The 57,671-nt window shown below is 62.8% G+C and carries 47 protein-coding genes, 6 tRNA genes and 1 pseudogene (1 of these 54 running past the window's edge); 21 read left to right on the top strand and 33 right to left on the bottom strand.

The features are described 5' to 3' along the window. The 3 genes from AK81_RS04620 to bkdR form a co-directional block, all read right to left on the bottom strand. Positions 1–775: the 5' portion of an MFS transporter gene (locus tag AK81_RS04620; protein ID WP_043197083.1), read on the bottom strand. It extends 566 nt beyond the left edge of the window; the window shows 775 of its 1,341 coding nt (coding positions 1–775); it begins with the start codon at positions 773–775; its stop codon lies beyond the left edge, outside the window. Positions 776–903: 128 nt separating this feature from the next. Beyond that, on the bottom strand, positions 904–2,145 hold the full coding sequence (locus AK81_RS04615) for a glutamine synthetase family protein (RefSeq protein WP_162491971.1): 1,242 nt from the start codon (positions 2,143–2,145) through the stop codon (positions 904–906). A 274-nt stretch (positions 2,146–2,419) separates the two neighbouring features. Further along, on the bottom strand, positions 2,420–2,905 hold the full coding sequence (bkdR, locus tag AK81_RS04610) for a Bkd operon transcriptional regulator BkdR (RefSeq protein ID WP_012273540.1): 486 nt from the start codon (positions 2,903–2,905) through the stop codon (positions 2,420–2,422). Between the two features lie 198 nt (positions 2,906–3,103). Here bkdR and AK81_RS04605 point away from each other — a divergent pair, with 198 nt between their 5' ends. Genes AK81_RS04605 through lpdA form a run of 4 tightly spaced genes read left to right on the top strand, consistent with a single transcriptional unit; the run spans position 3,104 to position 8,050 of the window. Beyond that, entirely contained in the window at positions 3,104–4,336 is a 1,233-nt protein-coding gene (locus AK81_RS04605) for a 3-methyl-2-oxobutanoate dehydrogenase (2-methylpropanoyl-transferring) subunit alpha (RefSeq protein ID WP_043197079.1), read from the top strand. Between the two features lies 1 nt (position 4,337). Next, the gene (locus AK81_RS04600) at positions 4,338–5,396 is read left to right on the top strand and encodes an alpha-ketoacid dehydrogenase subunit beta (RefSeq protein ID WP_043197077.1); all 1,059 of its coding nucleotides are present in this window, start codon (positions 4,338–4,340) and stop codon (positions 5,394–5,396) included. After that, on the top strand, positions 5,397–6,668 hold the full coding sequence (locus tag AK81_RS04595; RefSeq protein WP_043197075.1) for a dihydrolipoamide acetyltransferase family protein: 1,272 nt from the start codon (positions 5,397–5,399) through the stop codon (positions 6,666–6,668). Positions 6,669–6,670: 2 nt separating this feature from the next. Continuing rightward, the gene (gene lpdA / locus AK81_RS04590) at positions 6,671–8,050 is read left to right on the top strand and encodes a dihydrolipoyl dehydrogenase (protein WP_043197074.1); all 1,380 of its coding nucleotides are present in this window, start codon (positions 6,671–6,673) and stop codon (positions 8,048–8,050) included. A gap of 228 nt (positions 8,051–8,278) precedes the next feature. On the opposite strand, the gene AK81_RS04585 is transcribed toward lpdA, so the two are convergent. Beyond that, positions 8,279–9,277: a sensor domain-containing diguanylate cyclase gene (locus tag AK81_RS04585; RefSeq protein WP_043197073.1), complete on the bottom strand. Its 999-nt coding sequence runs from the start codon at positions 9,275–9,277 to the stop codon at positions 8,279–8,281. A 287-nt stretch (positions 9,278–9,564) separates the two neighbouring features. Here AK81_RS04585 and AK81_RS04580 point away from each other — a divergent pair, with 287 nt between their 5' ends. The 5 genes from AK81_RS04580 to AK81_RS04560 all read left to right on the top strand — a co-directional run bounded on the left by AK81_RS04580 (position 9,565) and on the right by AK81_RS04560 (position 15,852). After that, entirely contained in the window at positions 9,565–10,185 is a 621-nt protein-coding gene (locus AK81_RS04580) for a GntR family transcriptional regulator (protein ID WP_154100734.1), read from the top strand. 301 nt (positions 10,186–10,486) lie between these two features. Continuing rightward, positions 10,487–11,860 carry a fosfomycin efflux MFS transporter AbaF gene (gene abaF / locus AK81_RS04575; RefSeq protein WP_043197071.1) on the top strand — a complete coding sequence of 458 codons (1,374 nt, stop codon included), beginning with the start codon at positions 10,487–10,489 and terminating at the stop codon, positions 11,858–11,860. Positions 11,861–11,897: 37 nt separating this feature from the next. Further along, a complete protein-coding gene (locus tag AK81_RS04570; protein WP_043197069.1) occupies positions 11,898–12,842 on the top strand; it encodes a dihydrodipicolinate synthase family protein in 945 nt (314 codons plus the stop codon). Positions 12,843–13,024: 182 nt separating this feature from the next. Then, positions 13,025–14,602 (top strand): aldehyde dehydrogenase (NADP(+)), encoded by a 1,578-nt coding sequence (locus tag AK81_RS04565; protein ID WP_043197067.1) that lies wholly within the window; start codon positions 13,025–13,027, stop codon positions 14,600–14,602. Between the two features lie 2 nt (positions 14,603–14,604). Further along, entirely contained in the window at positions 14,605–15,852 is a 1,248-nt protein-coding gene (locus AK81_RS04560) for an NAD(P)/FAD-dependent oxidoreductase (protein WP_043197066.1), read from the top strand. 118 nt (positions 15,853–15,970) lie between these two features. Here the strand turns inward: AK81_RS04560 and xenA are convergent, their stop codons facing one another. After that, entirely contained in the window at positions 15,971–17,062 is a 1,092-nt protein-coding gene (xenA, locus tag AK81_RS04555) for a xenobiotic reductase XenA (protein ID WP_043197064.1), read from the bottom strand. A gap of 49 nt (positions 17,063–17,111) precedes the next feature. Between xenA and AK81_RS04550 the strand changes: the two genes are divergently transcribed. Beyond that, positions 17,112–17,447, top strand: coding sequence for an ArsR/SmtB family transcription factor (locus AK81_RS04550; RefSeq protein WP_043197062.1), 336 nt, complete (start codon positions 17,112–17,114; stop codon positions 17,445–17,447). A gap of 70 nt (positions 17,448–17,517) precedes the next feature. Further along, positions 17,518–18,198, top strand: a pseudogene (locus tag AK81_RS04545) (dihydrodipicolinate synthase family protein); the annotation flags it as partial. A gap of 155 nt (positions 18,199–18,353) precedes the next feature. Here the strand turns inward: AK81_RS04545 and AK81_RS04540 are convergent. After that, on the bottom strand, positions 18,354–19,232 hold the full coding sequence (locus AK81_RS04540; protein WP_043197058.1) for a LysR family transcriptional regulator: 879 nt from the start codon (positions 19,230–19,232) through the stop codon (positions 18,354–18,356). Between the two features lie 121 nt (positions 19,233–19,353). Here AK81_RS04540 and AK81_RS04535 point away from each other — a divergent pair, with 121 nt between their 5' ends. From AK81_RS04535 to AK81_RS04525, 3 genes are all read left to right on the top strand, one after another. Further along, positions 19,354–20,088 carry an AzlC family ABC transporter permease gene (locus AK81_RS04535; protein ID WP_043197057.1) on the top strand — a complete coding sequence of 245 codons (735 nt, stop codon included), beginning with the start codon at positions 19,354–19,356 and terminating at the stop codon, positions 20,086–20,088. Beyond that, entirely contained in the window at positions 20,085–20,411 is a 327-nt protein-coding gene (locus AK81_RS04530; protein WP_043197056.1) for an AzlD domain-containing protein, read from the top strand. Before AK81_RS04535 ends, AK81_RS04530 begins: the two co-directional genes overlap by 4 nt. A 181-nt stretch (positions 20,412–20,592) precedes the next feature. After that, positions 20,593–21,981 (top strand): amino acid permease, encoded by a 1,389-nt coding sequence (locus AK81_RS04525; protein ID WP_043197054.1) that lies wholly within the window; start codon positions 20,593–20,595, stop codon positions 21,979–21,981. 2 nt (positions 21,982–21,983) lie between these two features. Here AK81_RS04525 and AK81_RS04520 read toward each other — a convergent pair. Both AK81_RS04520 and phnN read right to left on the bottom strand, forming a co-directional pair. Then, positions 21,984–22,060 (bottom strand) — tRNA-Arg (locus AK81_RS04520). Between the two features lie 111 nt (positions 22,061–22,171). After that, positions 22,172–22,765, bottom strand: a complete 594-nt coding sequence (gene phnN / locus AK81_RS04515; protein ID WP_043197053.1) for a phosphonate metabolism protein/1,5-bisphosphokinase (PRPP-forming) PhnN — start codon at positions 22,763–22,765, stop codon at positions 22,172–22,174. Between the two features lie 344 nt (positions 22,766–23,109). Between phnN and AK81_RS04510 the strand changes: the two genes are divergently transcribed. Continuing rightward, on the top strand, positions 23,110–23,436 hold the full coding sequence (locus AK81_RS04510; RefSeq protein WP_003254499.1) for an Arc family DNA-binding protein: 327 nt from the start codon (positions 23,110–23,112) through the stop codon (positions 23,434–23,436). A gap of 219 nt (positions 23,437–23,655) precedes the next feature. Here the strand turns inward: AK81_RS04510 and mgtE are convergent, their stop codons facing one another. The 22 genes from mgtE to acs form a co-directional block, all read right to left on the bottom strand. Continuing rightward, positions 23,656–25,098, bottom strand: coding sequence for a magnesium transporter (gene mgtE / locus AK81_RS04505; RefSeq protein ID WP_043197051.1), 1,443 nt, complete (start codon positions 25,096–25,098; stop codon positions 23,656–23,658). Positions 25,099–25,528: 430 nt separating this feature from the next. Continuing rightward, a tRNA-Arg gene (locus tag AK81_RS04500) sits at positions 25,529–25,605 on the bottom strand. Positions 25,606–25,677: 72 nt separating this feature from the next. Beyond that, a tRNA-Arg gene (locus AK81_RS04495) sits at positions 25,678–25,754 on the bottom strand. Positions 25,755–25,827: 73 nt separating this feature from the next. Beyond that, a tRNA-Arg gene (locus AK81_RS04490) sits at positions 25,828–25,904 on the bottom strand. 71 nt (positions 25,905–25,975) lie between these two features. Further along, positions 25,976–26,052, bottom strand: a tRNA-Arg gene (locus AK81_RS04485). 106 nt (positions 26,053–26,158) lie between these two features. After that, a tRNA-Ser gene (locus tag AK81_RS04480) sits at positions 26,159–26,249 on the bottom strand. 72 nt (positions 26,250–26,321) lie between these two features. After that, the gene (gene csrA / locus AK81_RS04475; RefSeq protein ID WP_003254503.1) at positions 26,322–26,510 is read right to left on the bottom strand and encodes a carbon storage regulator CsrA; all 189 of its coding nucleotides are present in this window, start codon (positions 26,508–26,510) and stop codon (positions 26,322–26,324) included. Positions 26,511–26,676: 166 nt separating this feature from the next. Continuing rightward, positions 26,677–27,912: an aspartate kinase gene (locus AK81_RS04470; protein WP_043197049.1), complete on the bottom strand. Its 1,236-nt coding sequence runs from the start codon at positions 27,910–27,912 to the stop codon at positions 26,677–26,679. 84 nt (positions 27,913–27,996) lie between these two features. Next, positions 27,997–30,621: an alanine--tRNA ligase gene (alaS, locus tag AK81_RS04465; protein WP_043197047.1), complete on the bottom strand. Its 2,625-nt coding sequence runs from the start codon at positions 30,619–30,621 to the stop codon at positions 27,997–27,999. A 429-nt stretch (positions 30,622–31,050) separates the two neighbouring features. Next, entirely contained in the window at positions 31,051–32,058 is a 1,008-nt protein-coding gene (gene astE / locus AK81_RS04460; RefSeq protein WP_043197046.1) for a succinylglutamate desuccinylase, read from the bottom strand. A gap of 10 nt (positions 32,059–32,068) precedes the next feature. Further along, positions 32,069–32,359: a hypothetical protein gene (locus AK81_RS04455; RefSeq protein WP_016488488.1), complete on the bottom strand. Its 291-nt coding sequence runs from the start codon at positions 32,357–32,359 to the stop codon at positions 32,069–32,071. 14 nt (positions 32,360–32,373) lie between these two features. Further along, the gene (astB, locus tag AK81_RS04450) at positions 32,374–33,723 is read right to left on the bottom strand and encodes an N-succinylarginine dihydrolase (RefSeq protein ID WP_043197044.1); all 1,350 of its coding nucleotides are present in this window, start codon (positions 33,721–33,723) and stop codon (positions 32,374–32,376) included. A gap of 23 nt (positions 33,724–33,746) precedes the next feature. Beyond that, the gene (gene astD / locus AK81_RS04445; RefSeq protein ID WP_043197043.1) at positions 33,747–35,210 is read right to left on the bottom strand and encodes a succinylglutamate-semialdehyde dehydrogenase; all 1,464 of its coding nucleotides are present in this window, start codon (positions 35,208–35,210) and stop codon (positions 33,747–33,749) included. After that, positions 35,211–36,239, bottom strand: coding sequence for an arginine N-succinyltransferase (astA, locus tag AK81_RS04440; protein ID WP_016498492.1), 1,029 nt, complete (start codon positions 36,237–36,239; stop codon positions 35,211–35,213). A 78-nt stretch (positions 36,240–36,317) separates the two neighbouring features. Continuing rightward, complete coding sequence (gene aruF / locus AK81_RS04435; protein ID WP_043197042.1) at positions 36,318–37,337, bottom strand: arginine/ornithine succinyltransferase subunit alpha; 1,020 nt, start codon at positions 37,335–37,337, stop codon at positions 36,318–36,320. 135 nt (positions 37,338–37,472) lie between these two features. After that, positions 37,473–38,693 (bottom strand): aspartate aminotransferase family protein, encoded by a 1,221-nt coding sequence (locus tag AK81_RS04430; protein ID WP_043197041.1) that lies wholly within the window; start codon positions 38,691–38,693, stop codon positions 37,473–37,475. Positions 38,694–39,250: 557 nt separating this feature from the next. Continuing rightward, the gene (gene argR / locus AK81_RS04425) at positions 39,251–40,231 is read right to left on the bottom strand and encodes a transcriptional regulator ArgR (RefSeq protein ID WP_043197040.1); all 981 of its coding nucleotides are present in this window, start codon (positions 40,229–40,231) and stop codon (positions 39,251–39,253) included. A gap of 98 nt (positions 40,232–40,329) precedes the next feature. Next, entirely contained in the window at positions 40,330–41,094 is a 765-nt protein-coding gene (locus AK81_RS04420; RefSeq protein WP_043197038.1) for an ABC transporter ATP-binding protein, read from the bottom strand. 22 nt (positions 41,095–41,116) lie between these two features. After that, positions 41,117–41,815 (bottom strand): ABC transporter permease, encoded by a 699-nt coding sequence (locus AK81_RS04415; RefSeq protein WP_043197035.1) that lies wholly within the window; start codon positions 41,813–41,815, stop codon positions 41,117–41,119. Beyond that, positions 41,812–42,501, bottom strand: coding sequence for an ABC transporter permease (locus AK81_RS04410; protein ID WP_016498487.1), 690 nt, complete (start codon positions 42,499–42,501; stop codon positions 41,812–41,814). The genes AK81_RS04415 and AK81_RS04410 overlap by 4 nt, the downstream gene beginning before the upstream one ends. An 88-nt stretch (positions 42,502–42,589) precedes the next feature. Continuing rightward, on the bottom strand, positions 42,590–43,375 hold the full coding sequence (locus tag AK81_RS04405) for an ABC transporter substrate-binding protein (protein ID WP_043197034.1): 786 nt from the start codon (positions 43,373–43,375) through the stop codon (positions 42,590–42,592). A 624-nt stretch (positions 43,376–43,999) separates the two neighbouring features. Then, positions 44,000–45,961 (bottom strand): acetate--CoA ligase, encoded by a 1,962-nt coding sequence (gene acs, locus AK81_RS04400; protein ID WP_043197033.1) that lies wholly within the window; start codon positions 45,959–45,961, stop codon positions 44,000–44,002. 398 nt (positions 45,962–46,359) lie between these two features. Here acs and AK81_RS04395 point away from each other — a divergent pair, with 398 nt between their 5' ends. Further along, complete coding sequence (locus AK81_RS04395; RefSeq protein WP_003254526.1) at positions 46,360–46,614, top strand: DUF2790 domain-containing protein; 255 nt, start codon at positions 46,360–46,362, stop codon at positions 46,612–46,614. 152 nt (positions 46,615–46,766) lie between these two features. On the opposite strand, the gene AK81_RS04390 is transcribed toward AK81_RS04395, so the two are convergent. After that, positions 46,767–48,326, bottom strand: a complete 1,560-nt coding sequence (locus tag AK81_RS04390) for a sigma-54-dependent phenylalanine hydroxylase transcriptional regulator PhhR (protein ID WP_043197032.1) — start codon at positions 48,324–48,326, stop codon at positions 46,767–46,769. Between the two features lie 256 nt (positions 48,327–48,582). Here AK81_RS04390 and phhA point away from each other — a divergent pair, with 256 nt between their 5' ends. The 4 genes from phhA (at position 48,583) to AK81_RS04375 (ending at position 51,477) form a co-directional block, all read left to right on the top strand. Beyond that, positions 48,583–49,371, top strand: coding sequence for a phenylalanine 4-monooxygenase (phhA, locus tag AK81_RS04385; protein WP_016498483.1), 789 nt, complete (start codon positions 48,583–48,585; stop codon positions 49,369–49,371). A gap of 38 nt (positions 49,372–49,409) precedes the next feature. Then, positions 49,410–49,766 (top strand): 4a-hydroxytetrahydrobiopterin dehydratase, encoded by a 357-nt coding sequence (locus tag AK81_RS04380; RefSeq protein ID WP_003254532.1) that lies wholly within the window; start codon positions 49,410–49,412, stop codon positions 49,764–49,766. A 292-nt stretch (positions 49,767–50,058) separates the two neighbouring features. Next, on the top strand, positions 50,059–50,187 hold the full coding sequence (locus tag AK81_RS30600; RefSeq protein WP_016488505.1) for a hypothetical protein: 129 nt from the start codon (positions 50,059–50,061) through the stop codon (positions 50,185–50,187). A 90-nt stretch (positions 50,188–50,277) separates the two neighbouring features. After that, a complete protein-coding gene (locus AK81_RS04375) occupies positions 50,278–51,477 on the top strand; it encodes an MFS transporter (RefSeq protein WP_043197030.1) in 1,200 nt (399 codons plus the stop codon). A gap of 137 nt (positions 51,478–51,614) precedes the next feature. On the opposite strand, the gene ydiJ is transcribed toward AK81_RS04375, so the two are convergent. Then, positions 51,615–54,635, bottom strand: a complete 3,021-nt coding sequence (gene ydiJ, locus AK81_RS04370) for a D-2-hydroxyglutarate dehydrogenase YdiJ (protein ID WP_043197029.1) — start codon at positions 54,633–54,635, stop codon at positions 51,615–51,617. A gap of 151 nt (positions 54,636–54,786) precedes the next feature. Here ydiJ and AK81_RS04365 point away from each other — a divergent pair, with 151 nt between their 5' ends. Continuing rightward, positions 54,787–55,671 carry a LysR substrate-binding domain-containing protein gene (locus AK81_RS04365; RefSeq protein WP_043197027.1) on the top strand — a complete coding sequence of 295 codons (885 nt, stop codon included), beginning with the start codon at positions 54,787–54,789 and terminating at the stop codon, positions 55,669–55,671. 181 nt (positions 55,672–55,852) lie between these two features. Here the strand turns inward: AK81_RS04365 and AK81_RS04360 are convergent, their stop codons facing one another. Continuing rightward, complete coding sequence (locus AK81_RS04360) at positions 55,853–57,271, bottom strand: amino acid permease (protein ID WP_162491969.1); 1,419 nt, start codon at positions 57,269–57,271, stop codon at positions 55,853–55,855. Positions 57,272–57,671 lie beyond the last annotated feature (400 nt).

Below are 57,671 nucleotides of genomic sequence, written 5' to 3'. Positions count from 1 at the left end.
GGTCAGACAACCAGCCCAGCGGCCACTGCACCAGCAGGCCGGCAAAAATGCAGCTGCCCATGAACAGACCGATCTGTTCGGTCGTCATCCCTTGGCTTGAGGCATACAAAGGCGCCAGGCCGTAGAACGAGCCGACGATCAACCCCGAGCCCAACACCGTACTGAGCGACTGCGGCACGCGCTTGATGAAGAACTTCGGTTCCATCGGTGCCGGGCGCAACGGCGCCGGGTGAATGCGCCGGGTCATTGCCACCGGCACCAGGCACAGGGCAAAGCACATCGCCACCAGCATCAGCAGCTCCGGGCCAAGCTCAGGGTGCACCACAAGGATCAGTTGGCCGAGCACCAGCCCCAGGTAAGAGGCAATCATGTAGCCGCTGAACACCGCGCCGCGGTGCTTCACGTCGGCCTGCTCGTTGAGCCAGCTCTCGATGACCATGTACTGGCACATCATGCCCAGGCCGACGATCATCCGCAGCCCGACCCAGGCCGGTAGCCAACTGGTCATGCCATGGCCAAGTACCGCCGCACCGACGATACCGGCGCAAGTGGCATAGGCGCGAATGTGCCCGACCCGGCCAATCAGCCGGTGGCCGACCTTGCCGCCGACTGCCAGGCCAAAGTAGTTGGCCGCCATCAACGCACCCACCCACAGGCTGTCGACATGGTCGGCCGCCAGGCGCAGGGCCAGGTAGGTACTGAGCAGGCCCGAGCCGATCAACATCATCAGCGCGGCGAAATACAACGACTGAAACGGCTTCCATACATTTCGCATACGTACCGAGAAGCTCCCTGGTCAGGTGGCGGTAGGTGCTAGCAGCATAAGGGCAAACGCCGGTCAGTGCAGGCCCCCGCCAGCAAAATGCCGTGGCGGGGACGTGTCCGGTGCAGGTCGTGTCGCGATCAGGCCTGTGCCGCCAGCACCCGGCGCTCCCACGGGGTGATCTCGTCGAAGAAATCGGTAAGCTCCAGGGTCTTGCTGGCGATGTAGCCTTCGATGAACTCGTTGCCAAACAGTTCCCGTGCCAGCGCGCTGCGCTTGAGGCGTTCGAGGGCGGCGTGCAAGGTACACGGCAGGCTCAGGTGCTCGGGCACTTCAAACTCACCCTGAATGGCCGGCGAAGGTTGCAGGCGCTGCTCGATACCGTGCAGCCCGGCGGCCAGGCTGGCGGCGATGGCCAGATAAGGGTTGGTGTCGGCACCGGGCAAACGGTTTTCGACCCGCCGCGCTGCCGGCGCACTGGCCGGAATGCGCAGGCCGGCGGCGCGGTTGTCCTCGGACCAGCAGGCATTGTTTGGCGAGGCATAGGGGTGGCACAGGCGCTGATAGGAATTGACGTTGGGCGCGAACAGCGCGGTGAAGTCGGCCATGCACGCCTGCAGGCCACCGATGAAATGGTGGAAGGTGTCGGTCGGCAGGCCCTGCTCGTCGCTGAACACGTTACGCCCGCTGCTGGCCTCGACCAGGCTCTGGTGAATGTGCATGGAGCTGCCGGGCGTGCGCGCCAGCGGCTTGGCCATGCACACCACGGTCAGCCCGTGCTTGAGCGCCACTTCCTTGAGCAGGTGCTTGAACAGGAAGGTCTGGTCGGCCAGCACCAGCGGGTCGCCGTGCAGCAGATTGATCTCGAACTGGCTGACGCCCATTTCGTGCATGAACGTGTCGCGCGGCAGGCCGAGCGCGGCCATGCAGTGGTACACCTCTTTGAAGAACGGGCGCAGGCCGTTGTTGGAGCTGACACTGAATGCCGAATGGCCAAGCTCGCGACGGCCATCGCTGCCTACGGGTGGCTGGAACGGCTGCTGCGGGTCGCTGTTGGGGGCAAAAACAAAGAATTCGAGTTCGGTCGCCACCACGGGCGCCAACCCCAGGGCCGCGTAGCGGGCGATGACCGCCTTGAGTTGCCCGCGGGTGGACAGCGCCGAGGGCCGGCCATCCAGCTCAATGGCATCGCAGATGGCCAGGGCGCGGCCGTCGCTGCTCCAGGGCAGGCGATGGACCTGGCTGGGTTCGGCCACCAGCGCCAGGTCGCCGTCGTCGCTGCCGTAGAATTTCGCCGGCGGGTAGCCGCCCATGATGCATTGCAGCAACACCCCCCGGGCCATCTGCAGGCGGCGGCCTTCAAGGAAGCCTTGGGCGGTCATCACCTTGCCGCGCGGGACGCCGTTGAGGTCGGGGGTGACGCATTCGATTTCATCGATACCCTGAAGCTGAGCGGTGCTCATGACGCTTGTCCTTGTTGTTGTGCGCTGACAACAACATAGGCTGGGGGTGTTTAAAATATCAAGCACCCGCTTTCAACACCGCGTGCTCCCCTTCGCGGGCACGCCCGCTCCCACAGGTACGGCGCCGCCCTTAAGGGTAGTGATATCTCTGTGGGAGCGGGCGTGCCCGCGAAGAGGCCAGCACAGGAGACAGCTATTCTCGCAAGGTCATGCCATTGGCCGGCAGTGGCAAAGCGGTCTTGTACCGCACCTGCTTCAGCGCAAAACTCGAGCGGATATTGGCCACCCCCGGCAACCGCGTCAGGTAATCGAGAAACCGCTCCAGCGCCTGGATGCTCGGCAGCAGTACCCGCAACAGGTAATCCGGGTCCCCCGTCATCAGGTAGCACTCCATCACCTCGGGCCGTTCGGCAATTTCTTCCTCGAAGCGGTGCAGCGACTGCTCCACCTGCTTTTCCAAACTGACATGGATGAACACGTTTACATCCAACCCCAGCGCCTCGGGTGACAGCAAGGTCACCTGCTGGCGGATTACCCCCAGCTCTTCCATGGCTCGCACCCGGTTGAAACAGGGCGTGGGCGACAGGTTGACCGAGCGTGCCAGCTCGGCGTTGGTGATGCGGGCGTTTTCCTGAAGGCTGTTGAGAATGCCGATATCGGTACGATCGAGTTTGCGCATGAGACAAAATCACCGGTTTTTTGTGTTTATGCGGAATGTTTATCTGCACCGCTCGGCAAAGGCAATCAACTTGAGAGAAAAATTCTCCTGCCGGGCCACTAAGATGTAGAGGACGCTGACCTACCAGTCACAAGCCGGTATTCAGCGGCGGCCGCTTCAGAGCTCACAAAAACAAATACCCGAGCGAGCGTAAAAAGCATGAACGAGTACGCCCCCCTGCGTTTGCATGTGCCCGAGCCCACCGGCCGGCCAGGCTGCCAGACCGACTTTTCCTACCTGCGCCTCAACGATGCAGGTCAAGCCCGTAAACCCCCTGTGGATGTCGATGCTGCCGACACCGCCGACCTGTCCAACAGCCTGGTCCGCGTGCTCGACGAGCAAGGCGACGCCCAAGGCCCGTGGGCTGAAGACATCGACCCGCAAATCCTGCGCCAAGGCATGCGTGCCATGCTCAAGACGCGGATCTTCGACAGCCGCATGGTGGTTGCCCAGCGCCAGAAGAAGATGTCCTTCTACATGCAGAGCCTGGGCGAAGAAGCCATCGGCAGCGGCCAGGCCCTGGCGTTGAACCGCACCGACATGTGCTTCCCGACCTACCGCCAGCAAAGCATCCTGATGGCACGCGACGTGTCGCTGGTGGAGATGATCTGCCAGCTGCTGTCCAACGAACGCGACCCGCTGAAGGGCCGCCAGCTGCCGATCATGTACTCGGTACGCGAGGCTGGCTTCTTCACCATCAGCGGCAACCTGGCGACCCAGTTCGTGCAGGCGGTCGGCTGGGCCATGGCCTCGGCGATCAAGGGCGATACCAAGATTGCCTCGGCGTGGATCGGCGACGGCGCCACGGCCGAGTCAGACTTCCACACAGCCCTCACCTTTGCCCACGTGTACCGCGCCCCGGTGATCCTCAACGTGGTCAACAACCAGTGGGCCATTTCTACCTTCCAGGCCATCGCCGGTGGCGAGTCGACCACCTTCGCCGGCCGTGGCGTGGGTTGCGGCATTGCCTCGCTGCGGGTTGACGGCAACGACTTCGTCGCCGTGTACGCCGCCTCGCGCTGGGCTGCCGAACGCGCCCGCCGCGGCCTGGGCCCAAGCCTGATCGAGTGGGTCACCTACCGCGCCGGCCCGCACTCGACCTCGGACGACCCGTCCAAGTACCGCCCCGCCGATGACTGGAGCCACTTCCCGCTGGGCGACCCGATCGTCCGCCTGAAGCAGCACCTGATCAAGATCGGCCACTGGTCCGAGGAAGAACACCAGGCCACCACGGCCGAGTTCGAGGCTGCCGTGATTGCCGCGCAGAAAGAAGCCGAGCAGTACGGCACCATGGCCAACGGTCACATCCCGAGCGCCGCCTCGATGTTCGAGGACGTGTACAAGGAAATGCCCGACCACCTGCGCCGTCAACGCCAGGAACTGGGGGTTTGAGATGAACGACCACAACAACAGCATCAAACCGGAAACCGCCATGGCCACCACTACCATGACCATGATCCAGGCCCTGCGCTCGGCCATGGATGTCATGCTTGAGCGCGACGACAATGTGGTTGTCTACGGCCAGGACGTCGGTTACTTCGGCGGCGTATTCCGCTGCACCGAAGGCCTGCAGAACAAGTACGGCAAATCCCGGGTATTCGACGCGCCAATCTCCGAGAGCGGCATCGTCGGCACCGCCGTGGGCATGGGCGCCTACGGCCTGCGCCCGGTGGTGGAAATCCAGTTCGCCGACTACTTCTACCCGGCCTCCGACCAGATCGTCTCCGAGATGGCGCGCCTGCGTTACCGTTCGGCCGGCGAATTCATCGCCCCGCTGACCCTGCGCATGCCGTGCGGCGGTGGCATCTATGGCGGTCAGACCCACAGCCAGAGCCCGGAAGCGATGTTCACCCAGGTGTGCGGCCTGCGCACCGTCATGCCGTCCAACCCGTATGACGCCAAAGGCCTGCTGATTGCCTCGATCGAATGCGACGACCCGGTGATCTTCCTGGAGCCCAAGCGCCTGTACAACGGCCCGTTCGACGGCCACCACGACCGCCCGGTAACGCCGTGGTCCAAGCACCCGCACAGCGCCGTGCCCGACGGCTACTACACCGTGCCGCTGGACAAGGCCGCCATTACCCGCCCCGGCAATGACGTGACCGTGCTCACCTACGGCACCACGGTGTACGTGGCCCAGGTGGCTGCCGAAGAAAGCGGCGTCGATGCCGAAGTGATCGACCTGCGCAGCCTGTGGCCGCTGGACCTGGACACCATCGTCGAGTCGGTGAAAAAGACCGGCCGCTGCGTGGTGGTGCATGAAGCCACCCGTACCTGCGGCTTCGGTGCCGAACTGGTGTCGCTGGTGCAGGAGCACTGCTTCCACCACCTGGAGGCGCCGATTGAGCGCGTCACCGGCTGGGACACCCCCTACCCTCACGCGCAGGAATGGGCTTACTTCCCAGGGCCTTCGCGGGTAGGTGCGGCATTGAAAAAGGTCATGGAGGTCTGAATGGGCACGCACGTCATCAAGATGCCGGACATTGGCGAAGGCATCGCGCAGGTCGAGTTGGTGGAATGGTTCGTCAAGGTCGGCGACATGATCGCCGAGGACCAGGTGGTAGCCGACGTCATGACCGACAAGGCGACCGTGGAAATCCCTTCGCCGGTCAGCGGCAAGGTGCTGGCACTGGGTGGCCAACCCGGTGAAGTGATGGCGGTCGGCAGCGAGCTGATCCGCATCGAAGTGGAAGGCAGCGGCAACCATGTGGATGTGCCACAGGCCAAACAGATAGAAACACCGGCCGCCCCTGTGGCAGCCAAGCCAGAACCGCAGAAAGACACAAAACCCGCTGCGTACCAGGCGCCCGCCAACCACGAAGCTGCGCCCATCGTGCCGCGCCAGCCGGGCGACAAGCCGCTGGCCTCGCCGGCGGTGCGCAAGCGTGCGCTGGATACCGGTATCGAACTGCGCTATGTGCACGGCAGCGGCCCGGCCGGGCGCATCCTGCACGAAGACCTCGACGCCTTCATGAGCAAGCCGCAGAGCGCCGCCGGGCAAGCACCGAATGGCTATGCCAAGCGCAGCGACAGCGAGCAGGTGCCGGTGATCGGCCTGCGCCGCAAGATCGCCCAGCGCATGCAGGACGCCAAGCGCCGGGTCGCACACTTCAGCTATGTGGAAGAAATCGACGTCACCGCCCTCGAAGCCCTGCGCCAGCAGCTCAACAGCAAGCACGGCGACAGCCGCGGCAAGCTGACCCTGCTGCCGTTCCTGGTGCGTGCCCTGGTCGTGGCGCTGCGTGACTTTCCGCAGATCAACGCCACCTACGACGACGAAGCACAGATCATCACCCGCCATGGCGCGGTGCATGTGGGCATCGCCACCCAAGGCGACAACGGCCTGATGGTCCCCGTGCTGCGGCATGCCGAAGCGGGCAGCCTGTGGGCCAATGCCGGCGAGATTTCACGCCTGGCCAACGCTGCACGCAGCAACAAGGCCAACCGCGAAGAACTGTCGGGCTCGACCATCACCCTGACCAGCCTGGGCGCCCTCGGCGGCATCGTCAGCACGCCGGTGGTCAACACCCCGGAAGTGGCGATTGTCGGCGTCAACCGCATGGTTGAGCGGCCGGTGGTGATCGACGGCCAGATCGTCGTGCGCAAGATGATGAACCTGTCCAGCTCGTTCGACCACCGCGTGGTCGACGGCATGGACGCCGCGCTGTTCATCCAGGCCGTGCGTGGCCTGCTCGAACAACCCGCCTGCCTGTTCGTGGAGTGAGCATGCTACAGACTATCCAGACTACCCTGCTGATCGTCGGCGGCGGCCCCGGCGGCTACGTGGCCGCCATCCGCGCCGGGCAACTGGGCATCCCTACCGTGCTGGTAGAAGGCCAGGCGCTGGGCGGTACCTGCCTGAACATCGGCTGCATTCCGTCCAAGGCGCTGATCCACGTGGCCGAGCAGTTCCACCAGACTTCGCGCTTCGCCGGGCCGTCGGAACTGGGCATCAGCGTTGCCTCGCCGCGCCTGGACATCGGCCAGAGCGTGGCTTGGAAGGACGGCATCGTCGACCGCCTGACCACCGGTGTGGCCGCCCTGCTGAAAAAGCACGGGGTCAAGGTGATTCATGGCTGGGCCAAGGTGCTCGACGGCAAGCAGGTCGAGGTTGATGGCCAGCGTATCCAGTGTGAACACCTGTTGCTGGCCACCGGTTCCAGCAGTGTTAACCTGCCGATGCTGCCGCTGGGCGGGCCGGTGATTTCCTCAACCGAAGCCCTGGCGCCGAAAGCCCTGCCGCAGCACCTGGTGGTGGTGGGCGGTGGCTATATCGGCCTGGAGCTGGGCATTGCCTACCGCAAGCTGGGCGCGCAGGTCAGCGTGGTGGAAGCGCGTGAGCGCATCCTGCCGACCTACGACAGCGAATTGACCGCCCCGGTAGCCGAGTCGCTGAAGAAGCTGGGCATCGCCCTGCACCTGGGCCACAGCGTCGAAGGCTACGAAAACGGTTGCCTGCTGGCCAACGATGGCAAGGGCGGGCAACTGCGCCTGGAAGCCGACCAGGTGCTGGTGGCGGTGGGCCGCCGGCCACGCACCCAAGGTTTCAACCTGGAATGCCTGGACCTGAAAATGAACGGTGCCGCCATTGCCATCGACGCGCGCTGCCAGACCAGCATGCACAACGTCTGGGCCATCGGCGACGTGGCCGGCGAACCGATGCTGGCGCACCGGGCCATGGCCCAAGGCGAGATGGTGGCCGAGATCATCGCCGGCAAGGCACGCCGCTTCGAGCCTGCCGCGATTGCTGCGGTGTGCTTCACCGACCCGGAAGTGGTGGTGGTCGGTAAAACCCCGGAGCAGGCCAGCCAGCAAGGGCTGGACTGCATCGTCGCGCAGTTCCCGTTTGCCGCCAACGGCCGGGCCATGAGCCTGGAAGCGAAGAGCGGTTTCGTGCGCGTGGTGGCGCGCCGGGACAACCACCTGATCCTGGGCTGGCAAGCCGTTGGCGTGGCGGTTTCCGAACTGTCCACGGCGTTTGCCCAATCGCTGGAGATGGGCGCGTGCCTGGAGGATGTGGCCGGTACCATCCACGCCCACCCGACGCTGGGTGAGGCGGTACAGGAGGCGGCCTTGCGCGCCCTGGGCCACGCCCTGCATATCTGACACTGAAGCGGCCAAGGCCGATTTGGCCCGCTGCGCCGAGAGGCGCCGCGGGTCTTTTTTCATTCAGGCACTGACCCCTATCACCTGCGCGGCCCCTTGTAGGAGCGGCCTTGCGTCGCGATAGGGCTGCGAAGCGGCCCCAGGATCTCTGCACCACAGCTGATATTGCTGGGGCTGCTTTGCAGCCCTTTCGCGACACAAGGCCGCTCCTACAGGGGACCGCGTCGGCTATTGGGCTATGGCATTCTTGCCGGCCGCCTTGGCCCGGTACAGCGCCTTGTCGGCACGCGCCAGCAGCGCATGCTGGTCCTCCCCTTCCTGCCATTGCACCACGCCATAGCTCATGGTCAGCCGGCAATCGCCCACCGGCTCCAGCTGCTCCAGCACCTGACGCAAGCCCGCCGCCACATCCAGCGCCTCCCCCAGCGTGGTCTGCGGCAGTACAAGGACAAACTCATCCCCACCCCAGCGCGCCAACAAATCCAGTTCGCGCAGGCAGGTACGCAGGTTATCCGCCACCCTTACCAGCGACGCATCGCCACGGGCATGGCCGTAGCGGTCGTTGATCGGTTTGAAATCGTCCATGTCCATGGCGATCACCGACAACGGCTGACGGAATCGCTGGGCGCGTTCGCACTCCGTCTGCAACGATTTTTCCAGCCGATAGCGATTGGCAATACGGGTCAACGCATCGCGCTCGGCCAACTCGCGGTTTTCGTCCAGTTGCCGCTGCAACTGCTGGTTCACCCAGGACAGCTCGCGGGTGCGCTCGGCCACCTGGCACTCCAGCGACTGGTTCTTCTGCTCCAGCTGCGCTACCAGCCGCTTGCCTGCGTCGATGTTGCGGTGCGCCCCGAGCATGCGCGCCACCGAGCCGTCCTGGTTATGGGCGATGATGTGGCCGCTGTCTTCGATCCAGATATAGCTACCATCCTGGCAACGGCACCGGTACTCGATGAGGTAACGCTCGTTGCGCTGGTTGATATAGGCCTCGAAATGCGCCATTACCCGCGGGTAGTCCTCGGGGTGGATCACGCTTTCCCAGGTCAGTACCGAGTTGGCCATCGAGTGGCTGGCGTAACCGAGCATGGCGTACCAGCCCGGGTTGCGATAGACATAGCCGGTATTGGCATTCCAGTCCCAGATGCCGTCGCTGATCAACTCGAACAAGGTGTGCAGCTGCCGTTCACTGAAGCCGGCAGGTGCCGGCCTGGTTTCCTGATTCATGGACGCTCTCCCTGATGCCCAGCAACTGCGCTCCGGTCAAGGGGCTGCCGACAGTGGTGTTAATTGCCGCAGGCGGCAAAGATCATGCCTTTGAAGGGCAAGCATATGCCCCGCGTGGCGCCACCGGAATAGCACCGACGTCCTATTTTCAGCCACGCTCGACCCTGGACGGCAGCCGGTATGGCTGGCAAAGCGTTTCGTATAAGATATCCGCTCTGCCTGTTTGCCTGGAATTGCCCGTGCCGCTGCCGTCTTTCAAAGCTACCGACCTGGGCGCAACGCCCTCGATGTCGGAAATCATCGCCAAACACCTGCGCGAGGCGATCATCTCGGGGCAGCTCGCAGAAGGTGAACCGGTGCGTCAGGACGAAGTGGCGCAGGCGTTCAACGTCAGCAAGATCCCGGTGCGCGAAGCCCTGAAACGCCTGGAAGCCGAAGGCCTGGTGGATTTCCAGCGCAACCGTGGCGCGCTGGTTACCCGCATTTCGGAACCTGAACTGGCGCAGATGTTCGAGGTACGGGTGCTGCTGGAAGTGAAAGCGATTCGCCTGGCGGTCCCTAACATGACCGAAGCACACTTTGCCCAGGCCGAAGCCATTTGCGCGGAGTTCATCGGTGAAGACGACGTTGGCCGCTGGGCCGACCTCAACTGGGCGCTGCACGCCTGCCTGTACGAACCGGCGCGGCGGCCCTACCTGATCGGCCTGATCCGCTCGATCCATGACAAGGTGGAACGCTACCTGCGCATGCAGATGAGCCTGTCAGCCGGCAAGCTGCGCGCCGATCACGAGCACCGGGATATCGTTGCCGCCTGCCGGGCGCGCGATGTAGAGCTGGCGGCGCGGCTGATCGAAGAACACATCAACGGCGTGTGCCAGAGCCTGTACGAGCACCTGCCTCATAATTGAGCACTGGGGGCCGCTGCGCGCCCCTATCGCGACACAAGGCCGCTCCCACACAGGCCAGCGCATCCTTCAAGTTGTACTGCGCCCTGTCTGTGGGAGCGGCCTCGTGTCGCGATGGGCCGCAAAGCGGCCCCAAAATCCCCCAATAACCATCGCCCCCCGTCCAGACACCTCAATCTGGCTTCGTTTTTGCTTATCTAGATATCGTATACGAAATACCATATAAGGAATCGGCAGCACCGGTTTTCCCGGCGCCACCCTGCCTACTCCTTCTTCCAATAATTACGTATCGGAGTGCAAAACCATGGCCACACCCTCTTCAGCGGCATCAGCGAATGTCGCAAGCACAGCAGACAAGGCCCCTGCGGGCATCAAGCGTGTGGTAGCTGCGGCCATGGCCGGCGCAGTCGCCGAGTGGTACGAATTCTTCCTGTACGGCACCGCCTCGGCACTGGTCTTCGGCCAGCTGTTCTTCCGCCAGACCGGCAGTGCCATGGACGGCATCATCGCCGCCTTTGCCCTCTACGCCGTGGGCTTCCTCGCCCGCCCCATCGGTGGCCTGGTGTTCGGCCATTACGGCGACAAGGTCGGCCGCAAGCATTTACTGCAGATCAGCCTGATCGTGGTCGGGATAACCACCTTCCTGATGGGTTGCCTGCCCACCTTCGAGCGCATCGGCTATGCAGCGCCCGTCCTCCTGGTGGTGCTGCGGCTGATCCAGGGCTTTGCCTTCGGCGGCGAATGGGGCGGCGCGGTGCTGCTGGTGTCCGAGCACAGCCCCGACAACCGCCGTGGTTTCTGGGCCAGCTGGCCGCAAGCGGGTGTGCCGGCCGGCAACCTGATCGCCACCATCATCCTGCTGCTGTTGTCGACCAACCTGAGCGAAGCGCAATTCCTGGACTGGGGCTGGCGGGTGGCCTTCTGGTTCTCGGCCGTGGTGGTGCTGATCGGTTACTGGATCCGTACCCGGGTCGATGATGCGCCCATCTTCAAGGAAGCCCAGGCCAAGCAGCAAAAACTGGAAAGCCAGCAACTGGGCGTGGTGGAAGTGGTCACCAAATACTGGCGCGAAGTGCTGATCGGCATTGGCGCGCGCTTTGCGGAAAACATCCTCTACTACACCGTGGTCACCTTCTCCATCACCTACCTGAAACTGGTGGTGCACAAGGACACCTCGCAGATTCTGCTGCTGATGTTCGGCGCCCACCTGCTGCACTTCTTCATGATCCCGGCGATGGGCTACCTGTCGGACATCATCGGCCGCAAGCCGGTGTACCTGATTGGCGCCGTACTCACCGCGTTCTGGGGCTTCGTCGGTTTCCCGATGATGGACACCGGCAACGACTGGCTGATCATGGCAGCCATTACCCTGGGCCTGGCCATCGAGTCCATGACCTATGCGCCCTACTCTGCCTTGATGGCCGAACTGTTCCCCACCCACGTGCGCTACACCGCCCTGTCGCTGTGCTACCAGGTGGCGCCCATCCTGGCCGGCTCGCTGGCACCGCTGATCGCCGTGACCTTGCTGAAGGAATACAACAGCTCCACCCCGATTGCCTGGTACCTGGTGGGCGCCGCGGCCATCTCGATTGTTGCCGTGGCGGCAGCCAAGGAAACCCGCGGCAAGTCGCTGCGCGCCGTTGACGAAGAGTCCGTGGCCCGCAACGCCGGCCGCTAAGCAACCCATAAAAATCAAACCCCTTGAGGTAACGACCATGAGCAATATCTTCAACGGCACCATGCCCGCCCTGATGACCCCGTGCACCGCCGAACGCAAGCCGGACTTCGACGCCCTGGTGCGCAAGGGCCGCGAACTGATCGAAGCCGGCATGAGTGCCGTGGTGTACTGCGGTTCGATGGGCGACTGGCCGCTGCTGACCGAGGCCGAGCGCCAGGAAGGCGTGGCGCGCCTGGTGGCCGCTGGCATTCCGACCATTGTCGGGACTGGCGCGGTGAACACCCGTGAAGCGGTAGCGCATGCCGCCCACGCGGCCAAAGTGGGCGCCGCCGGCCTGATGGTCATCCCCCGCGTGCTCAGCCGCGGTGCCTCGCTGATCGCCCAGAAGCACCACTTTTCGGCCATCCTCGCCGCCGCGCCCAAGCTGCCTGCGGTGATCTACAACAGCCCCTACTACGGTTTTGCCACCCGCGCAGACCTGTTCTTCGAACTGCGCCACGAGTTCCCCAACCTGATCGGCTTCAAGGAATTCGGTGGCGGCGCCGACCTGCGTTACGCCGCCGAGCACATCACCTCCAAGGATGACGACGTGACCCTGATGGTCGGCGTGGACACCCAGGTGGTGCATGGCTTCGTCAACTGCAACGCCACCGGCGCCATCACCGGCATCGGCAACGCCCTGCCGCGCGAGGTGCTGCACCTGGTAAGCCTGAGCAAGCAGGCGGCCAAGGGCGATGCCAAGGCCCGTCGCCTGGCACGCGAGCTGGAAGCGGCGCTGGCAGTGCTGTCGTCGTTCGATGAAGGCTGCGACCTGGTGCTGTACTACAAGCACCTGATGGTGCTGAACGGCGACAGCGAGTACAGCTTGCACTTCAACGAGACCGATGTGCTGACCGATGCCCAGCGCAACTATGCCGAACAGCAGTACACGCTGTTCCGCAACTGGTACGCCAGCTGGTCGGCCGAGCAAAACATCGCCTAAGCCCTGCGCGGCCCTTTGTAGGAGCGGCCTTGTGTCGCGATAGGGCTGCAAAGCAGCCCCGGGATTTCCGCGCAAATGCATGAATTGCTGGGGCTGCTTTGCAGCCCTATCGCGACACAAGGCCGCTCCTACAGGGGCTGCGGTTTCCCTTGATACCCGAATCTGATTTCCAAGGAGGCTCCATGACCCTCACAGGCAACCTGCTGATCGGCCAGACGCCGGTAACCGGCAGCCGCGAAGCCATTCGCGCCATCGACCCGGCCACCGGCCAGCCACTGGAACCGGCCTACCTCGGCGGCACCGGCGAGCACGTGGACCAGGCCTGCGCCCTGGCCTGGGCGGCGTTCGATGCCTACCGCGAAACATCGCTCGAACAACGTGCACAGTTCCTCGAAACCATCGCCACGCAGATCGAAGCGCTGGGCGATGCCCTGATCGACCGCGCCGTGGCCGAAAGCGGCCTGCCCAAGGCGCGCATCCAGGGCGAGCGTGGCCGCACCTGCACCCAGCTGCGCACCTTCGCCCGGGTGGTGCGGGCCGGTGAGTGGCTGGATGTACGGGTCGACAACGCCCAGCCAGAACGCCAGCCCTTGCCCCGCGCCGACCTGCGCCAACGCCAGGTGGCCTTGGGGCCGGTAGCCGTGTTCGGCGCCAGCAATTTCCCGCTGGCCTTCTCGGTGGCCGGTGGCGACACCGCGTCGGCATTGGCCGCTGGCTGCCCAGTGGTGGTCAAGGCCCACAGCGCCCACCCTGGCACCAGCGAACTGGTCGGCCAGGCGGTGGCGCAAGCAGTGAAGTTGTGCGGCTTGCCGGACGGCGTATTCTCGCTGTTGTACGGCTCCGGCCGTGAAGTCGGCATCGCGCTGGTCAGCGACCCGCGCATCAAGGCCGTTGGTTTTACCGGCTCACGCAGCGGTGGTATCGCGCTATGCCAGGCGGCCCAGGCACGCCCGGAGCCGATCCCTGTGTACGCCGAAATGAGTTCGATCAACCCGGTGTTCCTGTTCGAAGCGGCCCTGCAGGCCCGCGCCGAAGGGCTGGCACAAGGCTTCGTCGCCTCGTTGACCCAAGGTGCCGGCCAGTTCTGCACCAACCCTGGCCTGGTGATTGCCCGCCAAGGGCCGGCGTTGCAGCGGTTTATCGACGCTGCCAGCGAGCATGTGCGCCAGGCCGCTGCGCAGACCATGCTCACCCCGGGCATCTTCAGTGCTTACCAGGCCGGTGTCGGTGGCCTGGCAGAAAACGCCAATGCCCAGGCTGCGGCCAGCGGCCAGGCCGGGCAAGGCCCCAACCAATGCCAGGCGCAGTTGTTCGTCACCCAAGCCGAAGCCTTCCTCGCCGACCCGGCGTTGCAGGCTGAAGTGTTCGGCGCGGCGTCACTGGTGGTGGCCTGCGCCAGCGACGAGCAGGTACGCCAAGTGGCCGAGCACCTGGAAGGCCAGTTGACCGCTACCCTGCAACTGGACGATGCCGACATCGACAGCGCCCGTGCGCTGCTGCCCACCCTTGAACGCAAGGCCGGGCGCATTCTGGTCAATGGCTGGCCGACCGGCGTCGAGGTGTGCGATGCCATGGTCCATGGCGGTCCGTTCCCGGCCACATCCGATGCCCGTACGACCTCGGTGGGCACGGCGGCGATCCTGCGCTTCCTGCGCCCGGTGTGCTACCAGGACTTCCCCGATGCACTTCTGCCGCACGCATTGCAGCACGGCAACCCGCTGCAATTGCGGCGCCTGCTCGACGGCAAACGGGAAGGCTGAGCATGGTCGAAACCCCTGAAGCCGATATCGCCGTGGTAGGCGCCGGCATTGTCGGCGTTGCCTGTGCCCTGCAACTGGCCCGCCAAGGCCGCCGGGTGCTATTGATCGACCGCCAGGCACCCGGCCAGGGCGCGTCCTATGGCAACGCCGGGCACCTGGCCACCGAGCAGGTGTTCCCGATTGCCGACCTGTCGATCCTCAAGCGCTTGCCGCGCATGCTGCTGGACCCGATGGGCCCGCTGCGCCTGGACTGGAAGTACCTGCCCAAGGCCATGCCCTGGTTCACGCGCCTGCTGCTCAACCTGCGCCCGGCCCCGTTCCAGCGCAGTGTGGCCGGTATCCGCACGCTGAACGAAGGCAGCCTGGGTGCCTGGCAGCGCCTGCTGGGCTCGATCGGGCGCAGCGAACTGTTCCGGGAGGATGGCTCGTTGCTGGTGTTCGAGAAGCCTGAGTCACGCCAGGCGCTGGAGGCGTTGCGCACCCGCATGCAACAGCAGGCGGTGCCGGTGGACTTCTGGTCGGCCGAAACCGTGCGCGGGGCGGCGCCGCAACTGAGCCCGTCACTGCTAGGTGGGCTGTTCTTTCCGCGCACCGGGCACTTCATCGACCCGTACCGGGTAGTGTGCGAATTGTTCGAAGCGGCCAAGGCCAGCGGCGTGCGCTTTGTTCAGGCGCAGGTCGATGGCGGGCAGTTGCACAGCGGCGGCGTCAGCCTGGCCAGCGACCAGGGCCCGCTCAATGCCCGCCAGGTGCTGATCTGCTGTGGTGCCCATTCTGCGAAACTGACCGCCGCGCTGACGGGCAAGCGGGTGCCGCTGGATACAGAACGCGGTTACCACCTGATGTTGCCGGGTGAGCACCAGCGCCTGCCGTTTGCAGTCACCTCGCTTGAGCGCAAGTTCATCATGACGCCCATGGCCGAAGGTTTGCGCCTGGCAGGCACGGTGGAGTTCGCCGGGCTGGAGGCACCGCCGAGCATGCAACGGGCGTGGCAGTTGCACCGGTTGAGCAAGGGGTTGTTCCGGCAAGACTTGAGCGTCGAAGGGGCAACACCGTGGATGGGTTTCAGGCCATCGTTGCCGGACTCGTTGCCGGTGATTGACCGGGCGTGTGATGGGCGGGTGCTGTTGGCGTTTGGGCATCAGCACCTGGGGTTGACCCAGGCGGCGGTGACGGCGGAATGGGTGGGGCGGTTGGCTGAGCGGGCCGGTGGGCCCGAGATGGGAGCCTACCGGTTGGATCGGTTCTAGATTCGAGGGCCGCTGTGCGGCCCATTCGCGGCACAAGGCCGCTCCTACAGGGGAACGCGTGCTCTTTGTAGGAGCGGCCTTGTGTCGCGAATGGGCTGCAAAGCAGCCCCTCTAAGCCTCAGCGATACCGCTCAAGCCAGTGCGCGTATGGTGCTGGCAAGGTCCAGGAAGCTTTCTCCACCCCCAGCTCCTTGGCCGCAAAGTACGCCCAGTGCGGGTCGGCCAGGTGCGCACGCCCTACCGAAACCAGGTCCAGCTGATTGGCTTGCAACGCGGCCTCAGCCAGTTGCGGTGTGCCAAAGCCCCACGCCGAAGTCACCGGCAGCTTCGCCTCACGGCGCACACGCTCGGCAATCGGCCCCATGAACGCCGGGCCCCACGGGATGTTGGTCTCAGGAATGGTGAAACCGACACTTACGCTCAGCAGGTCAAGGCCGCCAGCCTTGAAGCGGCGCGCCAGTTCGATCGACTCTTCCAGGGTCTGCTCGTCGCGGCCATCGTATTCCAGCACACCAAAACGCGCGGTCAACGGCAGGTTCTCTGGCCACACTTCACGCACAGCGGCCAGGGTTTCCAGCAGGAAGCGGCTGCGGTTGTCGAAGCTGCCACCGTAGGCGTCTGTACGCTTGTTGGTGTGCTCGGAGAAGAAGCTCTGGCCCAGGTAGCCGTGGGCAAAGTGCAGTTCGATCCACTCGAAGCCGGCATCACGCGCACGGCGGGCGGCATCGACGAAGTCCTGCTTGACCCGGGCGATGTCGTCCAGGGTCATTTCGCGTGGCACCTTCGGCAGGTGCGCGCCAAAGGCAATGGCGGACGGGGCGATGGTTTGCCAGCCGCATGCGTCGTCGGCGGCAATGTGGTCGTCACCCTCCCATGGGCGGTTGGCGCTGGCCTTGCGCCCGGCGTGGGCGATCTGGATGCCCGGCACCGAACCTGCCGCCTTGATGGCCTGCACCACCGGCACGAACGCCTGAGCGTGGGCATCGCTCCAGATACCAGCGCAACCGGGGCTGATGCGCCCTTCCGGTGCCACCGCAGTGGCCTCCACGACAAGCAGGCCGGCACCGCCACGGGCCAGGCCGGCGTAGTGCACGTGGTGCCAGTCGTTGATCATGCCGTCTTCGGCCATGTATTGGCACATCGGCGGAATGGCGATGCGGTTACGCAGGGTGACGTCTTTGAGGGTGTAGGGTTCGAACAGTGCGGACATGAGAAACTCCGGGCTCATCTGAATACTGTTGTTCGATCATAATCGAACTATGGCAATTAGTGAAACCCCCGTTATCATGTCGGCCATGCGAGCCTATAAACACCCCAACGCTGACGACCTGATCCTTGAACGCCTGCTCTACGCGCTCAGCGACCCCGTGCGCCTGGAAATCGTCCGCCACCTGGCCGGCGTTGCCGAGGCCAGCTGTGGCGAGCTGGACGGGGGCAGGCCGAAGTCGAGCATGTCCCATCACTTCCGCGTGCTGCGTGATGCAGGGCTGGTGCATACCCGTAATGTGGGAACGACCCACATGAATTCACTGCGCAGCGAAATGCTGGGTGAGCGGTTTCCCGGGTTGCTGGAGTGCATTTTGCGGCAGAATTGATATTTCCTGTGGCGGCCTCTTCGCGGGTAAACCCGCTCCCACAGGTTCTCCACTGCCTTGAACTTTGTGCGTGGCGCGCCTGGTGGCCGCTGGCATTCCGACCATTGTCGGGACTGGCGCGGTGAACACCCGTGAAGCGGTAGCGCATGCCGCCCACGCGGCCAAAGTCGGCGCCGCCGGCCTGATGGTCATCCCCCGCGTGCTCAGCCGCGGCGCTTCGCTGATCGCCCAGAAGCACCACTTCTCGGCCATCCTCGCCGCCGCGCCCAAGCTGCCAGCGGTGATCTACAACAGCCCCTACTACGGCTTTGCCACCCGCGCAGACCTGTTCTTCGAACTGCGCCACGAATTCCCCAACCTGATCGGCTTCAAGGAATTCGGTGGCGGTGCCGACCTGCGCTACGCCGCCGAGCACATCACCTCCAAAGATGACGACGTGACCCTGATGGTTCCGCGCGAGGTGCTGCACCTGGTAAGCCTGAGCAAGCAGGCGGCCAAGGGCGATGCCAAGGCCCGTCGCCTGGCACGCGAGCTGGAAGCGGCGCTGGCGGTGCTGTCGTCGTTCGATGAGGGCTGCGACCTGGTGCTGTACTATAAACACCTGATGGTGCTGAACGGCGACAGCGAGTACAGCCTGCACTTCAACGAAACCGACGTGCTGACCGATGCCCAGCGCAACTATGCCGAGCAGCAGTACGCGCTGTTCCGCAACTGGTACGCCAGCTGGTCGGCCGAGCAGAACATCGCCTGACTGTTGCCCTGCGCGGCCTCTTGTAGGAGCGGCCTTGTGTCGCGATCGGGCTGCAAAGCAGCCCCGGGGTTTCCGCGCAGATGCACAAATTGCTGGGGCTGCTTTGCAGCCCGATCGCGACACAAGGCCGCTCCTACAGGGACCGAGTCAACCGATCAAGCCAGATGCAACAACGCCTCTTCCACGGCGGCCACCACCTGGTTGCCCTTGGCACCCGGCAGCCGCCACGCGGCAATGGTCATGCCCAAGGGCACCGCGCAGTCGATCGGCGCAACCAGCTCGCCGCTGTCCAGGTAACGTTGCACCAGGCTTTTGCGCCCCATCAGCACACCAGCAGCGAGCAGGGCTTGCTGCAATGCAATCGAGTACAGGGAAAAACCCGGGCCGCGGGCCACGAACTTGTGCCCTGGCATCACCGCTGCGCTCCACACCGTCCAGTCATTCCAGCCCACATCGGCAATACAACGGACGTCGGCGAAATCCTCGGGGCTGCCAATGTTGGCCGCAAGGGCCGGCACGCACACGGGCAGGATTTCTTCCGTGGTAATCCTGCGCTGCCAGCGCTCGGGCTTTTCGGTGTAGAAGAGGCACAGGTCGAACGGGCTGCGCTTCAGGTTGGGCGGCTCGTCCACCGCCGTGACCGAAATCTCGATGGGTGCCAGCAGGCGGGTCAGCTCCGGCAGGCGTGGGCCGATCCACAACTGCGCCAACGCCGGCGAGGTGACGATATGCACCCGTTGCGGTGCGGCCAGGCGCCGAAGGGTGCGCACTGCTGCTTCCACCGCGTCGAATGCTTCGGTGAACTGAACCTTGACGCTTTCGCCCAAAGGCGTCAGCCGCACACCTTTGGCGTGGCGCTCGAACAAGGCGGCGCCGTATTCGCTTTCCAGCGTCTTCACCAGCGCAGCGATGGCACCGGGGGTTACCTTGAGTTCGAGTGCGGCACGGGCAAAGCCGCCCAAACGGGCAGACGCTTCGAAGGCGCGCAAGGCATTGAGCTGTAGCGAATGCCGTGTTGGAGTATCGAGGGGCACAGTGTCAGGCCTATTTTTTTTAGGCCTACTATTCCAGAAATCTGACGTTGTGGCCAACTGTCACGCGCATTACCGTGGAGGTGCCTGGCTGGCTCCTCCCGAACATTTTCAAGGAACTCAAATGCCGTACCCCAGCGGGACCCAAGCGTTCAGGCAGGGGGCCCACAGCGCCCTGCCTTTGACCTCCGGCATCGTGCCCTTCGGCCTGATCACCGGCGTCACCGCCATCGGCATGGGCCTGTCGCCGGCCGATGCCATCGGCATGACTTTACTGTTCTATTCCGGGTCGGCGCAGATGGTGGTGATGCAGTTGATGCAGAACGCCGCCCTGCCAGTGACCATGGTAGTGACAGCGCTGGTCATCAACCTGCGCTTCCTGATGTACAGCGCCAGCCTCGCCCCGCACCTGGGCCAGCTGCCGCGCCGGCAGAAGTGGCCGATGGCCTACATGCTGTCCGACCAGTCCTTCGCCCTGTGCACGCTGAAGATGGGCTCGGGCGGGCTCGGCCAGCACGCCTACCCCTACTATGCCGGTACGGCGATCACCATGTTCCTGGGTTGGAACCTCTCGGTGCTGGCCGGCATGTACCTGGGTGCGGGCATTCCGGAAGACTGGTCGCTGGGCTTTGCCATCCCCTTGTCATTCCTGGCCCTGTTGATACCCGGCATACGCAATGCTGCCACGCTCGGCGCGGCGCTGACCGGTGGTGTGCTCGCCGTACTGGCAGCCGACCTGCCGTACAACCTCGGCCTGCTGACTGGCGCGCTGGGCGGCATCACTGCCGGGCTGGCTATCGAGAGCTGGCAAAAAAAGCAGCCAATGCCTGAAGCCAACAGCGAGCAGGAAGCATCATGAGCGAAACGACTCAATGGATAACCTTCGCCCTGATCGGCCTGGGCACCTTCGCCATCAGGCTCTCGTTCATCGAGCTGCACACGGTGTTGCGCATTCCACCGCTGTTTCGCCGCGCGCTGGCCTACGTGCCCGCCAGCGTACTGGCGGCGCTGGTACTGCCGGCCGTGGTGTTCCCGGACCGGCATGCCGGGTTCGACTGGATGAACCCGCAGATACCGGCAGCGGCACTGGCTGCACTGGTGGCGTGGCGTACGCGCAGTACCCTGCTGACGCTGGTGGTGGGCATGGGCGTGTTGTGGGCGCTGAAGCACTGGGGGCTATAGGCGCAAAAGCCCTCAGGAAAAATCGGCAGGATGTTGTGCAGATAAATCGTTTGAGGTCCTTGGCCTTATTGTCCATGGTGGCAGGCTGGTAGCTATTTGCCACGCGTGAACGCAGGCGCATGACGATGCCTGCGTTGGGGGACGTTGTCGGATCCCCCCAACAATAAGAGAGGACAAGGAAATGCAATCCAACAGTTTGAAGCAAAGCCTCAAGCAGCGGCACATCACCATGATCGCGCTGGGTGGGGTGATCGGTGCGGGGCTGTTCATGGGCTCGGGCTCACTGATCGCATCGGCAGGGCCTGCGGCGATCCTGTCGTATTTCATTGGTGGCCTGGTGGTCACCCTGGTCATGTTCATGCTCGGCGAAATGGCCTGCCGCAACCCGGATGCCGGGTCGTTCTCGACCTACGCCAACACCTGGCTCGGCGACTGGGCCGGGTTTTCAGTCGGCTGGCTGTACTGGTTCAAGTCGATGATGACCATCACCCTCGAAGCGGTGCTGCTGGGCGCCATCCTGCATGACTTTCTACCCTGGCTGCCGATCTGGGCAGGCGCTTTCCTGATGCTGGTGACACTGATGGCCAGCAACGCCTACTCAGTGCGTTCGTTTGCCGAAGTGGAGTATTGGCTGGCGGCGATGAAGGTCGCCACCATCCTCATCTTCATGCTGCTGGGCATCTCGATCCTGCTCGGGCTGCACAACGACATTCCTTCGCCTGGCCTGGTCAACCTCACCGCCCACGACGGCTTCATGCCTAACGGCCTGTCGCCAGTGATGGCGGGTGTCATTGTGGTGATCTTCTCGCTGGGCGGCAGCGAAATCGCGGCCGTGGCCGCAGGTGAATCGGAGAACCCGCGGCAGAACGTGATCCGCGCGATCAAGAGCGTGATCTTGCGGGTGATGCTGTTCTACGTCGGCTCGGTGTCGATCCTGATCCTGTGCCTGCCATGGACCGACAAGGCCAACCTGGCTTCGCCCTATGTTTCGCTGTTCAGCCTGGCCGGGTTCGGTGGTGCTGCGGTGGCCATGAAACTGGTGCTGTTCGTCTCGTTCATGTCGGTGATGAACTCGTTCATGTTCTCCAACTCGCGCATGCTGTTCTCGCTGAGCCAGCGCGGGCACGCGCCCAAGCTGTTCTCGCGCACCAGCGCCAAGGGCGTGCCGATCAATGCACTGCTGCTGAGCCTGTCGATTTGCACGATGATCCTGACCGTGCACTTCATCAGCGCCGGCGACCTGTTCATGACCCTGGCCAAAAGTACCGGCAGCCTCGTGATGGTCGTATGGATCTTCATCATCATCGCCCACGTGGCCATGCGCTGGAAAACCCGCCACGAAGCGGTCGACCCCAACGCCTTCCGCGCCTGGCTGTTCCCATATGCCAATATCGTTGCGCTGTTCGCCTTGCTGGCAGTGATCGGCACCCAGGCGTTCGAACCGGCGTCGCGTTTCCAGTTCTGGTTCACGGTGCTGACGGTGGTGCTGGTAGTGGCGGGGTACTTCCTGACGCGCCAACGGACGGCGGCGGCTGCACAGGTGGCGGAGGCAAAAATGGGAGAGACATGAAATGGCGTCCCAGGCAGGAATTGAACCTGCAACCTTCCCCTTAGGAGGGGGATGCTCTATCCAATTGAGCTACTGAGACGCTACGACCGGCAGCGAGCGCTGCACAGCGGGATGGCCAGCATGTTAACCAGCATGCTGGCGTTTGTCATGCACCTACCGGGCTTTTTCGCGTAATCCTTTTCTGGCACTGCTACCCCTGTGGCAGAACACCTTCATCGCGAAGCAGCCCGAACAGGGCTGCGACCGCTGCCTCCAGGGTTGTCGAGTTGTCCAGCACATGCACTGACGGATCGGGCGGTGCCTGCAAGCGGGCGCTGCGAGCCAGGCGCTGCTCGACTTCATCGGCGGTTTCGCGGCCACGGGCCAGTAACCGCTGGCGCAGCACTTCGGGCCTGACCTCGACCAGCACCGCCAACAGGTCCGGGTAACGCTGGCGCGCTTCGCCCAGGTAGGCCCGCGAGCCATTCACCAGCACTGCCCTGCCCGCCGCCAGCCACTCGTCCACCTGCCGTGGGATGCCATAGTCCAGGCCGTTGGCGCGCCAGTGCATGGCAAATGCGCCCTGCGCACGCAGGGCCTCGAAGTGCTCGGGCGTGACCCCGTGAGCGGCTTCGCCTTTGGCTTCGGCCGAACGGGTGATGACGCGACGGGCAATCTCTACCCCGGCGACCGCAAGTCGCTCACGTGAAGCGTCGATCAGGGAATCTTTCCCCGAACCCGACGGTCCTATCAGAAATATCAACCGGCCTGTCCCTGATCGACGGTCGCTTGCGTCATGTTGCATAGCCACTATGCTCTATGAAGGGAAACCGCCGCATTCTAGGTGTTTTCCTTGCCTTTTGCTGCGTTTTACCAGTTTTTGACGGCAAAAGTCTGACGGTTGGGCAAGCCGGAGCATGTAAAACTTTTCAAACCAGTGCTCATTTCTGATAATTGGTACTGGCAGAAAGCCTTTATCCGGCTCACTATTTGTCACAGAATTGACGCCAAGGAAACGGCGACCATAAGGCAAGATGAGCATCCATTTTTACTGACGGTTGAACATTTTGTCGTCGCCACGGTCGTATTTCCACCCCGTGCGGCCAATTTGAGAACCGCTTCCCCTGAACCAAACTCCGGTCAATTTATATGCGCCCAATGAAACAGGCTATTTATTCGAGCCGCACTGCTGACAAGTTCGTCGTCCGCCTGCCAGACGGGATGCGTGAGCGCATTGCCGAGGTAGCGCGAAACCATCACCGCAGCATGAACTCCGAGATCATCGCGCGCCTGGAACAGAGCCTTATCCAGGAAGGTGCGTTGGGTGACGAGCTGAGCATGCGCCTGGACAGCCCTGAGCTGTCACTGCATGAGCGCGAGTTGCTGCAACGCTTCCGCCAACTGTCCCACCGCCAGCAGAACGCTTTGGTCGCCCTCATCGCTCACGATGTGGAAATGGCCGCCGACGCTTCCTGAGGTCTGCAGCGAACATGAAAAAGCCAGCGTAAGCTGGCTTTTTTGTGGGCGGCTGACTGGCCGCGTTGCGGCCCCTGTGGGAGCGGCCTTGTGTCGCGAAAGGGCTGCGAAGCAGCCCCAGAAATCTGTGCATTGCTGCTGATGCCCCGGGGCTGCTTCGCAGCCCTTTCGCGACACAAGGCCGCTCCCACAGGGCCGCGCAACTGCAAGAAAAAGGGTTTACAGCAGGAACACCGTCGCCAGGCCAAGGAAGATGAAGAAGCCGCCACTGTCGGTCACGGCGGTGATCATCACACTCGCCCCCATCGCCGGGTCGCGGCCCAGGCGGGCCAATGTCATCGGGATGAGCACGCCCATCAGCGCCGCCAGCAACAGGTTCAAGGTCATGGCTGCGGTCATCACCACACCCAGTGACCAACTGCCATACAGCCAGAAAGCCACCGCACCAATCACTCCGCCCCATACCAGGCCGTTGATCAGCGACACCGCGAGTTCCTTGCGCATCAGGCGACTGGTGTTGCCCGGCGACACCTGGTCCAGCGCCATGGCGCGGACGATCATGGTGATGGTCTGGTTACCCGAGTTGCCACCAATACCCGCAACGATCGGCATCAACGCAGCCAACGCCACCAGCTTTTCGATCGAGCCTTCGAACAGCCCGATCACGCGCGAAGCGACAAAAGCAGTAATCAGATTGATCGCCAGCCATGCCCAACGGTTGCGCAACGAGCGCCAGACCGAGGCAAAGATATCTTCCTCTTCACGCAGACCCGCCATGTTGAGGACTTCGCTCTCGCTCTCCTCACGGATCAGGTCGACCATTTCGTCAATGGTCAAACGGCCGATCAGGCGCCCGCCCTTGTCTACTACAGGTGCCGATACCAGGTCATAACGCTCGAAAGCCTGCGCCGCATCATAGGCATCTTCCTCGGGCTGGAAGGACACCGGATCGGTCGCCATGACCTCCGCTACCTTCTTCTCCGGGTCGTTGACCAACAAGCGCTTGATCGGCAACACGCCCTTGAGGATGCCGTCGTAATCGACCACGAACAGTTTGTCGGTGTGGTTGGGCAGCTCTTTCAGGCGGCGCAGGTAGCGCAGCACCACTTCCAGGCTGACGTCTTCGCGGATGGTGACCATCTCGAAGTCCATCAGCGCACCGACCTGCTCCTCGTCGTAGCTCAGCGCCGAGCGCACGCGCTCGCGTTGCTGGCCATCGAGGGTTTCCATCAGCTCGTGAACAACGTCGCGCGGCAGCTCGGGGGCCAGGTCGGCCAGCTCGTCGGCGTCCATTTCCTTGGCGGCGGCCAGCAGCTCGTGATCGTCCATGTCGGCGATCAACGATTGACGAACCGAGTCGGAAACTTCCAGCAGGATGTCGCCATCGCGATCCGAGCGCACCAACTGCCAGACCGTCAGGCGGTCTTCCAGGGGCAAGGCTTCGAGGATATAGGCGATGTCGGCGGGGTGCAGATCATCGAGCTTGCGTTGCAGCTCGACGAGATTCTGGCGGTGGACCAGGTTTTCGACCAGGTCGTTATGCGCGCCTTCCTGGCGGTGCGTCAGGTCTTCGACCACACGCTGGCGTTGCAGCAGTTCGACCACCTGGGCCAGGCGATCCTGCAGGCTTTCTTGCGCTTTTTTTACTTCTACTTCAGTCATAGGCGAACTCCACTCCCAGCAGCGGAGCACGCCGGAAGAATCAATCGGTTAGATCTTTCTGTATGAATCTTGTTAGCGAGTAACTACTGGGTAAGTCCATGGTGGTTTTCCACAAGCCCCGGCGGGGCTGACGGGCGCAATCATACACTGCTCAAGCTGTCAGATCGCTTAAATTTTTGGCCAGAACAATCGTTTGCGTGATAAAGCTAGGACAACGCTCGAAGCTATCAGTGCGACGGTTGTTGTGGATGGGAAAGCACATTGAATTTCGGGATGTGTAGTGGGCGCGGCCTTGTGTCGCGATGGCCCGCAAAGCGGCCCCAAGCTACACCACAATCATTACAGAAGAGCTTAGATCGACATGGCCAACAATTCTGTGGCGCAAGAAAACAAAAAGCCCGCTCAATTGAGCGGGCTTCTTGATGGGGTATGGCGGACTCAGCAGGATTCGAACCTGCGACCGCTCGGTTCGTAGCCGAGTACTCTATCCAGCTGAGCTATGAGTCCGTGGTGGTAGTTTTAGACCAGGTTACCACTGGTTGACTGAAGTAGCTTTGCAAGCAGAGCCACTTCAAAAAGTGGCGGACTCAGCAGGATTCGAACCTGCGACCGCTCGGTTCGTAGCCGAGTACTCTATCCAGCTGAGCTATGAGTCCGCGATTGGCAGTTTTAGACCAGTTACCGCTGGTTGACTGAAGCAGCTGTGCAAGCAGAGCCACTTCAAGAAAGTGGCGGACTCAGCAGGATTCGAACCTGCGACCGCTCGGTTCGTAGCCGAGTACTCTATCCAGCTGAGCTATGAGTCCGCGATTGGTAGTTTTAGACCAGTTACCACTGGTTGATTGAAGCAGCCTTGCAAACAAAGCCACTTCAAAAGTGGCGGACTCAGCAGGATTCGAACCTGCGACCGCTCGGTTCGTAGCCGAGTACTCTATCCAGCTGAGCTATGAGTCCGTGTCTTGCCGCGCATTATAGGTCGCTGAAACATTTTTGCAAGAACGTTTTCGTTTAACATCAACTACTTAGCGTTCTTACCGTTTACAGCGCCCTACGCAAATAATGGCGGTGAAGGGGGGATTCGAACCCCCGATACCCTTATGAGGTATACTCCCTTAGCAGGGGAGCGCCTTCGGCCACTCGGCCACCTCACCGCAACACGAGGCGAATATTAAAGAACCTCTTTCACCTTTGCAACCCTTTTTTTGAAAAAAACTTCAAAAGAATTAAAGGCTTGGCTCTTCGTCCTTCTCCTTCTTGATCCGCAGGTAGATTTCCTCGCGGTGAACAGCCACTTCTTTCGGGGCGCTGACGCCAATACGCACCTGGTTGCCTTTGACGCCAAGCACCGTCACGGTGATCTCGCCGTCTCCAATGATCAGGCTCTCGGCGCACCGACGAGTCAGAATCAACATAGCTTTCTCCTTACGCAAAACATTCAGGGGTAACAGTCTTTGGTATCAGGGCCTGGTCGTGGACGACGACCAGGCCCCGGTTACTCGCCACACAGGGCAGGACAGCCCCTGCGTGGCGAGCAGAAACGCGAAGGGCGCGGCAAGCCGCGCCCTTCCTGGCAGCGCCTTACTCGCCCTGTCGGACAGGTGCGTCGAGCTCGAACGCGGTGTGCAGCGCGCGCACGGCCAGCTCCAGGTACTTCTCTTCGATCACGACCGAAACCTTGATCTCGGAGGTGGAGATCATCTGGATGTTGATGCTCTCCTTGGCCAGGGCTTCGAACATGCGGCTGGCAACACCGGCGTGCGAACGCATGCCGACGCCAACGATCGAGACCTTGGCGATCTTGGTGTCGCCAATCACTTCACGGGCACCGATTTCGCGGGCCGTGTTTTCCAGCACGCCCTTCGCGCTCTCGTACTCGTTGCGGTGTACGGTGAAGGTGAAGTCGGTGGTGTTATCGTGGGCAACGTTCTGCACGATCATGTCGACTTCGATGTTCGAAGCGCTGATCGGGCCGAGGATCTTGAAGGCCACGCCCGGGGTGTCCGGCACGCCGCGGATGGTCAGCTTGGCTTCATCACGGTTGAAGGCGATACCGGAAATGATCGGCTGTTCCATGGATTCCTCTTCATCAATGGTAATGAGGGTACCCGGACCCTCCTTGAAGCTGTGCAGCACGCGCAGCGGAACGTTGTACTTGCCGGCGAACTCCACCGAACGGATCTGCAGCACCTTGGAACCGAGGCTGGCCATTTCCAGCATCTCTTCGAAGGTGATCTTCTCCAGGCGACGGGCCTGTGGCACAACGCGCGGGTCGGTGGTGTAGACGCCATCGACGTCGGTGTAGATCTGGCACTCGTCAGCCTTTAGCGCCGCCGCCAGGGCCACGCCAGTGGTGTCGGAGCCGCCACGGCCCAGGGTGGTGATGCTGCCGTGCTCGTCGACACCCTGGAAGCCAGCTACCACGACCACGCGACCTTCCTTGAGATCGGCACGAATCTTCTGGTCGTCGATCTGCAGGATGCGCGCCTTGTTGTGCGAGCTGTCGGTGAGGATGCGCACCTGGTTGCCGGTGTAGGACACCGCTGGCACACCACGCTTGATCAAGGCCATGGTCAGCAGGGCAATGGTGACCTGCTCACCGGTCGACACGATCACGTCCAGTTCACGCGGAACTGGCTGATCGGTGATCTGCTTGGCCAGGTCGATCAGGCGATTGGTTTCACCGCTCATGGCCGACAGCACAACCACCAGGTCGTCGCCCGCCTCACGGTGTTTCTTGACCTTTTCGGCTACCTGCTCGATCCGCTCGATGGAACCGACAGAGGTGCCGCCAAATTTCTGTACGATCAACGCCATTTCAATGGTGCCTCAGCCCATACAGGGCCCCAAAAAACAATCCAACATGAAGAGGCCGGCGACTAGACCGCCGGCCCCTTCATCTCAAAGTCCCTGCTCTGCGAATGGCACGGCCAGCGCCAGGGCCTGGTCCAGTGCAGCGACGTCGACGCCACCACCCTGGGCCATGTCCGGACGGCCACCGCCCTTGCCACCCACCGCCGCAGCGGCTTGCTTCATCAGATCGCCAGCCTTGAGTTGGCTGGAGAGGTCTTTGGTCACGCCGGCCACCAGCACAACCTTGCCCTCATGCTCGCTGCCCAGCAGGATCACTGCGTGGCCGAGCTTGTTCTTCAACTGATCGACCAGGGCCAGCAAGGCCTTGCCGTCCTGCCCATCCAGGCGGGCGGCGAGGACCTTGGCACCCTTGACCTCAACAGCCGCGTTGGAGAGATCGTCCCCGGCGGCGCTGGCGGCTTTGGCCTGCAGCTGTTCCAGCTGCTTCTCCAGCTGACGGTTGCGCTCGAGCACAGCCGACAGCTTGTCGATCAGGTTGTCGCGGTTACCTTTGACCAGTTGCGCGGCTTCCTTGACCTGCTCTTCGGCAGCGTTCAGGTAGGCCAACGCAGCGGCGCCGGTAACCGCTTCGATACGGCGTACGCCAGAGGCCACGCCGCCTTCGCTGATGATCTTGAACAGGCTGATGTCACCGGTGCGCTTGGCGTGGATACCGCCGCACAGCTCTACCGAGAAATCACCACCCATGCTCAGCACACGCACGGTGTCGCCGTACTTCTCGCCGAACAGCGCCATGGCACCTTTGGCCTTGGCGGTTTCGATGTCGGTCAGTTCGGTTGTCACCGGGGTGTTTTTGCGCACTTCGCGGTTGACGATGTCTTCCAGGGCCTTGATCTGCTCTGGCTTCACCGCCTCGAAGTGGCTGAAGTCGAAACGCAGGCGCTGGCTGTCGACCAAGGAACCCTTCTGCTGTACGTGTTCGCCCAGCACCTGACGCAGCGCTTCGTGCAGCAGGTGAGTGGCGGAGTGGTTCAGCGCGGTAGCGTGCTGCACGTCGGCATCGACCTTGGCCTCGACCGGCGAACCGATTACCAGCGCACCGCTGGCGACCACGCCGTGGTGCAGGAAGGCACCGCCAGTCTTGGTGGTGTCACGCACGTCAAAGCGCGAAGCGCCGGCCTGCAGGAAACCGCTATCACCCACCTGGCCACCGGATTCGGCGTAGAACGGCGTGCGGTCGAGCACAACCACGCCCTGCTCGCCTTCACCCAGCTGGTCGACGGCCTGGCCGTCTTTGTACAGGGCGATGATCTTGCCCTGGCCTTCGGTGGCGTCGTAGCCGAGGAATTCGGTGGCGCTGTCGACCTTGACCACGCTGTTGTAGTCCATGCCGAAGGCGCTGGCGGAACGCGCACGCTCACGCTGGGCGTCCATCTCGCGCTCGAAGCCGGCTTCGTCGATGGTCAGCTCGCGCTCACGGGCGATGTCGGCAGTCAGGTCCATCGGGAAGCCGTAGGTGTCATACAGCTTGAACACCACGTCGCCCGGTACCACGTCGCCTTTCAGCTGGGCCAGGTCCTGCTCGAGGATGCGCAGGCCTTGCTCCAGGGTCTTGGCGAACTGCTCTTCTTCGGCCTTCAGCACGCGCTCGATGTGCGCTTGCTGGCTCTTCAGCTCAGGGAAGGCCTCGCCCATTTCGCCGGCCAGTGCGGCAACGATCTGGTAGAAGAAGCTGCCCTTGGCGCCCAGCTTGTTGCCGTGACGGCAGGCACGACGAATGATGCGGCGCAGCACATAGCCACGGCCTTCGTTGGACGGCAGCACACCGTCGGCAATCAGGAAGCCGCACGAGCGAATGTGGTCGGCGACCACTTTCAGCGACGCCTGGCCGTCATTGCTGCAACCGATGGCCTTGGCCGCAGCTTCCAGCAGGTTCTGGAACAGGTCGATCTCGTAGTTCGAGTGCACGTGCTGCAGCACGGCGCTGACGCGCTCCAGGCCCATGCCGGTGTCCACCGACGGCGCTGGCAGCGGGTGCAGCACGCCGTCGGCGGTGCGGTTGAACTGCATGAAGACGTTGTTCCAGATCTCGATGTAGCGGTCGCCGTCTTCTTCTGGCGAGCCGGGTGGGCCGCCCCAGATGTCCGCGCCGTGGTCGTAGAAGATCTCGGTGCACGGGCCGCACGGGCCGGTGTCACCCATGGTCCAGAAGTTGTCGGAGGCGTACGGGGCGCCTTTGTTGTCGCCGATGCGCACCATGCGCTCGGCCGGCACGCCGACTTCCTTGGTCCAGATATCGTAGGCTTCGTCGTCAGTGGCGTAGACGGTTACCCAGAGCTTTTCCTTGGGCAGGTTCAGCCAGTGTTCCGACGTCAGGAAGGTCCAAGCGAAGGTGATCGCGTCGCGCTTGAAATAGTCGCCGAAGCTGAAGTTGCCCAGCATTTCGAAGAACGTATGGTGACGCGCGGTGTAACCGACGTTTTCCAGGTCGTTATGCTTACCACCGGCGCGCACGCACTTCTGGCTGCTGACAGCACGGGTGTAGGCACGCTTCTCCGCGCCGAGGAAACAGTCTTTGAACTGGTTCATGCCGGCATTGGTGAACAGCAGGGTTGGGTCGTTGTTCGGGATCAGCGAACTGGAGGCGACTCGGGTGTGTCCCTGCTCTTCGAAGAAGCGAAGGAAGGCTTCACGGATTTCTGCGCTTTTCATAGGTTCTTCCACGGAAACGGCGGCCCTGTTGGGCAAACGCGTCGACGAAACGACGGCAAAGGGCCGCATTATATCGGTCCTGCAATCTCGATGCAGTGTGTTTATACGATAGAAACCATCGTTTGGACGGTTTTTCGGGCTATGCAAACGAAAATGACATGACCGGATGCTAAATCCTGTCTTTCGCCACTGGCAAGCCAATTACCGCCGATGGGGAGGGAAAATGGAACAGGCGGTGAATTAAAAGAGTTTCATGGGGGATCAAGTCGAGTACAGATCCCTGTGGGAGCGGCCTTGTGTCGCGATGGGGCGCGCAGCGGCCCAACAATCGCAGCTTCGCCGCAAATATTGCCGGGGCCGCTTTGCGACCCTATCGCGACACAAGGCCGCTCCCACAAAAGCAACTCCCACAGGAGCAGCCATAGCGCATCAGCCTAATCGCTGCCCCGAATCCGGCACGATCAGGATACCCGCCCGCAAGCCGTTCCTGACCTTGGGGTTGGGGAAGATGATGCGCGCCCCCTCCTCCTCGACCACCCAGCGCGTCTCGGCCAGGTCTTCGGCCAGCAGGTAACCCTTGCTCAGCTCGGAAAAGTTCTCGATATCCGCCGGCAGGTGCAGGTGGAAGCTATCGCTGTGCTTGATGATCTCGCGAGAAACACTGAACAGCTGCAGGCCATCCAGCGAGCCTTCGCCCTCTGGCTCGGTGCCTTCGATGATCTGAATCAGGCGCTGCTCCAGCCGATCGAGGTTGACCTGCTCGTTCTGGCCAAACGGGCGGGCCTTGCCCAGCTCCAGAGTGAAGGCTTCGGCCTCCAGCTGCTCGTAGGTAAAGGCACTGAAGGTGATGGAGGATTTGCTCTGCAGCAGCACCGCCTCCATGCCGGCCGCCGCCAGGCGCGCCAGTTCGCGACGGGAATGCTTGCGCCCTTCTTTATAGGGGTACAAGGCGAATTGCTCGATCTTCGAACCGCGGATGGCAGTATGCAGGTCGTAATGCAGGCGGCTGCGCCCCGGCTTGCTGAAGAACACCCGGGCGAATTGCTCCAGCTCGGCGGCACGCAAGGCCTCGAAACCACTGGAAAGCTCATGGCGACCATTGAACAGCCGATTGATGTCCTGCTCGATGAAACGCTCACCCTTGCGGATAGCCGCTGGGTTACCGAACAGGAACAGCAGCCGCGCCTTGGGTTTGATCTTGCCGTTGGCCACGCCGTGCAGCAGCCGTTCGAGCAATTCGATCGGCGCCGTTTCGTTGCCATGGATGCCGGCAGACAACAGCAAGTCCAGCCCGCAATCTTCGTTTTCGGCCGGGCGCACTTCGAGCGCGCCCTCCCCCAGCCAGCGCAAACGCGCGCCCTTGGGTGTCACTTGGGTCTTCTCGGCCGGTTCGTGATCGGTGAGGGTCAGCTCAAGCAATTTGCCAAGGGCGAGCATAGGGACTTCCTTAGTGATGGTGGCCGCAGTCGGGGCCATGGACGTGATCGTCGTCTTCGCCAACCTCGGCCGGCTCCATTTCCAGCTGCAGGCTGACCAGGTTGGTGGCCATAGGGCGCAGCAACAGGTTGGCGTATTCGGTGTCGTCTTCGTCAACGTCCACACCGATCAGCAGCTGGCCACGGCCATCTTGCTGAATCCACACTTCCTTGCCTTGCCAAACCACGGCAAAGCGGGTGCAGGAGGTTTCCAGCTGGGTGCCGTCTTCATCTTCAAGGATCAGGCGCAGGGCGTCGGTCATTGCAAAGTCTCTCTTCAAGGTTGGCGTTGGAACGGGTATACCGAGCCCAACTTCAGGATCTGGGTCAATTCGTCCAGTGCCGTACGGCACTCCACCAGCAGTTGCGGGTCGGCCAGGTCCGCTTCGCCGAGGCGATCGCGGTAATGCTTGTCGACCCACTGCACCAGGGTGTCGTACAGCGGGGCGCTCATGATAACGCCTTGGTTGACCGCCGCCAGTTCCGATTCCTTCAACGCCACGCGCAAACGCAGGCAAGCCGGGCCACCGCCGTTCTGCATGCTTTGCTTGAGGTCGAATACCTTGACCTCCTTCACCGGGCCACCCTGGCTGGTCAGCTGGCCCAGGTAGGCCCAGACCCGCTCGTTGTTGCGGCACTCTTCCGGCACCACCAGCAGCATGGAGCCGTCATCGCGGCTGAGCAGCTGGCTGTTGAACAGGTAGGAGCGCACGGCGTCCTCTACTGCCACCGCCGCCCGTGGCACACAGATGGCCTGGAAGTTGCCACCCTTGCTGGCCAGTTTAGCTCGCAGCTGGCCAAGCACCGCGTCCGTCTCGAGGAAAGCATCCTCGTGGTAGAACAGCACCTCGCCGTTGCCCACCGAAATCACATCGTTGTGGAACACGCCTTGGTCGATAACCGCCGGGTTCTGTTGAGCGTAGACCACACCGCCATCGCTCAGCCCATGCAGCCGGGCCACGGCCTGCGAGGCCTCCAGGGTTTGCCGGGCCGGGTACTTCTGCGGCGCCGGGTAACGGCTGTCAAAGGCACTGCGGCCATAAACAAAGAACTCCACGCCAGCGTCGCCATAGGCACGGCAGAAGCGCGTGTGGTTGGCTGCGCCCTCGTCACCGAACTGTGCCACGGCAGGCAATGCTTCGTGGTGGGCAAAGTGTTTCTCGTTGCTGAACATGGCGCCCAGCACGCGGCTGGTGGTCGGGTGCTCGATGCTGCGGTGGTACTTGCAGTTCAGGTTGGCGGCGGTGAAATGCACACGGCCATCCGCGGTGTCGGCACTCGGGCTGACCGTGGCGGCGTTGGCCACCCACATGCTCGACGCCGAGCAGCTGGCCACCAGCAGAGGCATGGCCTCTTTGGCAGCACGCTGGATCACCTCGGCATCGCTGCCGCCAAAGCCCAGGCGGCGCAGCGCCGCTACATCCGGGCGCTCTTGCGGCGCCAGCACGCCCTGCTTGAAGCCCATGTCGGCCAGCGCTTTCATTTTCGCCAGGCCTTGGCGCGCGGCTTCACGCGGGCTGGAACCCTGCTGGCTGTTGCTCTGCGAAGCCACGTTGCCGTAAGACAGGCCGCCATAGTTGTGGGTAGGCCCCACCAGGCCATCAAAATTCACTTCATAGGATTTCATCGGCTAGGCTCCGTGACCTGTTGTTATAGGGTGACGCCCGGCGTCAGGGTCGCCGGCAAGGCAAGGCTGGCGGTTTCCAGCGAAGCCACGGGGTAAGCGCAGTAGTCAGCCGCGTAATAGGCACTGGCGCGGTGGTTGCCACTGGCACCCACGCCACCGAACGGCGCACTGCTGGCGGCGCCGGTCAGTTGCTTGTTCCAGTTGACGATGCCAGCGCGGCTGCGCAGCCAGAAGTACTGGTAACGGGCACGCGAGTCGGACAGCAAGCCAGCGGCCAGGCCGTACTGGGTGTTGTTGGCTTCATCGATGGCGGCATCGAAGTCGGCATAACGGATCACCTGCAGCAGCGGGCCGAAGAACTCTTCGTCCGGGCGCTCGGCCACGGCTGTGACATCGACAATGCCCGGGGTCAGCAGCGCGGCATCAGCCTGCGGCTGGGTCATTTCCAGCAGCTTCACGCCCCCTTTGGCGGCCAGTTCGGCCTGGGCCGCAATCAGCGCCCGCGCCGCCTGCAGCGAAATGACCGAGCCCATGAACGGCGCCGGCTGTTCATCGAACGCGCCTACCGTGATGGTTTTGCACACCTCGACCAGGCGCGCGATCAGCGCATCACCCCAGGCGCCTTGCGGCACCAGCAGGCGCCGCGCGCAGGTGCAACGCTGGCCGGCGGAGATGAACGCCGACTGGATGATGGTGTACACCGCGGCGTCGAGGTCTTTCACCTCGTCGACCACGAGCGGGTTGTTGCCGCCCATTTCCAGGGCCAGGATCTTGTCCGGGCGACCGGCGAACTGCTGGTGCAGCAGGTTGCCGGTGCGGCTGGAGCCGGTGAAGAACAGGCCATCGATCCCCGGGTTGGCGGCCAGCGCCACACCGGTTTCACGGGCGCCCTGCACCAGGTTCAGCACGCCCGCCGGGAGGCCGGCGGCGATCCAGCAGTTGACGGTCAGCTCGGCAACCTTGGGCGTCAGCTCACTGGGCTTGAACACCACGCAGTTACCCGCCAGCAGCGCCGGCACGATATGGCCATTGGGCAGGTGACCGGGGAAGTTGTAGGGGCCGAACACCGCCACCACGCCATGGGGCTTGTGCCGCAGCACAGCCGTGGCGTCAGCCAGCGGGCCGCTCTTTTCACCGGTGCGCTCGCGGTAGCTTTGTACCGAGATCGCCACCTTGTTGATCATGCTGGTGACTTCGGTCGCCGACTCCCACAGCGGCTTGCCGGTTTCCTCACCGATGCACTGGGCCAACGCTTCGGCATGCTTTTTCAGCTGCTCGGCGAACTTCTCCAGCACGTCGATGCGCGCTTCCAGGCTCAGTTGCGCCCAGGCCGGAAAGGTCTGGCGCGCGGCCTGCACAGCGGCCTCCACCTGGCTGGCGTCAGCACCCTGCCCCTGCCAGATGACAGCCTGGGTCACCGGGTTCAGCGACTGCAGGGGTTCGCCCTGCCCCGCCAGCCAATTGCCTGCGATGTAATGCGTGGTCATTTACTGGGCCTCCCGGCTGGCCGACAGCGGCACGGCACGCACGTTGTCGCCGGCGCCCATGCGCAGACGCTTGGCGGTCAACGGGTCGACCACCAGAGTACCGGCGGCCAGCCGCGCAGGCGCGGCAGTGATGCGGCAATCGTCGCGCTTGCGGTTGTGGATGATGTAAGGGGTGGCGTCGTCGCCCGGCGTGCCTACCGCCAGCACCAGCGTCTGGCTCTCGCGCACGGCGCGGATCTTGGCGGTATCACACTCGATGGCCGGGCCTGCGTCGAAGATGTCGACATAGCCCTGGTAGTTGAAGCCTTCCTGCTTGAGCATGGCCAGCGCCGGCTCGGTATCGACGTGCACGCGGCCGATCACGTCGCGCGCCGCCTCGGACAGGAAGCAGGTGTACAGCGGGAACTTGGGCATCAGCTCGGCGATGAACGACTTGTTGCCAACACCGGTCAGGTAGTCCGCCTGGCTGAACTCCATCTTGAAGAAATGCCGGCCAAGGCTTTCCCAGAACGGCGAACGGCCCTGCTCATCGGACATGCCGCGCATTTCGGCAATGATCTTCTTGCCAAACAGCTCCGGGAACTCGGCAATGAACAACATGCGCGCACGCGACAGCAGGCGGCCATTGAGCCCGGAGCGGTGGTCGCTACGCAGGAACAGCGAGCACAGCTCGGAGTTGCCGGTCAGGTCGTTGGCAAGGAACAGGGTGGGGATTTCGCGATAGATCTTCAGCTCCTGCGAGGCGCTGACGGTCAGGCCGACCCGGTAGTTGTACCAAGGTTCGCGCAGGCCGACGGCTCCGGCGATGGCACTGATGCCGACCACCAGGCCTTCGTCGTTCTCCAGCACGAACAGGTAGTCGGTGTCGCCACGCTCGGCTTCGCCACGGAAGCTCTTTTCCGCCCAGCCAACACGATGCCCCAGGCGTTCTTCGTTGGCCGGCAGCGTGGTCAGCCCGGTGGTGCCGGTGCTGCGTGCCAATTCGATCAACGCAGGCAAATCGCTGCTGCGTACAGGACGAACGATCATGCTATCTCCTTGTGCGGCGGCGTCGGCCGGCGCAAAACTCTTCTAACGCATCAATCCCGAAACGTCTGTTACCAGACCTCAGACCGCGACCAGGCGCACGCTGCCACCCTCGCCCACACCCAGCGCGTCGGCCGCAGCCACGCTCAGGCTGACCGGCTTGCCGGGCACCCAGTCGAGGTCCAGCAGCACCGCGCGGTAGTCTTGCAACTGGCCATTGCACACCAGGTACGGGCGCCCCCCCTTGCCCGCGGCTTCATCGATTTTCACCGGCACCGCCCGGCTCTGGGCGATCGAACGAATACCCGAGGCGCGCGCATGCAGGGTCGGGCCGCCGTCGAAGATGTCGATGTAGTGCTCGGTTTCGAAGCCTTCGCGCATGAGGATGTCGAAGGTGATCTGCGCGCGCGGGTGCACCTGGCCCATGGCTTCCTGCGCCTCGTCGGGCAGCAACGGCACGTAAATCGGGTAGTGGGGCATCAGTTCAGCGAGGAAGGTACGGCTCTTCAGGCCACACAGGCGCTCGGCGTCGGAGTAGTTGAGGTCGAAGAAATTGCGGCCGATGGCATCCCAGAACGGCGATTCACCATTCTCGTCGCTGTACCCGACGATTTCGGTCACGACCGAGTCGGCGAAACGCTCCGGGTGCGCCGCCATGAACAGCAGGCGGCCGCGCGAATTGAGCTCGGCCCAGCCACTGTTCACCAGCTCCGGCAATACATAGAAGCTGGTCAGCAGGCTGTTGCCGGTCAGGTCATGACACAACGACAGCACGTGGATCTTGTTGTGGATCTTCAGCTCGCGCGAGGCGTGCACGAAGGTTTCGTTACGAAAGCTGTAGAACGGCTCGGAGTAGCCTGCCGAAGCGACAATGGCCGAGCAGCCGGCCAGCTTGCCGGTCTCGCTGTCTTCGAGCACAAAAAAGTAGCTTTCCTCGCCGTTGAAGCTGACCTCGGCGGCGAAGGAAGTCTCGGAAGCGGCGATCTTGTCGCCCAGGCGAGCAGCGTCGTCCGGCAGCGAGGTGACACCAATGGGGCTGTCTGCAGCCATGCGCTGCACTTCGTTCAGATCAGCCATTTGCGCGGGGCGCATCACCAGCATGGTGTCACTCCTTTGGAATACGGGCCGCTCACGGCGGCACGGAAAAACGGCAGGTACACGGGCACCTGCAGTGGAATCGGGTATCGCCGGCCAGGCCATGCAGTGGCCTGGGCCGGCGACGGGACCGCAGGCGGATCAGCCTTTGGTCAGGGTGGCCACAGCGCGCTCGAAGCGGTCCAGGCCTTGATCGATATCGGCGTCTTCAACCACCAGGCTTGGCGCAAAACGCACCACGTCCGGGCCGGCCTGCAGCACCATCACGCCTTCTTTCTCGGCGGCGTTGAGCACGTCCTTGGCCTTGCCTTGCCAAGCCTCGGTCAACACGCAGCCGAGCAGCAGGCCGACACCACGCACCTGGGTGAACAGGCTGTACTTCTGGCCAATCTGTTCCAGGCGGGTTTTGAAACGTGCGTGCTTGGCCTTGATGCCGGCCAGGGTTTCAGGGGTATTGACCACATCCAGCACCGCACAGGCGACGGCGCAGCCCAGCGGGTTGCCGCCGTAGGTGGTGCCGTGGGTACCGACGGCCAGGTGCTTGGCCAGTTCGGTGGTGGTCAGCATGGCGCCGATCGGGAAGCCGCCGCCCAGGCTCTTGGCACTGGTCAGGATGTCGGGCGTCACGCCGTAGTGCTGGTAGGCATACAGCGAACCGGTACGGCCCACGCCGGTCTGCACTTCGTCGAAGATCAGCAGGGCGTTGTGCTCGTCGCACAGCTTGCGTGCGCCTTCCAGGTAGGCCAGGTCGGCCGGCACCACGCCGCTCTCACCCTGGATCGGCTCGATTACCACGGCGCAGGTCTTGTCGGAAATCTGGGCTTTCAGTGCTTCCAGGTCGTTGTACGGCACGTGGCTGATGCCGGTGATCTTCGGGCCGAAGCCGTCGGAGTACTTCGGCTGGCCACCGACGCTGACGGTGAACAGGGTGCGGCCGTGGAAGCTGTTCACGGTGGCGATGATTTCGTGCTTTTCCGAGCCGAAGCGGTCATGGGCGACGCGGCGGGCCAGCTTGAAGGCGGCCTCGTTGGCCTCGGCGCCAGAGTTGCAGAAGAACGCCCGGTCGGCAAAGGTGGCGTCCACCAGCTTGTGGGCCAGGCGCAGGGCCGGCTCGTTGGTGAACACGTTGGATACGTGCCAGAGGGTGTTGGCCTGGTCGGTCAGCGCCTTGACCAGCGCCGGGTGGCAGTGGCCCAGGGCGTTTACCGCGATGCCACCGGCAAAGTCGATCAACTCGCGACCCGACTGGTCCCATACTCGGGAACCCTCGCCTCGCACAGGAATGAAGGCCGCCGGAGAATAGTTGGGGACCATGACCTGGTCGAAATCGGCACGTTGCACCGGGGCTTGCTCAACGGACATCTGAGTCTCCTGAAGAGGAACGCTGGCCTGGAAGTGGGCGAGCGATGGGGGGATTGTAAGGACTGATCCGCGCCTGTCCTTGCGGCCAAGCGACAACTTGTTACAGCGCAAAACCCAGTTTTGACAAGGCTTTCGGCAATGCGACAAACACTGTCGCAATCGCGCAGTGTACGGGAGAGAGGGTGCTGGGTGAACGGGTGTTCACATAGGTTTGTGGGGGACGGGGATGTTCGGCGGTGTTGATGTGTTGCCTGTGAGATCGAGCGCCGCCCGCGCGGCGCTTCGCGGGGCAAGCCCGCTCCCACATTTGTTTCGGGCCAGTTTCGCCTGTGCCTTCGGCGCGCGCACCCTTGGCGCATAGCTGGAAATAGAAGAAGAGCAAATGCTTACCCTTCGATATCAAATGGATCAAATAGGGGGCGCGCGCCAATGACTCAGGAGTGATTGGCCCGAAACAGATGTGGGAGCGGGCTTGCCCCGCGAAGCGCCGCGCGGGCGGCGCTCGATTTTCGCCGCACCATCAAACCCAAGGCATACGCCCGAACCCACCCAAAACCTCAGCCCTTTTCGGCCGGCGCCGAGCTCAGTTCGAACGGGCTGCTGCTGCGCCGCTGGTTGCGGTCTTCCCGTGGCGTGGCGCCAAAGAAGTTGCGATAGGCACTGGAAAAATGCGGCCCCGAGGAGAAGCCACAGGACAAGCCGATCTGGATGATCGACTTACTAGTCTGCATGAGCATCTGCCGCGCCTTGTTCAACCGCAGCTCCAGGTAGTACTGGCTCGGCACGCGGTTCAGGTATTGCTTGAAGATGCGCTCCAGTTGCCGACGCGACACGCACACATGCTGGGCAATCTCGTCGGTGGTCAGCGGCTCTTCGATGTTGGCTTCCATCAACAGCACCGCCTGGGTCAGCTTGGGATGGCTAGAACCCAGGCGGTTCTGCAGCGGAATGCGCTGACGCTCGCCACCCTCACGGATGCGCTCCACTACCAGCTCTTCCGACACCGCCCCCGCCAGTTCCGCCCCGTGATCACGGGCCAGCACTGCCAGCAGCAGGTCGGCCACGGCGATGCCGCCACAGGCCGTCAGGCGATCGCGATCCCAGTCGAACAGGTGACTGGTGGCGATGACCTTGGGGAAGCGCTCGGCAAAATCGTCCTGCCAGCGCCAATGCACTGCAGCCCGGTAACCGTCGAGCAGGCCCAGCATCGCCAGCGGATAAACCCCGGCAGCCAAGCCGCCAATCAGGCAGCCACTGCGTGCCAGCTGCTTGAGCGCAGTCGACAAGGCAGCCCCTACCGCCGCAGGCGGCTCGTCAGCCACCAGGAACAATTTGTGGCAGCCTTCCAGGCGGCCGGTCCACGGCTCGCCCGGCAGGCGCCAACCACCCTCTTGCGCAGGCTCAGCCTGCAGGAAGGCCAGTTCGTAGACCACATCCGGATGCACCCGCTGCGCCACCTGCAACACTTCCTCGGCCAGCGCCAGGGTCAAAGGCCTGGTGCTGGGCCAGATGAGAAAACCGATTCGCTGGGTGGTCATAGGGTGCGGTCCGAAACCTGAGGTCGTTCGAGTCTGTGCGCCGGGTCAGGCTGCGCTCGCAGCGCAGCATGCCCTATTCTGGTGCAAAAATGCAGCTTTTACTTCAGGCTGCCGGAGAGGAACTGCTTCAGGCGCTCCGACTGCGGGTTGGCCAATACTTCGCGTGGGCAGCCGGCTTCTTCCACCAGGCCTTTGTGCAGGAACACCAGCTGGTTGGACACCTCGCGAGCAAAGCCCATTTCGTGGGTCACCACCACCATGGTCCGGCCTTCCTGAGCAAGCGCCTGCATGACCTTGAGCACATCGCCCACCAGCTCCGGGTCGAGCGCCGAAGTCGGCTCGTCGAACAGCATAACCTCCGGCTCCACGGCCAGGGCCCGGGCAATTGCCACACGTTGTTGCTCGCCACCCGACATATGCCCGGGGAAGGCGTCCTTGCGGTGGGACACACCCACCTTCGCCAGGTAGTGCTCGGCCTTTTCAAGGGCTTCTTTCTTGTTCATGCCCAGCACGTGTACCGGCGCCTCGATCACGTTCTCCAGCGCCGTCATGTGCGACCACAGGTTGAAGTGCTGGAACACCATCGACAGGCGCGAGCGCATGCGCTGCAGCTGCCGCGGGTCGGAGGCCTTCAGCGCGCCGTCCTTGCCGGCGACCAGCTTGAGCTCTTCGTTGTTGAGCAGGATCTTGCCGGCGTGCGGCTGCTCCAGCAGGTTGATGCAGCGCAGGAAGGTCGACTTGCCCGAACCGCTGGAGCCGATGATGCTGATGACGTCGCCGGCCTTGGCCGCCAGGGACACGCCCTTGAGCACTTCATGGCTGCCGTAGCGCTTGTGCAGGTCTTGGACTTCGAGTTTGTACATGCTGTCGATTCTCACAAAGCGGTCAGTGCTTGCGCGGCGCCAGGTAGCCGAGCCAGCGGCGTTCGGCCATCTTGAACAGGCGCACCAGGATGAAGGTCAGGCACAGGTAGAACACGCCCGCCGTGATGTAGGCCTCGAAAGGCAGGTAGTACTGGGCATTGACCGTGCGTGCGGCACCGGTGATGTCGATCAGGGTCACGATCGACGCCAGGCTGGTGGTCTGCAGCATCATGATCACTTCGTTGCTGTACTGCGGCAGCGCCCGGCGCAGGGCCGACGGCAGCAGGATGCGCCGGTACATCTTCATGCGCGACATGCCCATGGCCTTGGCCGCCTCGATCTCGCCATGGGGCGTGGCCTTGAGGCTGCCGGCGATGATTTCTGCGGTATAGGCACTGGTGTTGACACCAAATGCCAGGCAGGCGCAGAACGTGGCACTGGACAACAGCGGCCAGACGAAGCTTTCACGCACCGCCTCGAACTGCGCCAGCCCGTAGTAGATCAGAAACAGCTGCACCAGCATCGGCGTGCCGCGAATCACGTAGGTGTAGAGCCACGCCACGAGATTGATCGCAGGCTGCTTCGACACGCGCATCAGCCCCAGCGGAATGGCCGCCAACAGGCCGAAAAGCAGCGAAATCGCCAGCAGCTTGAGGGTGGTCAGCAGGCCGCCGAAGTACAACGGCAATGCCTCCCAGACGACGTTGTAGTCGAAAATCATAGTTCAGCCACCTTGACGCCCACCGAGTAGCGGCGCTCGAGATACTTCAGGGCCAGCAGCGAGACGCTGGTCAGCACCAGGTACAGGGCCGCCACCGCCAGGAAGAAGGTGAAAGGCTCGCGGGTGGCATCGGCTGCCTGCTTGGCCTTGAACATCATGTCCTGCAGGCCGACCACCGAAATCAGCGCGGTGGCCTTGGTCAGCACCAGCCAGTTGTTGGTGAAGCCCGGGATCGCCAGGCGAATCATTTGCGGCACCTGGATGCGGAAGAACACCTGGCGGTTGCTCATGCCATACGCCACGCCCGCTTCGGCCTGGCCCTTGGGAATGCCGAGGAAGGCACCGCGGAAGGTTTCCGACAGGTACGCGCCAAAGATGAAGCCCAGCGTGCCGATACCCGCAGCCAGCGGGTTCAGGTCGATGTAGTCTTCGTAGCCGAGCAGCGGTGCCACCCGGTTGATGATGTCTTGCCCGCCGTAGAAGATCAGCAGGATCAGGACCAGGTCCGGAATACCACGGATAACGGTGGAATACAGATCGCCCAGCCAGGCCAGCCAGCGCACCGGCGACAAGCGCAGCGCCACACCGATCAGGCCGAGCACGATGGCCAGGGCCATCGACGACAGGGCGAGCTGCAGCGTCAGCCACGCCCCGTCGAGGATGACTGCCCCGTAGCCTTTCAACATGATGAGGTCCTCGACCTAGAGAATGAAAAATGGTGCAAACCTCAGAGCCTCTGCTGTTTGCACCATTGCACAGGTGAAACCCGACGTCTTAGTTCGAGTCTGGACCGTAGATGTCGAAGTTGAAGTACTTCTTCTCGATTTCTTTGTACTTGCCGTTGGCACGGATGGCGTCGATGGCCGCGTTGATGCGCTCGACGTTGGCCGTGTCACCCTTGCGCACGGCAATGCCGATGCCGTCACCGAAGTACTTGGCGTCGGTGAAGGCCGGGCCTACGAAGGCGAAGCCCTTGCCGGCGTCGGTCTTGAGGAAGCCGTCTTCCAGCAGGGTGGCGTCAGCCACGGTGCCGTCGAGGCGACCGGCTGCCACGTCCAGGTAGATTTCGTTCTGGGTGCCGTAAGGCACCACGGTGGCACCTTTGGCGCCCAGCACTTCCTTGGCGAAGCGGTCATGGATCGAGCCGCGCTGCACGCCGATCTTCTTGCCCTTCAGCTCGTCCAGGCTTTCGCTGACAGCGGTGCCGTCCTTCATGACCAGGCGCGCCGGGGTCAGGTAGTAGCGCTTGGTGAAGTCGACCGACTTCTTGCGGTCTTCAGTGATCGACATGGACGACAGGATGGCGTCGATCTTGCGCACTTTCAGCGCCGGGATCAGGCCGTCGAACTCCTGCTCGACCCAGGTGCACTTGGCTTTCATCTGTTCGCACAGGGCGTTGCCGATGTCGTAGTCGAAACCGGCGATGCTGCCATCGGGCTGCTTGAAGGCGAAGGGTGGGTAGGCAGCTTCAATGCCGATTTTCAGTGGCTTTTCATCGGCCTGCGACACCAGGGAAAACACAGACAGCGTCAGGGCGCCAAGCAGTGCAAGCTTCTTCATCAGGTAACTCCATCGGTACGGGGCAATACAAGGCAGGTAACAACTGCCCGATATGCGAATGGGTACAACGCGAGCCGCGCAGGGTTCGACCAAGGTCGCAGACCACGAGCGAGTGAGTGGCATTTTAGCGACAGCCCGGTAGTCGATATTTCTTCAAAGCGACAACTACTTACAGAAGCGCCTGAAACCGCTGCGGGCGATGTTGACAGCCAGTGCAAAATATGCAAAAGCGCAAGAAATAGAACCTATAGACCTAGCAATTCCTGGGCCTATTATTGGCAAAGCCTTTTACTACGGCAAGTGTAGCGTGCTGTGTTGCACAAAATGGCTACGGGAATGCACCGAAACGGGCCGGATTTGTTTCTTCGCGCCCCGAACTTGTGCGGGAGCGGTGACAGAACAGTTACCGATGAATGTCGGGTAACAGTAAAGCAAAAACCCCGCCGGTTGCCCGGGCGGGGTTCTCTGACGCATACACACTCCCTGTAGGAGCGGCCTTGTGTGGGAGCGGGCGCGCCCGCGAAGCAGGCAACCCGGTGGATGGCACCGGCTGCGCCGGTGTTCGCGGGCTCGCCCGCTCCCACATAAGGCCGCCCGCACAAGGGCCCGCGCTCTGCCTCGATATCAGGCCGAAGCCAGGTTCATGGCCTTGTGGGTATCGATCAGGTGCTGCACCACACCTGGGTCAGCCAGGGTCGAGATGTCGCCCAGCGCATCGTATTCACCGGTGGCAATCTTGCGCAGGATACGGCGCATGATCTTGCCCGAACGGGTCTTCGGCAGCCCCGGCGCCCACTGGATCACGTCCGGCGAGGCAATCGGGCCGATCTCCTTGCGCACCCAGTTTTTCAGCTCCAGGCGCAGTTGCTCACTGGCCTCAATGCCGGAATTGAGGGTGACATACACATAGATGCCCTGGCCCTTGATATCGTGCGGCACGCCAACCACTGCAGCCTCGGCAACTTTCGAATGCGCGACCATGGCGCTTTCGATTTCGGCAGTACCCATGCGGTGGCCGGACACGTTGAGCACGTCATCCACGCGGCCGGTGATCCAGTAGTAGCCATCCTCGTCGCGACGCGCGCCGTCGCCAGTGAAGTACATGCCACGGAAGGTCTTGAAGTAGGTGTCGACAAAGCGGTCGTGGTCGCCGTACAGCGAACGCGACTGGCCTGGCCAGGAGTCGAGGATCACCAGGTTGCCTTCGGCTGCACCCTCGATCAGGTTACCGAGGTTGTCCACCAGCGCGGGCACCACACCAAAGAACGGGCGGGTTGCCGAGCCCGGCTTGAGGCCGGTAGCGCCTGGCAGCGGGCTGATCAGGATGCCGCCGGTTTCGGTCTGCCACCAGGTGTCGACGATCGGGCAACGCTCCTTGCCCACAGTCTTGTAGTACCAGTTCCAGGCTTCAGGGTTGATCGGCTCGCCCACCGAGCCAAGCAGGCGCAGGCTGGAACCATCGGCACCCTCAACAGCGGCCTGCCCTTCGGCCATCATCGCGCGAATGGCGGTTGGCGCGGTGTAGAGGACGTTGACCTTGTGCTTGTCGACGATCTTCGAGACGCGAGTAATGTCCGGGTAGTTTGGCACGCCTTCGAACAGCAAGGTGGTGGCGCCGTTGGCCAGCGGGCCGTAGACGATGTAGCTGTGGCCAGTGACCCAACCGACGTCGGCGGTGCACCAGTAGACCTCGCCCGGGCGATAGTCGAACACACGCTCATGGGTCAGCGCGGCATACACCAGGTAACCGCCAGTGGTGTGCAGCACACCCTTCGGCTTGCCCGTGGAGCCGGAGGTATAAAGGATGAACAGCGCTTCTTCAGCACCCATTTCTTTTGGCGCGCAGTGGCTGGAGGCCACTTTCATCAGGTCTTCGTACCAGATGTCGCGGTGCTGGTGCCAGGCAATATCACCACCGGTGCGCTTGCACACGATGATCTTCTGCACGCTTTTGGTTTCAGGGTTGGTCAGCGCCAGGTCGACGTTGGCCTTGAGCGGGGTACGACGGCCGCCACGCACGCCTTCGTCGGCGGTGATCACCACCTTGGATTCGCAATCGATGATGCGGCCGGCCAACGCTTCAGGGGAGAAGCCACCGAACACCACCGAGTGGATCGCGCCAATGCGGGCACAAGCCAGCATGGCGACCACGGCCTCGGGGATCATCGGCATGTAGATGGTCACCACGTCACCACGGTGCACGTCCTGGCCACGCAGGGCGTTGGCAAACTTGCAGACCTGCTCGTGCAGTTCACGGTAAGTGATGTTGCGGTGTTCGGAAGGGTCGTCGCCTTCCCAGATGATGGCCAGTTGGTCACCGCGCTCTTCGAGGTGGCGGTCCAGGCAGTTGGAGGACACGTTCAGAGTGCCGTCGGCGAACCATTTGATATCGACGTGGTGGTCGTCAAAGGAGGTTTGCTTGACCTTGGTGAACGGTTTGATCCAGTCGATACGCTGGGCCTGCTCGCGCCAGAAGCCGTCCGGGTTGATCACCGATTTCTGGTACATGGCCTTGTAGGTGGCCTCGTCGGTCAGGGTAGTGGCCGCAACCTCGGGACGAACGGGATACAGTGGAGCCGCACTCATCTGTGTTACCTCGGTGTAATAGTTGTTTTTGTATGGAACCGTTTGTAACTGTACCAGAGCGACAAAAGCCATTCGACGTTGGTAGTAATTTGGCACGCCCGTTCCGATAAAGCCCTCTAGCTCGGGCATTACAGCCCATGCAGCGAGAAAAAGAAGGGGGTTAACACGGGATTGTTACAGATTCTGTCAAAACACTTTATCAAAAGACCCACTGTTTCAGCCTTGGCCACCGCCATAAAATTCACCTCGCCAGCAACGGCAAGGCGATTAACAACTGGTAACAGCCCCCACGAAGGCAAGCGTTAATCTCCATCTCATCCCGATAGTTAAAACTAGCAATACTCGCGGCGCCATAAGCGCCGCGTGCCCCCTCACGACCTTAGACAGGTAAATAGAAAATGAAAGCTTTACTGGTATTGGTACTTGGCAGTCTTTGCGGCGCGGCGATGGCCGGCGAAGCCAAAGATGCCGAGCAGATTCCGGTTGAACAGTACAGTTACTCGCAGCACCTGGACATTGCCCGCGTCATTTCCATGAGCGAAGTGCCCAATGTGTGCGAAGTCGTGCCAGCCCGCATGACCTACGAGGACTCCCAAGGCCAGAAGCACATTCTCGAATACCGCGTGATGGGGAACGGCTGCTCTAACGGCTGATACCTTATGAATGGGGGCCCTGCGGGCCCCTTTCGCGACACAAGGCCGCTCCTACAGGAATTGCGCAGGTTCCAAACCAGACGCAATACCTGTAGGAGCGGCCTTGTGTCGCGAAAGGACTGCAAAGCAGTCCCACGCTTGTTGCCCAACAACTAATCCGAAGACTTGTTAAGCGCGTAATCCCTCAACTTGTTGGCAATTGTCGTGTGCGAAACACCCAATCTTTTCCCCAACGCCCGACTACTCGAAAATTCCCCCATCAAACTTTCCAGTACGGCTTTTTCAAAGCGCCCGACAATCTGCGAAAGATCCCCTTCCAGCGAAAACTCACCCAACGGTTGCCGCGCGCCATAATCCGGCAAGCGAATATGCTCGCTCTTGACCACGCCGCCTTCACATAAAGAGACCGCCTGGAACAATACGTTTTCCAACTGCCTTACATTGCCCGGCCAATGGTATTGCCCAAGTTTTTCCATTGCTGCCGGCGCCAGACGTGGCATGGCGCAGCCGATCTGCCGGCTGGCCTGATCGAGAAAGTGCTGTACCAGCCCTTCCAGCCCATCCATGCATTCACGCAAAGGCGGAATGTGCAGCGACAATACGTTGAGGCGGTGATACAGGTCCTGGCGAAACTCGCCACGGGCACACAGTTCGGACAAATCCACCTGGGTCGCGCAAATCACCCGCACATCCAGGTATACCTCTTCATCGCTGCCTACCCGGCGAAAGCAGCCGTCCTGCAGAAAGCGCAGCAACTTCACTTGCAGGCGCGGGCTCATCTCCCCTACCCCGTCAAGAAACAGCGTGCCGCCGGCAGTCAGCTCCAGCAGCCCCAGCTTGCCCTCCGCCCGCGCCCCTTCGAATGCCCCGGGGCCGTAGCCAAACAGCTCGGTCTCGGCCATCGACTCCGGCAACCCGGCGCAATTGAGCGCCATCAGCGGTGACTGGCCGCGCGGGCTGGCCAGGTGGCAGGCGCGCGCCAGCAGCTCCTTGCCAGTGCCGGTCTCGCCCTCAATCAGCAAGGGTGCATCCAGCGGCGCCATGCGCCGCGCCTCCCGCACCACGGCGGCCATCACCCGCGAGCTCTGGAAGATACTGTCGAAACCGCGCAGCTCCTGCTTGCGCACGTTGTAGATGCGCTCGCCGATGCGGTCGGCCCGGTGCAGGGTAAGTACCGCGCCCGCCAACGCCTCACTGTCATCGTGCTCGGACTGCAACGGCGCGATATCGGCCAGGAACACATCGCCTTTGACCTTGATGCGCATGCCGTTGATACGCGACTTGTTGGCCCGCACCAGCTCCGGCAGGTCGAAATCTTCCACGTAGCGCGCCAGCGGCATGCCCGGCACCTCGTCCACCCGCACCCCCAGCAGCTGCGCCGCCGTGCGGTTGGCGGCGACGATACTGCCGCCCATGTCGATCGACAGCACCGGGAAATCCAGCGCGCCCAGCAGTGCATTCAGCTCCATGTGCCGCCGCTCGCTGGGCATCAGCCCCACACGCTTGACGCCGAACACCCCGGCAATCGCCTCGAACTTGGGCCGCAGTGCCTGGAACTGAATGTTGATGAGGTTCGGGCAATGCAGGTAGATGGCGTTGCCGTGGTCACCGCCCACCTCACCGCGCAGCACGTTGATGCCGTACTCCACCAGCAGGTTGAGGATGTCGCGCAGGATGCCAATACGGTTCTGGCAATGCACTTTGATACGCATGAGGGCTCTCGAAGCGCCAATGTTTTTCAACATCGCGCAGAAAATTCGTAAAGATAAGCTGACAAAAACAGCGTAACCATCAGCCAGATGCCTCGGATTTTCCGACACCTGCTTGATTTTGTAAAATTATCGTTACGAAAGTGAGGGTGACGAGCAACTGCAAGCCCTGCCATCCATCGTGCAAACCGACCCGGGTGGGGATATTACTTAGGCATGTCCTGCACATAACAAGAAAAGCCCTCACCAGGAGAGCCTCATGAAACAGACGCAATACGTGGCACGCGAGCCCGATGCGCATGGTTTTATCGATTACCCGCAGCAAGAGCATGCGGTATGGAACACCCTGATCACCCGCCAGCTGAAAGTAATCGAAGGCCGCGCGTGCCAGGAATACCTGGACGGCATCGACCAGCTCAAGCTGCCCCATGACCGTATTCCGCAGCTGGGCGAGGTCAACAAGGTGCTGGGCGCCACCACCGGCTGGCAAGTTGCCCGGGTACCGGCACTGATCCCCTTCCAGACCTTCTTCGAACTGCTGGCCAGCAAGCGCTTCCCGGTTGCCACCTTCATCCGCACCCCGGAAGAGCTGGACTACCTGCAAGAGCCCGACATCTTCCACGAGATCTTCGGCCACTGCCCGCTGCTGACCAACCCGTGGTTCGCCGAGTTCACCCACACCTACGGCAAACTCGGCCTGGCCGCGACCAAGGAACAACGCGTGTACCTGGCGCGCCTGTACTGGATGACCATCGAGTTTGGCCTGATGGAAACCCCGCAGGGCCGCAAGATCTATGGCGGCGGCATCCTCTCGTCGCCGAAGGAGACCGTCTACAGTCTGTCTGGCGAGCCTGAGCACCAGGCCTTCGACCCGATCGAGGCGATGCGTACGCCGTACCGCATCGACATCCTGCAGCCGCTGTATTTCGTGCTGCCGAACATGAAGCGCCTGTTCGACCTGGCCCACGAAGACATCATGGGCATGGTCCATAAGGCCATGCAGCTGGGCCTGCACGCACCGAAGTTTCCACCCAAGGTCGCCGCCTGAGCGACCTTGCCGATAACAACTCGAACCGGAAAAAACCCATGAATGCCTTGAACCAAGCCCATTGCGAAGCCTGCCGCGCCGATGCCCCGAAAGTCACCGACGAAGAGCTGGCCGAGCTGATTCGCGAAATCCCGGACTGGAACATCGAAGTACGTGACGGCCACATGGAGCTTGAGCGCGTGTTCCTGTTCAAGAACTTCAAGCACGCCTTGGCGTTCACCAACGCCGTGGGCGAAATCGCCGAGGCCGAAGGCCACCACCCAGGGCTGCTGACCGAGTGGGGCAAGGTCACCGTCACCTGGTGGAGCCACTCGATCAAAGGCCTGCACCGCAACGACTTCATCATGTGCGCGCGCACCGACAAGGTGGCCGAAACGGCTGAAGGCCGTAAGTAATCGCTTAGGATCCGGGGCCGCTTCGCGCCCCTTCGCGGGCTTGCCCGCTCCCACAAAGACGGCGCGCGGCCCTGGTTTTCGCGGGCCCTGTGGGAGCGGGCAAGCCCGCGAAGGGGCGCGAAGCGGCCCTAATTATCTGCAGGAAAAATGTGCGCTGTTCGCCCGCAAAACCGACAAGCGACCGGTAAAAAATCCAAACTGTCATCCAGACTTGTGTATCCTGCCCCAGCTTTGCGAAGCCCCAAACGCGCCTGGCGCAGACTTTTCACTCACACTTGCGAGGAACGACGAGATGCACGAAATCCCGAATCTTCCCTTCCCAAGCCTGAACCCAGAAGAGCCATCCGTGACCGTTCATGCTGAACCGGCAGCTGCCGTCGAGCAGGATGGTGACGATCAATCCAGCGCTGACCAGGAATAACTGCGCATCCCCGACTGTGTGAAAACGGCTGACCTGCGGGCTACCCCCGTCATCACGTTTTCACACCGTCCTGAACACACGTAGGTCCCCATGCCCGACTCACCGCGCCCCCTTGCGGTTACCCTGCAAGTCGTCTCCATCGTCCTCTTCACCTTCATCGGCTACCTGAACATCGGCATTCCACTGGCCGTATTGCCTGGCTATGTGCATAACGATCTGGGTTTCAGCGCCGTGGTCGCCGGCCTGGTGATCAGCGTGCAGTACCTGGCCACCTTGCTCAGCCGCCCCACCGCCAGCCGCATCATCGACAACCATGGCAGCAAGAAAGCCGTCCTGTATGGCTTGGTCGGCTGCGGGCTTAGCGGAGTGTTCATGCTGGCCTGCGCCTTCCTCACCCACCTGCCCTGGCTGAGCCTGGCCTGCCTGCTGGTAGGCCGCCTGGTGCTGGGCAGCGCGGAAAGCCTGGTGGGCTCGGGTGCGATTGGCTGGGGCATCGGCCGGGTGGGCGCCGAAAACACCGCCAAAGTCATCTCCTGGAACGGCATCGCCAGCTATGGCGCACTGGCCATCGGCGCCCCGCTGGGCGTGCTGATGGTCAAAGGCCTGGGGCTGTGGAGCATGGGCGTGAGCATCATCCTGCTGTGCGTGCTCGGCCTGCTGCTGGCCTGGCCCAAGCAGGCCGCGCCCATCGTCAGCGGTGTACGCCTGCCGTTCCTGCGGGTGCTGGGCAAGGTGTTCCCGCACGGTTCGGGGCTGGCCCTGGGTTCGATCGGCTTTGGCACCATCGCCACCTTCATCACCTTGTACTACGCCAGCCGTGGCTGGGCCGATGCGGCGTTGACCCTGAGCCTGTTCGGCGCCAGCTTCATCAGTGCGCGGTTGCTGTTCGGCAACCTGATCAACCGGATTGGCGGGTTCAGGGTGGCGATTGCCTGCCTGTCGGTGGAAACACTCGGGCTGCTGATGCTGTGGCTGGCCCCCAGCGCCGAACTGGCATTGGCGGGTGCAGCACTGAGCGGGTTTGGCTTCTCGCTGGTGTTCCCGGCGCTGGGCGTGGAGGCGGTGAACCAGGTGTCGGCGGCCAACCGCGGCGCGGCGGTGGGGGCGTATTCGCTGTTCATCGATTTGTCACTGGGGGTGACCGGGCCACTGGTGGGCGCGGTGGCGGCGGGGTTCGGGTTTGCTTCGATGTTTCTGTTCGCGGCGGCTGCCGCGGCTTGCGGGCTGGTGCTGAGCTTGTACCTGTACCGGCAGGCGCGGCGGCATAGAGATCGGGTACAAGAACCCTGACCCTTGCAGTGCCTGCACTGGCCCTATCGCCGGCAAGCCAGCTCCCACAGGCTCACCACAATGTTCAGGCCTGTGGTGATCCTGTGGGAGCTGGCTTGCCGGCGATGGGCTGCAAAGCAGCCCCCAGGCCTTTAAACCTAGCGCTGGGCGTACTGCAACACCACTTCCAGCGGGTGGCGCATCTTGCGCTCGGTCATGCGCTTGACCTGGCTACGGCACGAGTAGCCCGTCGCCAGCGGCTCCCCTTCCTTGTCCAGCTTGGTCGCCCAGCTCTGCTCGAAGATGGTCCGCGATGTTTCCTGGTTACGCGCCTCGTGCCCGTAGGTACCGGACATACCGCAGCACCCCGTCGCCTCGGTCACCAGCTTCAGGCCCAAACGCTCAAACACCTGCTCCCACTGCCGGGTGCTGGCTGGCACGTTGGTCTTCTCGGTGCAATGCGCCATCAGGCGGAAGTTGCCCGGCGCGGTCGGTGCCTGCTCGGGCAGCACATCCATCAGCCACTCCTGCGGCAACAGCACCTTCGGGCAATCTTCCAGCCCCGGCACTTTCTGGTATTCCTGGCGATACACCAGGGTCATCGCCGGGTCCAGGCCCACCAGCGGCACGCCACAGTCGGCCAGGGCCTTGAGCTGGGTGGCGTTGCGGATTGCCGCCTTGGCGAATGCACCGAGGAAGCCCTGCACATGCAGCGGCTTGCCGTTGGCGCTGTACGGCGCCAGGTACACCCGATGACCAAGGCGGTGTGCCAGGTCGATGAAGGCCGACAGCAGCGGCGTTTCGAAGTAGCGGGTAAAGGCGTCCTGCACCAGCACGATGCTGCGTTCGCGCTGGGCCGGGGTCAGTTCACGCAGGGCCGGCACGCTGGCCACGCCAACGCGACAGCGGGTCAGGGTAGCCTGGAAGTTGAAACGGCTGATCAGCGGGCTGTCCACCATGCCGATCTTGTCGGCCAGCAGCCTGGTCACCCACTTCGAGCCCATCACCGCGTTGTAAAGCCCTGGCGCGTGGGCCAGGTACGGAATGCTGAATTCCAGCGAGCCGATCAGGTAGTCACGCAGCGGGCGCTGGTAGCGGCCGTGGTACAACTCAAGGAAGCGTGAACGGAAGTCCGGCACGTTGACCTTGATCGGGCACTGCCCGGCGCACGACTTGCACGCCAGGCAACCGGCCATGGCGTCGTACACTTCATGGGAAAAATCTTCCTGCCCCTGGCTGCGTTCGCGGTTGTTGCGCAGGCGCGCCGGCAGGCCCTTGAGCCACGACACCTTGTTGCGCGCCGCGGCCAGCACGTCGATGTTCGCCTCGCCCTGCAGGCGCAGCCATTCGCGCATCAGCGAAGCACGGCCCTTGGGCGAATGCTGGCGTTCGCGGGTGGCCTTCCACGACGGGCACATGGCGTCGTTGGGGTCGTAGTTGTAGCAGGCGCCGTTGCCGTTGCAGTGCACGGCGCTGGGGAAGTCCTGCCACACGCGCTCGTCGATGGTACGGTCCAGGTCGCCGCGCAGGGTCACGCCATCAACCGGGGTCAAGCCCTCGACGCTGCCCGGCGGGGTGCAGATCTTGCCCGGGTTGAGCTGGTTGTGCGGGTCAAAGGCGCCCTTCAGGCGCTGCAGCGCCGGGTACAGCTCGCCGAAGTACTCCGGCACATACTCAGAGCGCAGGCCTTTGCCGTGCTCGCCCCACAGCAAACCGCCGTAGCTTTTGGTCAGCGCCGCCACCGCATCGGAAATCGGCTTCACCAGCGCAGCCTGCGCGGGGTCTTTCATGTCCAGTGCCGGGCGCACGTGCAGCACGCCGGCATCGACGTGGCCGAACATGCCGTAGGTCAGGCCGTAGCCATCGAGCAGCGCGCGGAAGTCGGCGATGTAGTCGGCCAACTGCTCCGGCGGTACCGCGGTGTCTTCGACAAACGGCTGCGGGCGCACCTCGCCCTCGACGTTACCCAGCAAGCCCACCGAGCGCTTGCGCATGACATAGACACGGGTGACCGCCTCGGCGCCTTCGGCCAGGGTATGCCCCAGGCGCTCGACGCTGGTGTCCGCCTGCAAGTGTTCGACAAAAGCCTGCACCCGGGCGTTGACCTCGGCCGGCTCGTCGCCACAGAACTCCACCAGGTTGATGCCCAGGGTGGGGCGCTCGGGGTCGGCCGGGAAGTACTCGGCAACGCTGTGCCAGACGATGTCTTTCATCGCCAGCATCAACACCCTGGAGTCGACGGTCTCGATCGACAGCGGCTTATGCGCCATCAGCGCATTGGCGTCGCGCAAGGCATCCATGAAGCTGGTGTAGCGCACGTTGACCAGCACCGCGTACTTGGGGATGGGCAGCACGTTGAGCTTGGCTTCGACCACGTAACCCAGCGAGCCTTCGGCGCCACACAGCACGCTGTTGAGGTTGAAACGGCCCTGCTCGTCGCGCAGGTGCGCCAGGTCGTAGCCGGTCAGGCAACGGTTGAGCTTGGGGAAGGTGGTTTCGATCAGCTCCGCCTGGGTTTCCTGAATCTCGCGGGCCATGCGGTACACCTCGCCGACCCGGCCGGGCGCGGCGCAGGCCTGCTCCAGTGCGGCATCGTCGATCGGCAGGCTGTGCAGGCGCTCGCCACCGAGCAGCACGCTGTGCAGCTCCAGTACATGGTCGCGGGTCTTGCCATAGGTGCAACTGCCCTGGCCGCTGGCGTCGGTGTTGATCATGCCGCCGACGGTGGCGCGGTTGGAGGTGGACAGCTCGGGGGCGAAGAACAGGCCGTGCGGCTTGAGCGCGGCATTGAGCTGGTCCTTGACCGTACCGGCCTGCACCCGCACCCAGCGCTCCTCGACGTTGATTTCGAGGATCTTGTTCATGTGCCGCGACAGGTCGACGACGATGCCGTCGGTCAACGACTGGCCGTTGGTGCCGGTGCCACCGCCGCGCGGGGTCAGCTTGACGTCCTGGAAGCGCGCCTCGCCCATCAGCGTGGCAACCCGCGCCACGTCGTCGGCGTCCAGCGGGAACACAGCGGCCTGGGGCAGGCGCTGGTAAATCGAGTTATCGGTGGCCAGCACGGTACGGGTGCCGTAGTCGGCACTGATCTGGCCACGGAAGCCGCTGTTGCGCAGGGCTTCGAGGAATTCGGGGTAGTTGGCGCTCGGTGCAACGGTCGGCAGCTGGGCGATCATCGAAGGATGGCCTCTTGATATTGGCTAATTCACGGATTCCTGTATCCCCGGCATAGGTGTTGCCATGCGGGGGTGACGTATAGGCCAATGTTCCTGTAGTTTCGCCTCAGGGGCAAACGGATAATCCTGCCGCTATCAATGACTTTTATGAATGAATTACCGCCACCTGACACCGTCCATGTCGCTGCTGCTGGCATTCGAGGCCGCCGCCCGGCATGAAAGCTACACCCGCGCCGCTGCCGAACTGTCACTGACCCAGAGCGCGGTCAGCCGCCAGGTGCAGGCGCTGGAACAGCAACTGGGCCTGACCCTGTTCCGCCGCGAGGGCCGCCAGGTGCAGCTGACCGATGTCGGCCGCCTGTATCAGCGCGAGCTCAGCGAGGCATTGGGGCGCATCCGCAGCGCCACCCTGCAGGCGTTGGCCTACCAGTCGGGTGTGGGCACCTTGCGCCTGGCCACCCTGCCCACCTTTGGCTCGAAATGGCTGCTGCCAAGGCTGCATGCGTTCTACGACGCGCACCCGGGCATGCTGGTGCACATTCATTCGCGCATCGAAGCCATCAACTTCGACACCAGCGAAATCGATGCCGCCATCGGCGTGGCCAGCCACGACCTGCCGGGGCTGATCTGCCATCGCCTGCATGCCGAGGAACTGGTGGTAATCCTGCCGCCGGAGGCCGGTGCGGATAGCCAAGGCTGGAGCCCGGCAAGGATCAGTGAAGAGGTGCTGTTGAATGTGGCCAACAACCCGCACGCCTGGGGCGAGTGGTTTTCACACCATGGCCTGCCGCACCGGTCGATGCGCCTGGGGCCGAGCTTCGAACTGACCTCGCACTTGATTCAGGCGGTACGGGCCGGGATTGGTATCGGGCTGGTGCCGCGTATTCTTGTGGAGGAGGAACTGGCCAAGGCAGAGCTGTACAGCCCGGGGGTGGCATTTGCCAGCCAGCGGAGTTACTACCTGATCTACCCGCCCAGGAATGAGGCCTTGCCGTCGTTACGGGCATTCAGGAGCTGGTTGCTGGAACAGATCTGAAGGATACGTTGCCCGTGCCGGCCCCTTCGCGGGTAAACCCGCTCCCACAGGGTCAGCACAGGATTCGAATGTTGCGCCGTACCTGTGGGAGCGGGTTTACCCGCGAAGAGGCCGGCACAGGCAATAAAAAACCCCAAGCCGGTCACCTGGCTTGGGGTTTTTGCATACTGCGTTGGGTTGCCTACTTGGCTACGGTACCCGCAGCCCCGCCAGCATTCATCCTGCGGCGCGGCTTGACCATGTAGATCACGAACATACCGAACAGCCAGAACGGAATTGCATACACCGAAACCTGAATGCCCGGGATCATCAGCATGATGCCCAGAATCAGCACCACGAAGGCCAGCACCACGTAGTTACCGTAGGGGTACCACAGCGCCTTGAACAGCGGCTTCTGGCCAGTACGGTCCAGGTGCTGACGGAACTTCAGGTGCGAGTAGCTGATCATCGCCCAGTTGATCACCAGGGTAGCCACTACCAGCGACATCAGCAGCTCCAGGGCGTTCTGCGGCATCAGGTAGTTGAGCAGCACGGCGACAAAGGTAACGGCAGCCGACACCAGGATCGCACGCACTGGCACGCCACGCTTGTCGACTTTAGCCAGCGACGCCGGGGCATCACCCTGCTCGGCCATGCCCAGCAGCATGCGGGCATTGCAGTAGGTGCCGCTGTTGTACACCGACAGCGCGGCGGTCAGTACCACGAAGTTCAGCAGGTGGGCGGCCACGTCACTGCCCAGCAGCGAGAACACCTGCACGAACGGGCTGCTGCCGTAGCTGCCACCCGAGGCATCGATGCTGGCCACCAGGTTGTCCCACGGGGTGAGCGACAGCAGCACCACCAGGGCACCGACATAGAAGATCAGGATGCGGTAGATGACCTGGTTGATCGCCTTCGGGATCACGGTCTTCGGCTTGTCGGCCTCGGCAGCGGTGAAACCGAGCATTTCCAGGCCACCGAAGGAGAACATGATGAACGCCAGGGCCATTACCAGCCCGCTGACACCGTTCGGGAAGAAGCCGCCATGCGACCACAGGTTGGCGATGGTGGCATCTGGGCCACCGCTGCCGCTGGTGAGCAGGTAGGCACCCAGGCCGATCATGCTGACAATGGCCACGACCTTGATGATGGCAAACCAGAACTCGGCTTCACCGAAGAACTTCACGTTCATCAGGTTGATGGCGTTGATCAGCACGAAGAACGCCGCCGCCGTGACCCAGGTAGGGATCTCCGGCCACCAGTAGTGAACATACTTGCCGACCGCCGAAAGCTCCGACATGCCCACCAGGATGTACAGCACCCAGCAGTTCCAGCCCGACAGGAAGCCGGCGAAACCACCCCAGTAATTGTGGGCAAAGTGGCTGAACGAGCCGGCCACAGGCTCTTCGACAATCATTTCGCCAAGCTGGCGCATGATCATGAAGGCGATGAAGCCGCAAATCGCGTAGCCAAGGATCATTGACGGGCCGGCGGATTTCATCACGCCTGCCGAGCCGAGGAACAGGCCGGTACCAATCGCACCACCAAGGGCGATCAACTGGATATGGCGGTTCTTCAGGCCCCGCTTGAGCTCGCCTGAATGCATGTTTTGTCCACTCATGAACGAAGTCACCTGCATTGTTTTTATCTGTGACGGAATCGGACCCACCGCGCTCGTGGCGCAGCGGAATGGGCAAGGTGGTTACCTTGGGTTTCTTGACCTCAGGTGCCGCCGAGGCGGGTCAACCAGGCGTGATCAAGAGTGCGCGGTACGCAAGAGGGTCACAGGTAAAACGCGGCGCACTGTATACCCCTGCAAACGCGCAGGCGTCAACGCGTTGCGTCCTTCCATCCGGAAAAAACGCAGCGATCCTGTGGTGTGGGCCTTGAAAGGCGAAGTGATCGGCGTACATGGCGCCTCCATTTGTTGTTTTGTCAGCCCGGCTCTGTGGACGGGCTCTTGCACACGGCAATGGCGGCTATAACACCGTGGGGACGGGGGTTTGGGCAAGGGTGGGCGG

Source organism: Pseudomonas putida W15Oct28, from assembly GCF_000708715.2.
Lineage (GTDB): Bacteria > Pseudomonadota > Gammaproteobacteria > Pseudomonadales > Pseudomonadaceae > Aquipseudomonas > Aquipseudomonas putida_R.
The sequence above is the reverse complement of the archived record's forward strand: the minus strand, read 5'-3'. Positions and strand labels throughout refer to the sequence as shown.

Bases quoted from the DNA above. Each gene is read 5' to 3' on its own strand.
- abaF (WP_043197071.1), top strand. From the start codon at position 10,487: ATGGCCACACCCTCTTCAGCGGCATCAGCGAATGTCGCAAGCACAGCA.
- astE (WP_043197046.1), bottom strand. From the start codon at position 32,058: ATGCTCGCCCTTGGCAAATTGCTTGAGCTGACCCTCACCGATCACGAA.
- AK81_RS04525 (WP_043197054.1), top strand. From the start codon at position 20,593: ATGCAATCCAACAGTTTGAAGCAAAGCCTCAAGCAGCGGCACATCACC.
- ydiJ (WP_043197029.1), bottom strand. From the start codon at position 54,635: ATGATCGCCCAGCTGCCGACCGTTGCACCGAGCGCCAACTACCCCGAA.
- bkdR (WP_012273540.1), bottom strand. From the start codon at position 2,905: ATGCGCAAACTCGATCGTACCGATATCGGCATTCTCAACAGCCTTCAG.
- AK81_RS04530 (WP_043197056.1), top strand. From the start codon at position 20,085: ATGAGCGAAACGACTCAATGGATAACCTTCGCCCTGATCGGCCTGGGC.
- AK81_RS04615 (WP_162491971.1), bottom strand. From the start codon at position 2,145: ATGACCGCCCAAGGCTTCCTTGAAGGCCGCCGCCTGCAGATGGCCCGG.
- AK81_RS04390 (WP_043197032.1), bottom strand. From the start codon at position 48,326: ATGCGTATCAAAGTGCATTGCCAGAACCGTATTGGCATCCTGCGCGAC.
- xenA (WP_043197064.1), bottom strand. From the start codon at position 17,062: ATGTCCGCACTGTTCGAACCCTACACCCTCAAAGACGTCACCCTGCGT.
- acs (WP_043197033.1), bottom strand. From the start codon at position 45,961: ATGAGTGCGGCTCCACTGTATCCCGTTCGTCCCGAGGTTGCGGCCACT.
- AK81_RS04560 (WP_043197066.1), top strand. From the start codon at position 14,605: ATGGTCGAAACCCCTGAAGCCGATATCGCCGTGGTAGGCGCCGGCATT.
- AK81_RS04550 (WP_043197062.1), top strand. From the start codon at position 17,112: ATGGCAATTAGTGAAACCCCCGTTATCATGTCGGCCATGCGAGCCTAT.
- astB (WP_043197044.1), bottom strand. From the start codon at position 33,723: ATGAAATCCTATGAAGTGAATTTTGATGGCCTGGTGGGGCCTACCCAC.
- AK81_RS04535 (WP_043197057.1), top strand. From the start codon at position 19,354: ATGCCGTACCCCAGCGGGACCCAAGCGTTCAGGCAGGGGGCCCACAGC.
- AK81_RS04375 (WP_043197030.1), top strand. From the start codon at position 50,278: ATGCCCGACTCACCGCGCCCCCTTGCGGTTACCCTGCAAGTCGTCTCC.
- mgtE (WP_043197051.1), bottom strand. From the start codon at position 25,098: ATGACTGAAGTAGAAGTAAAAAAAGCGCAAGAAAGCCTGCAGGATCGC.
- AK81_RS04365 (WP_043197027.1), top strand. From the start codon at position 54,787: ATGAATTACCGCCACCTGACACCGTCCATGTCGCTGCTGCTGGCATTC.
- alaS (WP_043197047.1), bottom strand. From the start codon at position 30,621: ATGAAAAGCGCAGAAATCCGTGAAGCCTTCCTTCGCTTCTTCGAAGAG.
- AK81_RS04510 (WP_003254499.1), top strand. From the start codon at position 23,110: ATGCGCCCAATGAAACAGGCTATTTATTCGAGCCGCACTGCTGACAAG.
- AK81_RS04380 (WP_003254532.1), top strand. From the start codon at position 49,410: ATGAATGCCTTGAACCAAGCCCATTGCGAAGCCTGCCGCGCCGATGCC.
- AK81_RS04405 (WP_043197034.1), bottom strand. From the start codon at position 43,375: ATGAAGAAGCTTGCACTGCTTGGCGCCCTGACGCTGTCTGTGTTTTCC.
- AK81_RS04565 (WP_043197067.1), top strand. From the start codon at position 13,025: ATGACCCTCACAGGCAACCTGCTGATCGGCCAGACGCCGGTAACCGGC.
- AK81_RS04580 (WP_154100734.1), top strand. From the start codon at position 9,565: ATGTCGGAAATCATCGCCAAACACCTGCGCGAGGCGATCATCTCGGGG.
- phhA (WP_016498483.1), top strand. From the start codon at position 48,583: ATGAAACAGACGCAATACGTGGCACGCGAGCCCGATGCGCATGGTTTT.
- astD (WP_043197043.1), bottom strand. From the start codon at position 35,210: ATGACCACGCATTACATCGCAGGCAATTGGCTGGCGGGGCAGGGCGAA.
- AK81_RS04470 (WP_043197049.1), bottom strand. From the start codon at position 27,912: ATGGCGTTGATCGTACAGAAATTTGGCGGCACCTCTGTCGGTTCCATC.
- AK81_RS04415 (WP_043197035.1), bottom strand. From the start codon at position 41,815: ATGATTTTCGACTACAACGTCGTCTGGGAGGCATTGCCGTTGTACTTC.
- argR (WP_043197040.1), bottom strand. From the start codon at position 40,231: ATGACCACCCAGCGAATCGGTTTTCTCATCTGGCCCAGCACCAGGCCT.
- AK81_RS04585 (WP_043197073.1), bottom strand. From the start codon at position 9,277: ATGAATCAGGAAACCAGGCCGGCACCTGCCGGCTTCAGTGAACGGCAG.
- AK81_RS04600 (WP_043197077.1), top strand. From the start codon at position 4,338: ATGAACGACCACAACAACAGCATCAAACCGGAAACCGCCATGGCCACC.
- AK81_RS30600 (WP_016488505.1), top strand. From the start codon at position 50,059: ATGCACGAAATCCCGAATCTTCCCTTCCCAAGCCTGAACCCAGAAGAG.
- phnN (WP_043197053.1), bottom strand. From the start codon at position 22,765: ATGCAACATGACGCAAGCGACCGTCGATCAGGGACAGGCCGGTTGATA.
- AK81_RS04395 (WP_003254526.1), top strand. From the start codon at position 46,360: ATGAAAGCTTTACTGGTATTGGTACTTGGCAGTCTTTGCGGCGCGGCG.
- lpdA (WP_043197074.1), top strand. From the start codon at position 6,671: ATGCTACAGACTATCCAGACTACCCTGCTGATCGTCGGCGGCGGCCCC.
- AK81_RS04605 (WP_043197079.1), top strand. From the start codon at position 3,104: ATGAACGAGTACGCCCCCCTGCGTTTGCATGTGCCCGAGCCCACCGGC.
- AK81_RS04410 (WP_016498487.1), bottom strand. From the start codon at position 42,501: ATGTTGAAAGGCTACGGGGCAGTCATCCTCGACGGGGCGTGGCTGACG.
- AK81_RS04360 (WP_162491969.1), bottom strand. From the start codon at position 57,271: ATGAGTGGACAAAACATGCATTCAGGCGAGCTCAAGCGGGGCCTGAAG.
- AK81_RS04570 (WP_043197069.1), top strand. From the start codon at position 11,898: ATGAGCAATATCTTCAACGGCACCATGCCCGCCCTGATGACCCCGTGC.
- aruF (WP_043197042.1), bottom strand. From the start codon at position 37,337: ATGCTGGTGATGCGCCCCGCGCAAATGGCTGATCTGAACGAAGTGCAG.
- AK81_RS04455 (WP_016488488.1), bottom strand. From the start codon at position 32,359: ATGACCGACGCCCTGCGCCTGATCCTTGAAGATGAAGACGGCACCCAG.
- AK81_RS04430 (WP_043197041.1), bottom strand. From the start codon at position 38,693: ATGTCCGTTGAGCAAGCCCCGGTGCAACGTGCCGATTTCGACCAGGTC.
- AK81_RS04420 (WP_043197038.1), bottom strand. From the start codon at position 41,094: ATGTACAAACTCGAAGTCCAAGACCTGCACAAGCGCTACGGCAGCCAT.
- csrA (WP_003254503.1), bottom strand. From the start codon at position 26,510: ATGTTGATTCTGACTCGTCGGTGCGCCGAGAGCCTGATCATTGGAGAC.
- AK81_RS04595 (WP_043197075.1), top strand. From the start codon at position 5,397: ATGGGCACGCACGTCATCAAGATGCCGGACATTGGCGAAGGCATCGCG.
- astA (WP_016498492.1), bottom strand. From the start codon at position 36,239: ATGATCGTTCGTCCTGTACGCAGCAGCGATTTGCCTGCGTTGATCGAA.